Here is a 57,223-nt window from a genome sequence, read left to right as displayed (position 1 = left end):
GTACAAAAACCAATTACTTTGGCAATACGGAGATCCAGGAAAATGCCATGTCCATGAAAAGCGTTCCACAGGCTTTAAATATTCGAAGTCTTATGCTTCAGAATTTCGAATTAGCAGATAATTGTCAAGATCTGGAAGAGCGCAAGGCGCTCCTCAATTTTTGCATAATTGGCGCCGGCCCTACCGGGGTTGAACTTGCAGGAGCATTCGCGGAATTGAAAAAACATGTATTTCCAAAAGATTACAGACATCTTAATATTGATGAAATGGAAATTCATCTATTCGAAGGAGCAGATGTTGTTCTACCACCCATGAGTGCCAAAGCTTCAGCAAAAGCAAGGAAATTTTTAGAAGCTTTTGGGGTTCAGCTGCATTTGAATACCATTGTAAAAGGATACAATGGCGATCTCGTGAAAATGGATAACGGTGAAGAGATAAGAACCAGGAACTTTATCTGGACTGCCGGTGTTACGGGGGCAGCTGTTGAGGGCGTAAATTCTGATGCTTTGATAAAAAGAGTTAATCGGTATAAAGTAGACCGATATAATCAAATTGTAGGACTCCCGAATATTTTTGCCATTGGAGATATCGCTTATATGGAAACTGAAGCTTATCCAAAAGGACACCCTCAAATGGCACAACCAGCAATTCAACAGGGGGAACTTTTGGCCATGAATTTGGATAGCTTATTGAAAGGCCTGTCTATGAAACCTTTTGTCTATAGAAATAAAGGTAATATGGCAACAATAGGCCGTAACAAGGCGGTAGTTGATCTTCCGGGAATTGAATTTGGAGGCTTTTTTGCCTGGTTTATTTGGATGTTTGTACACTTAATGTCGCTCGTTGGATTCAGGAATCGCGTAATAGTATTTTTTAATTGGGTTTATAATTACATCAATTATGATAAAGCAGCGCGCTTAATAGTCAGACCTTTCAAAACAAGGATATAAAACGACACAATTATAACCACAGATTTGAAATCCTTTTGTATCTTTGACATGTTGTGTTGTGCATCATTAATAATGGTGTATGTGTATAGATGCCGATATTGATTCGGTACTTGCCAATGAAAGGCTTTCCAATTTGGGAGGCTTTTTTTGATTAAAACAGAACTTCATTAAAGGGAAGTAATAATTGCCTGATATTTATGAGGCTTTATTTTACAAAACCTTCATTTTGTCGTAATTTTAGTGTTGACATTTAAAGAGATCTGCTTATGCCATTATATCATAAACTTGGAATTTTACCACACAAAAGACATACTATTTTTAAGAAAAAAAATGGCAGCTTGCACTATGAGCAGTTATTTGGAACTATAGGTTTTGACGGGATGTCTTCCCTTATGTATCATTTATACCGGCCTACTATGGTTAAAGAAATTGGTGACACAAAGGACATTTCCCCCAAGGCGGCAGTTGAGTATAACATTAAATCCAGATTGCTTAAAGGTTTTCAGGTATCCCCGGAGGATGATTATCTCGAAAGCAGAAAGGTTGTACTATTCAATAGTGATGTTCATGTTGGTCTTGCGGCTCCTAAAAAATCTATGACAGATTACTTTTATAAAAATGCTGATGCCGATGAACTGCTCTTTATTCACAGGGGAAAAGGAACTCTGAAAACTATGTTGGGTGAAATTCCTTTTGGATATGGGGATTATATTTTAATACCTCGTGGAATGATCTATCAAATAGTTTTTGAAGATGAGGATAACAGACTATTTATTACAGAATCTTACCATCCTATTTACACCCCAAAGAGATATAGGAATTGGTTTGGACAGCATTTAGAGCATTCACCATTTTGTGAGCGCGATTTTAGACTGCCGGAAAATTTGCAAACGCATGATGAGCTCGGAGATTTTCTTATAAAAGTTAAAAAACAAGGCCAATTACATCATTTAGTATATGCTTCACATCCTTTTGACATAGTTGGCTGGGATGGTTATAACTACCCTTATGCTTTTTCCATATTTGATTTTGAACCTATTACAGGGAGGGTGCATCAACCGCCACCGGTTCACCAGACTTTTGAGACAAGTGCCTTTGTAGTTTGTTCCTTCTGTCCCCGACTTTATGACTATCACCCACAGGCCATACCAGCACCCTACAATCATTCAAACATCGATTCGGATGAGGTGCTCTATTATGTTGAGGGCGATTTTATGAGCCGTAAAAATATTGATCAAGGATATATTTCTCTTCATCCTGCAGGCATCCCTCATGGTCCGCACCCCGGAACCTACGAGGCCAGTATTGGTAAGAGTGGCACTGAGGAATATGCGGTAATGGTTGATACATTTAAACCACTGCAATTAACAGAAGCTGCCCTTGAAATTGACGATGGCACTTACTATCAGTCCTGGTTAGAGTAGGTCAACTTTATGTATAATAAAATGAAGCAGACTTGCAGCCAGTTTAGCCGTTTGATCATCGCGGTCATAGGTGGGATTGAGTTCAGCCACATCTGCACTTATTAATTTATTTGTTGCGATGAGTGTATCTAACGCTACCAATGCAATATCTACCGAAAACCCCATAGGGGAGGCAGCGCTAACACCGGGGGCAAAGGCAGAAGAAAAACCGTCTAAATCTATTGTCAGGTATATAAAATCTACTTCCTTACAGAACTCATTAATTTTATTAATAACATAAGAAGTATTCTGCTTATGAAAGAGTTCGGCCTCAATATATTTTACGTTCCATTCCCGGGCCCGCTCAAACAAAATACTATCATTGGCATCATTTCTTATCCCCAGACATAAATAAGGGAAGTCGAATTTTTGGTTGTTATTTTCGGTCGCAATTTGGTAAAACGGCGTTCCTGAATTATTGCCATCTTCATTGGATCGGAGATCAAAATGAGCATCCAGGTTAACTATTCCAATTTTTTGGTCATTGCCAACAAATTTTTTGATTCCATTATAATGTCCGTACGCTATATCGTGACCTCCTCCTAACAATAATGGTAAGCCTTTGTAGTTCAAAATCTGAGCTACTTTTTCAGCCAATACACTTTGAGCATTCTCCATATCATCTCCTACACATAGTATATTACCAGCGTCAAAAATAGCAGAGCTTTCATTTAAATGATGTGGTAGTTTTGCCAACTGCCGGCGGGCAGTCTGCGGACCTTCTTTTGATCCTGTTCTGCCCTTATTTCTCTTTACCCCTTCATCGCATTCATAACCCAGGATCACGAAAGTTTTATCTGCCGTAACTGGGATATTTTGCAACTCCAGGTCAATTTGTTCTACCTTCTGGTAAACATAAAGATTCTGCCCCGCTTTGCGCCCGGTCCAAATATGTTCATCTGTTGGTTTGTAAAGATTCATTGGTTTTATTCAAATAATCCATCTAACAATTTATCAGCCACTATGTTGGGTAATGTAACTTTTAAATTAGGGCTGCGTTTCATCTCCCTTTTAATGGCGAATAGTGCTTCTTTATTTCTGGCCCAACTTCTGCGCGATATCCCATTATTTACATCGTAGAACAGCATATTCTTCAATCGTTTTGAGGCCGCTTCTGAACCATCAAGGACCATTCCGAAACCCCCGTTAATAACTTCGCCCCATCCAACGCCACCACCGTTGTGTATAGAAACCCAGCTTGCTCCTCTAAAACTATCTCCTATAACATTGTGGATAGCCATATCTGCCGTAAACTGGCTTCCATCATAGATATTACTTGTTTCCCTGAATGGAGAATCTGTGCCGCTTACATCATGGTGATCCCTTCCCAAGACAATAGGTGCAGAAATTTTCCCGGAACTTACGGCCTTATTAAAAGCCTCGGCGATCTTAATCCTTCCTTCGGCATCTGCATACAAGATACGGGCCTGTGAACCTACTACCAGATTATTGGACTCAGCCTCATTAATCCATTTGATATTATCCTGCATTTGCTGTTGAATCTCTTCCGGCGCAGTATCTCTGATTTTCTCCATAACACTTAAAGCTATTTCATCCGTCTTTTGCAGATCTTCAGGATTACCCGAGGTACAGACCCATCTAAAAGGGCCAAAACCAAAGTCAAAACACATGGGTCCCAAAATATCCTGAACATAGGACGGGTATCTGAAATCAATATTATTTTCAGACATAACATCCGCACCAGCCCTGGAGGCCTCTAACAAAAAGGCATTCCCGTAATCAAAGAAATAAGTTCCTTTTTCCGAATGTTTATTGATTGCATTTACCTGCCGCCTCAATGATTCCTGAACCTTCTCCTTAAATAGTTCCGGGTTTTCGGCCATCATGATATTTGCTTCCTCAAAGGATAATCCGGCCGGATAATACCCTCCTGCCCATGGATTGTGCAAAGAGGTTTGATCGGACCCCAGGTGAATAAACAATCCCTCCTCATAAAATCGTTCCCATACTTCCACTACATTGCCTACATAGGCAAGGGATAATATTTCATTCTTATTTATGGCTTTTTTGGTTCGGGCAATCAGGGTATCAATAGTGGTATGAAGTTCATCAACCCAACCTTGTGTATATCTTTTAGTTGCAGCAGCCTCATTTACTTCGGCACAGACCGTAATGCAGCCAGCAATATTCCCTGCTTTTGGCTGAGCTCCGCTCATGCCACCCAAGCCGGCAGTGAGGAATATTTTGCCATTCGGGGATTCAGATTTTGGTAATACCTTTCTAAAAGCATTCATTACCGTAATGGCAGTTCCATGCACTATTCCTTGCGGTCCAATATACATATAAGACCCGGCAGTCATTTGCCCGTACTGGGTAACCCCAAGGGCATTGAATTTTTCCCAATCGTCCTGACTGGAATAGTTGGGGATCATCATTCCATTGGTAATTACAACTCTGGGTGCTTCTCTGGAAGAAGGGAATAAACCCATAGGATGTCCGGAATACATATGAAGGGTTTGCTCTGTGGTCATGGTAGCCAGATACTGCATGCTAAGAAGATATTGCGCCCAATTCTGAAAGACCGCTCCATTACCCCCGTATGTAATTAATTCTTCAGGATGTTGTGCAACTACAGGATCCAGATTATTCTGTATCATTAGCATTATCGCTGCCCCCTCTACGGTTTTGGCAGGATATTCTGAAATTGGCCGTGCATGCATTTTATATCCGGGTTTAAAACGATACATATAAATTCGACCATATTTTTCCAATTCCATAGCAAATTCTGCAGAAAGTTCAGAATGCCAGGCTGAAGGAAAATAGCGAAGCGCATTTCTTATCGCCAGCTTTTTTTCTTCCCTGCTTAAAATTTCTTTTCTTTTTGGGGCATGATTTAATTCCTGGATTCTTGGCCTTTGGGGGGGTAATACCTTAGGAATTCCCAATAGGATTTCATCTCTAAAACTCAATTCTGTTTTGGAACTTTGCATCTTCCTTATGGGTTATGTTTATTATAAATCAATTTTCCCTCTTTATAAACCATACATGGTTTAAAAGCCCCTTGGTTGTATAGAATTTCATTAAAATTGTCAGTATGAAACAGGTTAAAATCGGCGAGATAACCGGCTTTCAATTTGCCTCTATCCGGCAATTTAAGTGCCGCCGCCGCCCTGAATGTTATTCCTGCTAATACTTCGGCATTTGTTAATTTTTGCATGGTTCCCAATATGGCGCACTGGGTAAGAAGATCGCCCATAGGGGCAGAGCCCGGATTATGATCACTGGCAATAGCCAGAGCACCACCTGCATCCAGAATTTTCCTGGCAGGTGTAAAACTACATCCTAATCCCAATGATGCCCCGGGAAGTGCTGTGGCAATCACATCACTTTTTGCCAATAATTCTATTTCATGGGATGTGCTTGCCTCTAAATGATCTGCACTAACAGCATTAAATTTAACAGCAACCTTACTTCCACCAACAGAGAACTGATCTGCATGGATGGTAATATCAAAACCCATTTCAATGGCTTTGGAAAGGTAAGGCGCGATTTCTGAGTTGTTAAATGCCCCTTTTTCAATAAAAGCATCAACTCTGTTTGATAATTTTTCCTTCTTTAAAATAGGGAACAGTTGCTCGCTTATTTCTGATAGATACTCTGACGAACTACCCCTAAAATCCCTGGGGAGCATATGAGCGGCTAAACAAGTGGAGACAAAATCTAACGGAAACTGTTCATCAGCCTCCTTAATTGCCTGTAACATTTTAAGTTCTTCCTTTATTGAAAGGCCGTAACCACTTTTAACCTCAATGGTGGTTACGCCATTTTTAAGATGCTGTTTGGCTCTTTTAATTATTCCCTTGATCAGCTCTTCTTTAGTGGCCTTTCTTGTTTGTTGTACAGTATCCCAAATACCACCACCTTCCTCCGCAATTTCCAAATACGTCTTGCCTGCATTCCTCATGGCATAATCCCTTGCTCTGGATCCTCCATAACAAATATGTGTATGAGAATCTACAAATCCCGGAAGGCAAATATGATTTCCTTCTAACCGAATTAATTTTACATTCAGATCTTTTACTTCGGTTGCGAGTTTTTTATATCTGCCAATAGTTTTTATACGGCCATCAGCAAAAAGAATTCCTGCATTTTCAATTATCCGTAGTTGACTATCGGGAACAGCACCTTTTATGGTTATTCCTGTCATGGGAATTACCTGGCTTAAGGGACCAATAAGTGTTAATTGCTCCATAGTAATCAGTAGTTTTCAAACTCTTCTGAAAAAGTTGTCTGTAAGGAGAGATTCTTTCTTTTACAAACCTTTTTAATACGCTTTATTATGGTTTGGTTTTTTACCAATTCTATTCCTTGTTCTATGTCATCAGCAAAAACCCTGTCTTTTTTTGCGAAGGCCACTTTTTTACGAACTTCCTTATGTACTTCTTCAAGCAATATTCCCGATTTTAATGGTTTTCTATATTCAAAAGCCTGGGTAGCAGTAAGTAATTCGATAGCTAATATTTTCTCTAAATTCCCAAGTACTCTTAAAGCTTTTCTCCCGGCAATAGACCCCATACTTACATGGTCTTCCTGCCCCATGGAAGTGGGAATGCTGTCGGCGCTGGAAGGAAAACAAAGTCCTTTGTTTTCACTGGCCAAAGCCGCGGTGGTGTATTGAAGGATCATGTATCCTGAATTTATACCCGTATCTTCCATGAGCAATTTAGGAACACCCGGGCTATTGCCCTCCAGTGCCAGATAAATCCGCCTGTCTGATATATTACCAAGTTCCGAAGATGCGAGGCATGCATAATCCAGTGCCATGGCAAGCGGTTGTCCATGAAAATTACCCCCACTAATTGTCAAGTCTTCATTAATAATAATTGGATTATCTGTTACAGCATTTAATTCTATATGTACCAATTCCTTAAGGTGTAACCAGGAATTTCTGGATGCTCCGTGAACCTGAGGGATACAACGCAGTGAATAAGGATCCTGTACCTTCTCACAATCAATATGATTCTCCATGATCTCAGAACCTTTTAAAAGTAATTTAACCCTTTCTGCTACATGAATGTTTCCCTTAAATGGCCGCAGGCTATGTAATTCATTGTAAAAGGGCTTAACGGAGCCCTGCAATCCTTCTATCATCATAGCACCTATAATATCGGCATGCGAGAGGCAATTGTGTAGTTTTTCCAATACTTTTATAGCATGTGCAGCGATAAACTGAGTACCGTTGATAAGCGCCAATCCCTCTTTGGGGCCAAGTTCCAGAGGTTTCAAGCCTGTTTTTTTAAATAGTTCTTCGGTGAGTATAATTTTGTTTTCAAATAGCACCTTGCCAAGACCTATTAGAGGTAAAAACAGATGGGCAAGAGGAGCCAGATCACCAGAGGCTCCTACTGATCCTTGAGAAGGAACCAGTGGGATTGCATCGTTTTCTATATGCCATAGAATTCTGTCTAAGGTTTCTTCTGCAATACCTGAATACCCCCTGGCAAGCGAGTGTATCTTTAAAATGAGCATTAGTTTTGCCAGTTCCGTCTTAATGGGCTTGCCGACGCCAACACTATGGCTTTTAAGGATGTTTGTCTGTAAAACTCTGGTTTCTTCTTTAGAAATATTTGTAGTACACAAAGGCCCGAACCCAGTATTTATCCCATAAACAGCCTGCCCTTTTTCAACTATGTTTTCAACCACAAGTTTGCTGTCCCGGACCCGTTTTCGCGCAACATTTGATAATTGGCCTTGAACTGTGCCTCTTGCAATTCTCAATGCAAGGCTGCAACTAAGTGCTTCTTCTCCATACAGAAAGTTATCAGTTGTTGAAACCATTAAATAGAATTTTTAGTACTATAAATGTATTCATTAAGTTTCAGAAAAATGGAATTCTAGCCCCACTTTAATTTGAGCATTATATCAAGGATAGAAATTCTAACTTTGCAAACCTAAAATGTCTAGAATGGTATTTGAATTGATTAAAAAGAGGCGATCTGTATTTCCCGCTCAATATACGAACCAACCTATAAATAGATCGGAGATTGAAAAAATCCTGGAAGCAGCTAACTGGGCACCAACACATAAAAAAACAGAACCCTGGAGGTTTAAGGTCTTTTTAGAAGATTCTAAAGAGCAGCTCGGACAATTCCTTGCAAAGAAGTACGAAGAAACAGAGGCGAACCCAAAGGCTTTTAAAGTGAAAAAACTCCTTGAAAACCCTGGCAGGTCCGCGGTTGTTATTGCAATATGTATGCAAAGAGACCCAAATGAAAGTCTTCCGGAATGGGAAGAAATTGCAGCCACAGCAATGGCTGTTCAGAATATTTGGCTTTGCTGCACAGAAATGGGGATAGGATGTTATTGGAGTTCACCGGGTCTGATAAAATATATGGGTGAATTTATTGAACTGGGTGATGGAGAACAATGTCTCGGGTTTTTATATATGGGACGTTACGAAGAAGAAATCTCTGTTGGGGAAAGAAAACCTGTTGAGGACAAGGTGGTTTGGTTTAATTAGGAGCTAGTAAAAAAATGAAAATAATTCTTCCTTATATTCCCAGCTTTTGGCTATAAAGAGTCCAAAATAAATTATAGTTACCACAAATTTTAAGAAGGTCCCGGTAAGAAAACCAATAAAGGAACCAAAAGCGGCTTTAAGCGCCGTTTTGCTCTCTGCCTTATTTATTAACTCTCCAATCAATGCACCAATAAACGGCCATATAACTATACCAAAAATACCCAGTATTGGAAATATTATTGCTACAAGAAGCCCAATTACGGTCCCAAACATTCCAGCCTTACTGCCCCCAAACTTTTTAGTGCCCATTGCCGGGATAATGTAATCTAATGTCAATACAATTAACGCAACTAAAAGAGTAACCCCCAAAAACCACCAGTCATTAGGTACTGCTTTCGTAAGAACCAATAATAAAAGACCTAACCAGCTTATTGTAGGGCCGGGTAAAACAGGTAAAAAACTTCCTAAAATTCCTATAAGCATAAAGATAAATCCCAATAAGAATAAGGCAATGTCCATAAAAACTATTTGTTATTGGACGAAGATAGGATCTATTTGTTACATGTCTTTTCAGGGATGCACGAAATCCTGAATTTCTGAAGCTTAATTGCCCGAAAAAGTTGTAATTTTCCGCAAGGAATACCGCTTATATGAGGAAGTTACTAATTTTGTCTTGTCTTTACTTGCTGTCTTCCTGTAATTTGTTTACTTCTACAGATGTGAAAACCCAAAGACTGGTGGAAAAAGAATTACAGGCAATCAATTGGAACGATGTAGACCAATATCCACTCTTTGATGATTGCGACGAAACAGTATCTAAATCTGCCCAAAAAGAGTGCTTTGAAAATACATTGCTTTTGCATTTTTCTATGATCCTACAGGAATTCGAATTTATATTGGACAAAGATGTTGAGGAAGTAGTATATGTAGATTTTCTGGTGGATAAAGAAGGAAAAATAAGCGTTTTAAATATTGATAAAAACAGTATTATTCAGGAACAGATTCCCGAATTTGATGGGATTATCAGTAGAAGTCTTAAAAGTCTGCCCCCGGTGGAGCCGGCTTTAAAAAGAGGAATACCTGTGAATGCCAAGTGCAGGATCCCTATAATTTTAAATTCAGAGGAAACAAAATAAATTGCAAAACGAAAAAATCATATTGGGGATTGACCCGGGAACTACTATCATGGGATTCGGCATCATTAAGGTGAAAGGGAAGAAGATGACATTTGTTCAAATGAACGAATTATTACTCAAAAAATACAAGGACCCATTTACCAAACTCAAGCTTATTTTTGAACGAACCATTGAACTGATTGACACCTACCATCCGGATGAAATTGCCATTGAAGCCCCTTTTTATGGGAAAAATATCCAATCTATGCTAAAACTTGGCCGGGCACAGGGAGTGGCCATGGCAGCCGGACTCTCCAGGCAAATTCCAATAACAGAATATATGCCAAAAAAAATAAAAATGGCGATTACGGGTAATGGCAATGCCAGTAAAGAACAGGTAGCAAAAATGCTTCAAAGTACCCTTGGATTAAAATCACTCCCAAAAAATCTTGACAGTACAGATGGCCTTGCGGCTGCGGTATGTCATTTCTATAATGAAGGAAGGGTGGAAGCAGGAAAGGGTTATACCGGATGGTCTGCATTCGTAAAACAAAATGAAGATCGGTTAAAATAAATAGTATTGACTTCAGACTCCAAATATTGCAAGAATTGTGGTGCAATAACAAAAGATTCCTTTTGCGCACATTGTGGGCAGCGGACATCGGTTTATAAGGTTAGTTTTAAGGAAACTATCCACGACTTTATGGATGCTGCTTTCTCAGTAAATGCACCGCTTTTTATCACTTTAAAACTCCTCTTGGTAAATCCCGGTATTGTATTAAGGGAGTATCTTGAGGGCAAGCGGAAGAAATATTACAAGCCGGTTGCCTTTTTTATACTTACCACAGTAGCATATCTCCTTATTCGTTCTGCGATTGGTTTTGACCCTTTTAGCGATACCGTAGTTGTAGTTGAAGACACCCAGGATGGTCAACTTTTAACCAAGGCACGTGATTTTATGTTATTTAACATAGATAAATTACTCTTTTTTTTTCCGTTTACATTAGCCTTATTTTCCAAACTATTCTTTTATAAGAAATATACCCTTGCAGAATTTTTAGCGGTATCATTTTATTTAACCGGCATGTATACCTTATTCACTACCCTAAACATGTTTTTGGTAGTTTGGGGGAAAAAAGAATTGCAGCCCTTAGGCATGCTGGTAATGTTAGTATATTTTATATATTCAATGGTGTCCTTTATACAAACAAAAAGAATAGCTACAATTCTAAAATCTATTTTGGTATTTATACTTTCCTACATTTCATACGTGGCAATAAGTTATGGGTTGTCTTATCTTATAGTTTTATTTCAAAATAGTTAATGGCTGGCATCTACATACACATTCCATTTTGCAAACAGGCCTGTTATTATTGTGACTTTCACTTTTCCACTAACCTGGCTAAAAAAAACCAGTTGATTTTGGCTCTGGAGCAGGAGTTGATATTGAGAAAGGAGGCGTTTAAGAAAGAGGAGATAGGAACCATATATCTTGGTGGCGGAACTCCATCTGTATTGCAAATAGCCGAAATTCAGTACTTGGTGGATGCAGTTTACAGGAACTATAAGGTGATTGAAGCGCCTGAAATTACATTGGAAGCTAATCCTGATGATTTGTCGGTAATCAAAATTAAAGAACTCAGGGATTCGTCTATCAACAGATTAAGTATTGGCATACAATCCTTTTTTGATCAGGATTTAAAATTAATGAACAGGGCGCATAACGCGAATGAAGCAGAGCTCTGTCTTAGGGAAGCCAAAAAACATTTTGATAATATTTCTATTGACCTTATCTACGGAATACCCGGGATGACGAATGATCGCTGGGAGGAGAATATCGCCAAAGCACTATCCTATAGTTTGCCTCATATTTCAAGCTACGCATTGACCGTGGAACCCAAAACAGCATTAAAGGTTTTTATAGAAAAGGGGGTAATTCCGGATGTTGATGATGAAATAACGCAACAGCAGTTTTATATACTGCTCGATCTTTTAGAGGGTGAAGGATACGTTAATTATGAAATTTCCAATTTTGGAAAAAAAGGCTATTTTTCAAAGAACAACACCGCATATTGGCAAGGGGAAAAGTATATAGGGATAGGTCCTTCTGCACATTCATATAATGGGATTAAAAGAGGATGGAATATCAATAATAATTCAAAATATATAAAGTCGATTAATCAGAAGCTCCTCCCATTAGAGGAAGAAACACTAACCAAAACCGACAGATATAACGAATATGTGATGACTGGCTTGCGTACAATTTGGGGGATTTCACTTTACAAAATTCAAACAGAATTCGGCAATTCGTATTATGAATACCTATTGCAGCAATCAGATAAACATTTAAAAGAAGAATTGCTCTTTACTGATGGGGACAAGTTATGTGTTACTAAAAAAGGAAAGTTTTTATGTGATGGGATTGCAAGTGATTTATTTATGATTAAATTGAAATAAGAATTTTGATTAGAAACCATGCTCGCACGAATAAAACATAGTAGCAAAGAATACAAGATAGATTTGTCTAAGCCTCTGGATATTTCGATTCCATTGAGGGGCAATGAATCGAATGTGAGGGCCTGGAATCTGGATTCACCTATAATAGAACCTCATACAGAAGAAGGTTTTATTGGGAAAGTTTCTGAAGGATCATCTACTAATTTTAACGATATCAGTTTTAATCCTCATGCACATGGGACTCATACAGAATGTATTGGGCATATCACAGAAGAGAGCTATTCCATAAATAAGCAATTGTCAGACTATTTTTTCCTAGCTGAGGTGGTCACCATCGCCCCGGAAAAATATCAGAATGATTTGGTAGTCTCCAGGAAGCAAATTCAATATGTGATTGGAAATAAAAAATGTGAATCGCTCATCATCAGAACCTTACCTAATCTTCAAGAAAAATTATCAAGGAAATATTCCAATACAAACCCACCCTATTTATTAGAAGAAGCAGCTCAATATTTAGTAGATAGGGGAATAAATCACTTGCTCATAGACCTCCCTTCTATAGACAAGGAAAAGGACAATGGAGCGCTTCTGGCCCATAGGGCTTTCTGGCAAGTTGAAGGCAATTTGAGAACCAAGGCAACTATTACAGAATTTATTTATGTAAATAATTCTATTAAGGACGGTACTTATATTTTGAATTTGCAACTGGCCCCATTTGAAAATGATGCTACGCCAAGCAGGCCCGTCTTATTTAAACCTATAGAGTCATGAAAACTCTTATCAAGTTAGAGGAATGGGCAATGTTAGGATTTGGATTCTATCTTTTTACCTTCCTGCCTTTTTCCTGGTTGTGATTTTTTGTTTTTTTTATTGGCTCCCGATATTGGAATGTTGGGATATATTTCAGGAAATAAAATTGGAGCTGTTGCATATAATATCTTTCATCTTGAAGGTTTGGTGATAGTTATTATATTTTAAGAGCATATTTTTCACTTTCTTTGTTAGAAGGAATCCGGATAATATCATTTTCTCATTCCTCTATGGATAGAGCCTTCGAATATGATTTAAAATATGAGAAAGGATTTAAGTATACGTATTTAGTATAAGTGGGGAAGAACTATGGATAGTATTTTTGAACTTTTTTTTGGATTAATACTAGGAGCAATCTTAATGTATTGGATGTACTCCTTATTTCGAATAAAGAGGAGCAAAGAACTCACAGAGCATCAATCCACAATAATATTGGAAAAGATAAAAAGCGTTTGTAAATTGATATCTGTGGAAGGTGATTTTGCAGAGATATACAAATATGAAAATACCCGGGAACACTTTATGAGCTTGCTTAGCAGCAAGAAAAAGGCCCTGATAGTAATTAATGCAAAAGCTCAAATAGGTTACGATCTTAAAAAAGTATTAATGCACGCTGATACGGATAAAAAGAAAATAATTCTTACTAACTTTCCTCAGCCGGAAGTGCTTTCAATTCAACCGGAGCTTGAATTTTACGATATAAAAAATGGGCTTTTCAATTCATTTACTCCAAAAGATCTGACGGCCCTAAACCAGGAAGCTAAAAAACATGTCATGGAGAAAATTCCTGAAAGCGGGCTCATGGATACAGCCCGGCGGGAAGCTTTGGAAGCTGTTTTATTGATCGAGAAAATTGTTGAAACCATCGGGTGGAAATTAGATTACTCGACTTTGGAATTAAGCGACCATAAAAAACCTTTTATTGAAAAATAAAATAATAACTTTAAATCATACTCAAATGAAAAAAACGATATGTATTATAACACTTTTGGTAATCTCCGGAACAACATTCGGCCAGGCGGCAGATAAACATATGAAAAATTTAGACCCAGGATTTGTACACGTCGTTAACTTCTGGCTCAACAATCCCGACAATAAGGATGACCAAAAGCAATTTGAAAAAGCGTTGAAAAAGCTTATGAAGAAATCAAAACATGCAAACACTCAATATTTTGGTAAACCTCCGACCGCTACCAGGGATGTGGTAGATGATTCTTTTACATATACCTTAATCGTAAGTTTTAAAAATGCCAAGGAACAGGAGAAATACCAAAAAGAAAAAGCGCATGAGAATTTTATAGACGAAGCTCAAAGTCTTTGGAAAAAAGTGGTCGTTTATGATTCTGAAGGAATCAAACTATAAGTTTCACGGCCGACACCAGATCTGTATAGTATTATTTTTTAGCTGAACTTTGGATAAATGAACATTGAAGAATTCAGAGAGCTTTGTTTGCGAAAAAAAGGGGTTACAGAAGAATTTCCTTTTGATGCAGAAACTCTGGTATTCAAGGTAATGGGTAAAATCTTTTCAATAGCCCCGCTTGAAAGGATTCCATCTCAGGTAAATTTAAAATGTGACCCGGAAAGGGCCATTGAGCTGCGGGAAACCTATGATGGAATTATAACCCCCGGCTATCATATGAGCAAAGTGCATTGGAACACATTGTTTCTGGAACAGTTGCCCACTAAACTGATATCAGAACTTGTGAATCATTCTTACGAATTGGTAGTTTCTAAGCTAACCAAAAAACAAAAATCTGCGCTCGAGGGTATGATTTAATCTTTATATCCCTTTGAGAATACCATATCTTTACCACCTCAATTCAAAGAGCTAGTTTATATGCTTAATCCCATCACGTTCTACAAAGAAAGAAAAGACAAATTGAGTAAGCAGCATGTTCAGGTGAAACGGCAATTATGGGTCTCCAGTATGGTTAGGTTGACGGTTTTTGTCCTTGCAATTTTAGGGATATACCTGTTTTATGACAACTCAAATTACATTCTTTTAATTGTTCTTTTTGCGGCAATACTTTTTCTTTATTTGGTTTCAAGACATAGCGACCTGTCGTACCAAAAAAATAAATTGCTGGCCTTGATCTCCATTAATGAAACGGAGCTGCAGGTATTGGGTCGGAAATTTTATCAGCTCCCGGATGGAAATGAATTCTTAGACCAAGCACATTTTTATAGTCAGGATATAGATCTTTTCGGCAAGGGATCTTTTTACCAATATTGCAACCGAACATCCCTGTCGGAAGGCGGCCAAACCCTGGCAGACTTGTTAACTGAAAACAGCATTGAAAAGGTCATAGAAAAACAAGATGCTATTAAAGAATTGGGCTTTTTAGCAGAATGGAGGCAGGATTTTTCGGCAGTTGCCAAATTGATAAAAACGGAAGTCTCGTCGGCTAGTTTAATAAGAGGGCTGAAAACGTATCAGTCATTCGTTCCTAATCTGATGAAATGGTTACCCACGGTGTTTTCTATTTTCTCACTGGCAGTTATTGGGCTCTATTACTTCAATTATGTTTCGGGATGGGGGTTGCTGTTGTGGTTTTTTATAGGACTCGGTATTGGGGGGAGATATTTACGCAGGATAAATGTGTTATCCCAGAAGATATCTAAAGCACAGAGCAGTTTTCAACAATATCAAAAACTGATTTTACTTTTGGAGAATATAGAATTCCAATCCGGATATTTGAATCATGAAAAGGACAATATTCTTGAGGAAGGAGTTAAGGTTTCGCAAGTTTTAAAACAATTCTCCCAGATGCTAAATGCCTTCGACCATAGGAATAATATGATTTTTGGTATTGTGGCAAATGGGTTTTTGTTATGGGATTTAAGGTATTGTTATGCTATAGAAAAATGGATTAGTCGTCATGGCGACCAGGTTGGACAATGGCTCAATGCCATCGCTTTTTTTGATGCTTATAGCAGCCTGGGTAATTTTGCTTTTAATCACCCCGATTATACTTTTCCAGAAATATCAAAAAATGATCTTATCATAGAGGCCGTAGATGTCTCACATCCAATGCTGGACCCATCGGAAGGGGTAACAAATAATTTTAAAATTTCCAGGGAAGAATTCTTTGTAATTACCGGCGCAAATATGGCGGGTAAGAGTACATTTCTGCGAACTATCTCCCTTCAGATTGTTATGGCCAATATGGGCTTACCGGTATGTGCTGCCTCGTTGTTCTACCAACCCATAAAACTGATTACCAGTATGCGCACTGTAGATTCTTTGACAGAGCATGAATCCTACTTTTTTTCTGAACTTAAACGCTTAAAGTTTATTATTGATAACATTAAGGAAGATGAATACTTTATTGTGTTGGATGAAATTCTAAAGGGAACTAACAGCACTGATAAAGCCATAGGTTCTAGAAAGTTTATTGAAAAGTTAGTCAGTTCCAATTCAACCGGTCTGATTGCGACTCATGATTTAAGTCTTTGTAAGGTAGCCAAAAGTTTGGAAAAGGTTGATAACTACTATTTTGATGCTGCAATTGTAAATGATGAATTGCATTTTGATTATAAGTTTAAAAAAGGCATTTGTCAAAACATGAATGCTTCATTTTTGTTGAAGAAAATGAATATAGTTGAATAGTATATGGATTCACTAACACAAATAGTTTTAGGTGCCTCCGTTGGCGAGGTGGTACTTGGTAAAAAGGTGGGGAATAAGGCTATGCTCTATGGTGCTATTGCCGGTACTATTCCTGATCTTGATGTCTTAAGTCGCTATTTTGTAGACACGGTTACCTATACAGAATGGCACAGGGGGTTTAGTCATTCTATTCTGTTCAGCCTTCTTTTTGCACCTATTTTCGGTTGGCTGATTTCTAAAATTGAGAAAAAATCCGGCATAAGCTGGCAGCAATGGTCCAAACTTATGTTTTGGGGTTTGTTTACACATCCTATTTTGGATTCCTTTACCACCTGGGGCACACAGCTTTTTTGGCCTTTTGACCTGCGCTTGGCTTTTCAGAATATTTTTGTAATAGATCCATTATATACGTTTCCTTTTCTGTTTTTCCTGATTCTGACTATGAGACAACACAGGCTGTCACCGGCCAGAAGAAAGTATAATCGAATGGGTCTTATTGTTAGTAGCGGCTATCTAGTGGTAACCTTACTATTGAAGGGAATTACATATAAGAAATTTACTGATAATTTGGAGGATCAAGAAATTGCTTATGAGCAGATTCAAACCAGGCCAACCCCATTTAATTCAATACTATGGAATGCAAATGTAGATACAGGAAAAGAATATTTAATAGGAGAATACTCATTGTTTGATACCAAGCCAATTGTATTCAGGGCCTACCCTAAAAACCACGCTCTATTGGGAGAACTCGCTAGCGAAGACAAAATCCATCGCCTCATCAAAATAGCAGAAGGCTGGTATACTATTTCTCACAAGGAACAAATCTTACTTTTTAATGATCTTCGTTTTGGTTTGATAAGCTTAAATCCCATTGATCCCAAATTTGCTTTTAGTTATAAGCTGTTTAAATTAAATAATGAGGTCATAGTTGAGGAAACCCCAAAATTCAAAGAAGACGCGCAAAACGTTCTTATAGAATTATGGGCGAGAATCTGGGGCAACTAATCCCCGATTTCCTAAATCTTATTATTGGTTATGATTTCTTATAAGCTTTTTATCTGCAGATCATGAAAGGTATCTGCCTGTAACCGTAATAACTCTTCGGCTTTCTGCTTTTTATACGCGTAAACGGCTTCTTCTTCAGCTATTTCACCATATATTTTTTCATTCAGCGAAGTGTCTGTGGCCAGGATTTTTTGCCGTTGCAACACTTTTTGCATCACCCAGGTCTCTACGGCGCTTTCCTCATCTTCCAACTTAAGGTCATATGGCCCTTTAGGTGCCAGAAGTTTTACTATTATAGGTGATGTTTCTATTGCAAGGAATAAAAGGAAAATAAAGAAGGATGGAAACCATGGAAGTTCACCAAGCGCACTTATACGGGCCATTAGACCATCAAATCCGTCGATAATGGGTTGAGAATCATCAACTGCCTGAGAATATTCTGTATTAAGCCCGACGATCTGGGTTTCTATACCAGCTATTTTATTTGCATTTGCTTCCTTTAACTGTATTAATTCCAATATGTACCTGCTCTGCCTTCCGCCTCTGAAATATAGGTGTCGTACAGGGCGTTTGTTTCAGCCTCTTTTATATTTATCTCATTCTTAAGTGATCCAATATCCTCATTTAGGCTTGCAACCACCGGAGTGTATTGCTGAGCAATCTGTGCTTTATTTGCCAGAGTGAGTTCGTTTTTTTGTTCCAATAAAACCTGGTTGATTTCCTTTTCGAAAATTTTCATTTCCAAAGGCTTGGAGATTACCACGGCAATAATGACTGCCAGAATTATCCTGGGGGTAGCCTGTAAAAATTCACTTTTAATGCTGTCTCTTTTTTTAATAGTGGAAACAATAAACCGGTCCAGGTTAAAAATTAAAAGGCCCCAGATAAGGCCAAAAAAGATGGCGGTATAAACGTTGTCAAATACAGTGTATAGTGCGTAACTACCTGCAATAAATGCCATTACAGCGGTAAAAAAAACAGTAGCACCTATGCCGGCGTATTTGTTTTGTTCTCCTGAAGAACAGGATTCGAGAATGCCCGTGTCCGCTCCGGAACAGAGGATAAAAAAGCGTCGTATCATTATAGTGTTCGTTTTTGATTCTAATGGTTAGAACGCAATTTGCATAGATTTGTTACACTATATCGAAATAAAAATGCCTCATTAAGAAGGTTTTATGAATTCCAGGAATTTTCCCTCAACATTTTTGAACAATTTGGGCTGTTTCTCAAATCCGAATTTACTTAGAAAGAAGTTCCGTATAGTATTTATAGAAATATGGTATAGTTTCAATTCCTTTTAAAAAATTCCATACTCCAAAATGCTCATTCGGAGAATGAATGGCATTACTGTCCAGTCCAAAACCCATTAAGATGGACTTAGTTCCTAACTCCTTTTCAAATAAGGGGACAATGGGGATGCTACCCCCGTTTCTCTTGGGTACCGGAACTTTTCCAAATGTTGACTCATAAGCCTTACTGGCTGCCTGGTAACCTATACTGTCTATGGGCGTTACATAACTTTCGCCGCCGTGGTGAGGAATAACTTTCACCTTTACTCCGGCAGGTGCAATATTTTCAAAATGGGTTTTAAAAAGTTGAGTGATCTCATGCCAGTCCTGATGGGGTACGAGCCGCATGGAGATTTTTGCATGTGCCTTGCTCGCAATAACAGTTTTTGCGCCTTCTCCTGTATAACCACCCCAGATGCCATTCACATCAAGTGTAGGTCTTATAGAGTTTCTTTCATTTGTTGTATACGAAGATTCACCATAGACATCATCAATGTCCAGCGCCGCTTTATATGCCGCCAGGTTAAAGGGTGCTTTTTCCATGGCGTTGCGCTCCTCTCCGGTGAGTTCATCTACCTTATCATAAAATCCGGGAATGGTAATATGATTATTTTCATCATGCAAAGAGGCAATCATTTTTGTTAGGATGTTGATTGGATTGGCAACTGCTCCTCCATACAATCCCGAATGTAAATCCCTGTTTGGTCCCGTTACTTCCACTTCCACATAACTCAATCCTCTAAGACCTGTCGTTATTGAAGGAACATCATTAGCGATCATTCCGGTATCTGAAATTAATATAATATCATTTTCCAGTTTTGCATGATTCTCTTTAACAAAGTCCGACAAGCTTTCGCTTCCTACTTCTTCTTCCCCCTCAATCATAAATTTAACGTTGCACGGAAGCTCATTGTTTGCAACCATAAATTCAAGCGCTTTTACATGCATATATACCTGTCCCTTATCATCAGAGGCTCCACGGGCATAAATAGCACCATCAGGGTGGAGTTCCGTTTTTTTAATAACCGGGTCAAAAGGTGGGGAATCCCATAGATCTAATGGATCCGGGGGTTGTACGTCATAATGGCCATATACCAGAACCGTTGGTAGATTCTTATCAATTGTTTTTTCTCCATAAACGATCGGATATCCCTGAGTTTCACAAATCTCAACAAGATCACAACCGGCATTTTTTAAAGAAGTGGCAAATGCCTCAGCAGTATCAAGAACATCCTGAGAATAAGCAGAATCTGCACTAACAGATGGCATTTTCAAAAGCTGTATGAGCTCATTTATAAAACGTTCTTTGTGTTGTTCCAGGTAAGCCTTTATGTTTTGCATTATCAAAAATTTGAAGAATGATTAAATTTACGAAAAGAAGGTTGATAATTTTAAACTTCGATTATTTTTAAATTGAAATTTTGCTTTATATTTGCAACCCCATAATACTGATAGTTCCTTTTCCATAGAATTGGGAAAGAGAAGCTATCAGGACGGGTAATGCAGGCGTGGTGGAATTGGTAGACACGCTAGATTTAGGATCTAGTGCCGAAAGGTGTGAGAGTTCGAGTCTCTCCGCCTGTACGAAGTAAAGGCCCATCCATTTTTGGATGGGTTTTTTTATGAAAGACGGAGAGGGGAGAAGTTTATCCGGCTAAAAGCGGGAAGTCTCTCTGCCTATACAACTAAAGAAAGCCGACTTTTGCGTCAAATGACCTTGAAACCTCTTTAAAATCACAAAAATAATGGTTTGATAGCGTCCCACAAATGGTTGGTTTTACGAGACTATTGAGAAAATTATGTTTTGTCCATGAATTGAAATGTGAACTATAATAACATTCTAAATTGAAGGCTTCCCTATTTTTGGGTATTTTAATTATCTTTTAAAAAAGAATAGAATTATTAATGGTTTCTACAACCCCTAAAGCTGCTCTTTCTCCAGAAATCATTGCAGCATTTAATGAAGCATTGAGCTGCGCGTCACCTGCTAAAAAGATACCGGATGTTAAATGTGTCTCCGATGGAGGAACCTCATATTGAATGTTCTTCAATTCAGGTAAAGCCATTGGAATAGAATAATGCTTTAAAAATTTATATGAATTGATACCACAATGGTCTCTGAGTTCTCTTTGAACACGAGATATTAAAGCTTCATTCGATAAATCGTGATTTTTGACAACAGTTACCGAAAGTAACTCAGTTTGTGGTTTGGTAGCCATCTCTAAACTAGTATGGAAGAAAATATTGTTAATCAGTGCCCCTGAATCTGTTATAAGACCTATTAGGGGTTTATCGATAACGCGGGTTTTGGTTTCGAAATATAAGGTATCACAGGATTTCCATTTGGTAGACTGTCTATTTAGGTTTTGAATCAGGTTACTGGCATCCGTGGCTACAATTGTGAAATCACTTTTTAGGCTTTCACCATTGGTCAAAAGTATCTCACCATCTTTAATAGAACTTACCATTGTATTATATTTAAATTCAGTTCTTGTCAAACTTTTTGCTAATTGCCTTGGAATAGCCTCCATGCCCAACTTAGGTAGTGCGGCAGAACCCTCACCAAACATTTTATATACAAATTCGAACATCCTACTTGAAGTATGTAGGCTTGGCTCAAGAAAAATACCTGAAAAGAAAGGTTTGAAGAATTGATTTATCATTTGGAAGGAAAATCCAAAATCCATTAAATAAGACATCGTGGTTTTTTCTTCTTCTTCAAATATTTCAGATAAGGTTTTTCGTTGTAGAAGTTTGTTCAACTTAAGCACCTTAAGCTTATCCGTCATTGTTCCAATGCGAGAGACTAATGTTGAAAACAACAAAGATACATCTCTTGAAGGATCTCCGATTATAGATTGCCTGCCTCCATTGAATATGGCGGCGCCAGGGGTGAATTTCTGTAAATCCAAAGCATCTAGATCAAGGTATTTCTGGGCTGCTGGGTATGCCGTCAATAATACTTGAAACCCCCTGTCTAAATGACACCCTTCTATAACATCTGTCTTTACACGACCACCCGCTCTTTCGGTCGCTTCTATTATAATCGGGCAAAAGCCATTGGCTTCTAGAACCTTTGCCGCTATTAGACCACTTACTCCCGCACCAATGATATGTAGATTAAAATCTTTTTTTTTCATTTTCTTTTTAGTCTTCGCTTATGCTGTGTCATTTTCAAAATTAGTGTATTTAATTTATGTTTAACATTATATATTTATTTTTAAACAAAATATAAAATACTTTTTATTTCATAAATGTTACAAATGAATAAAACTTCAATAGTGCGTTGCCAACATTTTAATGCGGCCCATAGATTACATATTAAAAGATGGAGTGACACAAAGAACGAAGAAATCTTTGGAAAATGTAACAACCCGAATTATCATGGACATAATTATGAATTAGAAGTAAAAGTCATTGGAGAATGTGACCCAGAAACGGGCTATGTCATTGACACAAAAATTCTTTCTGATCTCATAAAGGAAAATCCAAAATCCATTAAATAAGACATCGTGGTTTTTTCTTCTTCTTCAAATATTTCAGATAAGGTTTTTCGTTTTAGAAGTTTGTTCAAGTGTTTTAATAATCATAATATTCCAGCTGTAAAAAATCGTTTTTAAGCTGAACCATTCTATCTATAAATTTTTTGTTTTCAATGTAGTTTTTGTTTTTTAAAAACTGGATGAAGTTTCCATTGGCGTGAATGCTAAAAGACTGTGCATTATAGATGACCAAACGATAATAAGGAATAATCCACGAAAAACGTTCTAATTTACAAGTATAATGTACAATGACGCCTTTTGGGCGTAATTCAATATTGCCATAATCGAGCTCTGAAAATTTCAGTTTCCCAAGATTTAATTTAGGACTCGTTTTATAAATTATAAGTCTACTCGAACCAATACCGCCTTGTTTGATTCGTTGCAGTAAAGAGAATTTTTTACCTACTAAACCCGTGCTTTCTATCTTGTAATCTTCGTTGTTGTAAGTTGTGTTAAATACCATCCTTATGTTTTAAAAATTTAAATCCTTAAGATATTCCTCACCATTTTTAAGATGTATGTCCTTTTTCTCCTCCGTCATTTTATCGAACATATGTACAAGCATTCCCAATCTTGGGTTTTGTAGAAAAAAGGAACGGTGTGTATCCATGAAACGCCAAAAGAGTCCGTCCCAAATCTGTTGCCACCCGCCTTTTTTGTAGTTGCTCATCTTCATTAGATAATTACTGCCACTTATATATGGTTTGGTAGCCATTAGCCCGCCATCTGCAAATTGGCTCATTCCATACACATTGGGTACCATTACCCAATCATACGAATCGATAAACAGCTCCATAAACCAGCGATATACTTCATCTGGGTCGAATTCACAAAGCACCATAAAATTACCCAAAACCATTAAGCGTTCGATGTGATTACAATAGCCTGTTTTCAATACTTTTTTAATGGTTTGATCTACAGGATAAATTCCAGTACTACCGTCATAAAAGGACGGTGGAATCTTTTTGGTAAAGCCCCAAAAGTTTTGTGTGCGTTCATCACTACCACGACTTTCGTAGATGCCCCTAATGAACTCGCGCCAACCTATTATCTGGCGTATAAAACCTTCGGTAGAATTAATCGGGACATTATTTTTTTCAGAATACGCTAAACTCATTTCTACAATCTCCTTGGGCGTAATTAATCCGACATTTAAGATAGGCGTTAGCACGCTATGGTTGAGGATTGATTGCTCCGCTACAATGGCATCTTCATAGACACCAAATTCCATAAAACGGTATTCTAAAAACTGTTGAAACCAAGCGTCTGCTGTTTCAAAATTAGTTGGATACAGGCAATGCTCCGTAAGACTTCCCAAATGGTTTGAAAAGTTCGTTTCTGTATACGCTAAAGCTTCGGTATAAAAATTGTCTACATCAGGAAATTTAATGGATGGAGGCGTTTTGTTTGCCGGAAACTTCTTTCGGTTTTCAGTATCAAAAGTCCATTTTCCACCAGTGGGTTTTCCATCAGGTTCGATAAGGATATTTCGCTTTTTTCGTTGTTCTGTATAAAAGGAAGTTTGGTGGTATTTTTTCTTATCGCTTCGGAAAAAAGTGGAAAGTTCTTCTTTGGTATTTAAAAACAAAGGCGAATCGAAAACCGTAGTGGTTATATTATGTTTTGCACAAGAACTACATATGCGTCTATCCAACCAAGTGTCTACAGGGTCGATGTAATTGATATGCGCAATGCCTTGGCGTTTCAATTCCGGAATGAGCTTTCGTATATCTGCAATAGCACTGGTAGCTTCTATATAAAGAACTTCTATTTTTTTAGATTTCAAAAATGCCTCATAGGCTTTCATCGTAGCTCTGTGAAATGCTATTTTCTGTTTGTGAAACGGATACTGTTTAAAAAACAAGAATTCTTCAATTATGTATATAGGCGATGCTACCTCAAAAAGTGGTGAGACTTTGAAAAGCTGATGCGGAAAAACAAGATGTACACTTTTCATTTATGCTTTATTTCTTCTGCAACGTTCGCTACAATATTTAACGGCCTCCCAGTTCGTTTCCCATTTCTTTCGCCAAGCGAAGGGCCGTTGGCATACCACACATATTTTTTCTGGGAGATGCTGCTTTTTCATTTCTTAAAATTCTGGCACTTCATTCACTCTTACATATGGATATTTTGCTATTTTCTTTACTTCATAGTAGCTATTCAATCCTGAAATACCTACACTTTTGGTTTGCTCTAAATCTATATCACCATCGTTCATTCCCGTTTCAGGGAGTATTAAATGGTGTATTTCACCTATAATGAGCATCGTTCCATTTAAAGGAATAGCAATAGCCTCTTTAAAACGCATTCCCATTTTTAGGTAACTCTCTTTAACAAAAGGTGCTACAAAGCCATTTTCATATGCCTCTGTAAGCCCACATCGTGCAAATTCTGAAATGTTCTTATCAAATTTCGCTGAGGTATAATGTGCCTGTTCGATAAACTCAGGATGAATGTGATTGATGGTATACAGGCCGTTTTCCTTTATATTTTCAAGTGTATGCCCCACCTCTTCTGTTTGTGGTCTACAAATAAAGCCTAATAGTGCGGGGTTACTTCCCAGATGAACCAGGGAGCTAAATACGGCAAGATTGGTGTTGCCATCCTTGTCTAAGGTTCCTATTAAATTTGCGGGCTTGATGCCGGTGACCGAATTAATGATTTTGAGCCTTGTGATACTATCCAAATCCGCTATGTCCTGTTTGCTATAGTGCATCTTAGTTATTTTTATTTACGTGCTTTTGCAATAAACGTTTTTTCTCTTTTTGGACTGCAGGATGTTTTTTGTGTCCCCATATTTTTTCTCTGGCCACTCGTGCGCTTTCTTTTAAATCTAAAATCGGTAATGGATAGTCAACACCAATACTTACATTACAAAAGGTTTGTTCCATGGCGGTCATTTTCCAAGGTTCGTGAATATGGGTTTCAGAAACATTCATAAGTTCTGGCACCCATTTTTTTATAAAAATACCTTTAGGATCGTGTTCTTGTGAGTTTTTTACGGGATTGTAAAGGCGTACGGTATTGATACCCGTTGTACCCGCCTGCATTTGAAATTGCGGATAATGTATACCTGGCTCATAATCTAAGAACTGCCGAGCGAGATGATACGCTCCATCACGCCAATCTTGGTCTAGATTGAGCGTTAAAAATGAAACTACCATAGCGCGCATTCTAAAATTGATCCATCCTGTCTGTTCCACAGCTCTCATACACGCATCAATGAGCGGATAACCAGTCATGCCCATTCTCCACGCTTTAATAAACACCTCATTTTTGTTGTGTGGCAATAATTCAAAGCCTTTATTGATGCATTGGGTTTCATAGCTACATTCCATCTCGAACTTCTGTATAAAATGACAATGCCAATGTAATCGGTTAAGCATTGCAGAAAATGCCCTGCTGTTTTTTGTGCCGTTGGGATGTGTACCGATGTATTGAAAAGCTTGCTTAATACTCAAATTTCCCCAAGCGAAATAAGGAGACAATCTGCTGCAAGCAGTTCTGCTTTCGGTAGGTTTAGAAATATGCTTTTGATAGTTGAACCCTCTTTGAGTGGTAAAAGAATGCAAATAACGCCATGCGTTTTGTTCGCCCGCAGGTTGGTATTGTTTTGGGTATGCCTGTAGTTGCGCTGCTAATTTTGAAGGTAAGGTAAATGAATGCTCTAGAACACCTATTTTAGAGACTGAATAGGTATTCAGTACTATGGGCCGATGCATGGTTAAATGCCATTGCTTATTCCAATTATCCCTGTTTTTAATACCGCGTATAATCCCGTCGCGTTGCGATTCTTGCCACAAGATGTTGTTTTGCTTGCAAAATTCAGCAATTTGTTTGTCACGCTGCCAAGTGATTTGCGTGCCGCTTTCGCAAAAACTATACAAGTTTCTTATATCGAACTTCTCATTTAGAAAATTGAAAACATCCGTCGCCTCTCCGCAGAAAATGGCTACTTGCCTTTTAAACCGCTCTAGACTTTTGTTCATAGCCATTAAAGAGTGATATACAAACTGTAAATGCCTTAAACTTATATCTGGATGCTTGATAAGGGATGGCTCGAACATGTAGATAATTAGATACGGAATACTTGCTTGCTCGGCCATAAAAAGAGGTTCATGGTCTTGCAAACGAAGATCACGTTTTAACCAAACGATATTGACGGCATCCCTTTTCAATAGGTCAGTTGTTTTTTACACTTCTTCCAAAAGGCAAAGAATGATGGGTAATACCCTTTGATATCGAACATCCAATCTCTAGGCTCTTCCGTGCCCTTATAATGCCCATTTAGTGGATGTTCTTTGTAATGGATGTTAAACAACGGGTATGCGGCTACCAATTCATCGAACTCGCCAACGTATATTTGAATGTTCTCGATATTTTCTGAAAGCGCCAACACAAAATCCATCGAGTTCTGTGAAACTGGATAGTGCTTGAAATGCGATGGTTCTAACAATAGGATTCTGTTTGCTTCGATGTCATTTTTCCAACAAGGGTCTAAATTATAAAAATTATAGAGCAGTGTTGGTAGTGTATCACTTACTGAAATACCCTTTGATAGGGGCAATGTTGTTGTTAGTTCAAGAGCAGTGGTAGCCAATAATACCTCTGGAATTTCAAGGGTGTGGAATGTTTCGTACGGCACATCTAAAAAAGTGCCTTTTTGATCGGTATAAGCGTATTTGTTGATGTTATCTTGATTAGCATAATATTTCTTGTTACTGTTGGATCCTGCCACCCATTGCCAACTTAGGGCGTTGCTTGCCCAATCCGCGTCAAGCAAATGAAAATACATCCATTGGGCTGGAAGCTTCCAGTGTGATTGACCTATATTGGAAGCTATGGATGCTATGTACATTCTTAGATGATTGTGCAAATACCCGGTACTGTAAAAGTTTGTAATGGCGGTATCTATGGCTTCAATTCCTGTAGATGCATTTGCAATAGCCTCTGGAATATCCGTATTTGAAATAGGGTTTTGTTTATTTTTTAAATCCGAATTGATGTCATCGCCTTTAGCAATCCAAACTTGTTGCCAGTAGTCGCGCCATGCGAGTTCTTGAATGAATTTTTCAATAGCCTCAGGTTGATGCCCTCGTTTTAATATTTCGGAAAGAATCTGTTTTGTAGAAATAACACCACGAGAAATATAGGGTGATAGATGTGTTACCGCACCATCTATGAAATTTCTAGTTTTACCATACTTTAGAGGATTGATATCGCGAATACGTTGTTCTATTTCATTGTAAGTAGTAGGAAACAATGGTATTTGATTTTCAAACAAATCATTCATTAGCGTTTACTGATTTTATTTCCTGAAATAGCTTTTTGTCGCGAACATTTAAATCGCGTAATATCTGGATTGCGCTTTTTTAAATGTTTTTGACTTACGCCGCTGTTTACGCGTTTACGCCAGCGTTTAAAACTGGATTCCTTCAGATTGGCTCGCATAAGTTTAATTACTTCTTTTTCGGGTAATCCAAACTGAAAGTGTATGGCTTCAAAAGGAGTACGGTCTTCCCAAGCCATCTCTATGATACGGTCTAACTCTCTTTCTGTGAATTCCCTAGCTTGAATCAAAGTTGTACCGTTTTTTCCCAAATCTGGTCTGAATTTAAATAGAAACTGCCTAGCGCATTGAAGCTGCATTGGTCAGGCTCAATGATGGAAAGAAACGATTCTCCATTTCCCCTTTTATATAAATGATAGGTTTCTCCAATTATTGGCTCAAACGAGAATTTTGCACTGAAAATAAGGTTGTTGTATTCAAACTCTTCCATCATTTTTTCGTATTCGGCTTTCAGTTCCAGATATTTTGTTTGAACTTTATGATTTACTTTATTGATACTTCTATTTTTCCATGCAAGGGTATCGGTTGCTGTAATTACAGGGGCACCAACATTAGTCGCATAGGGTTTTAATGCGGCTTCATAGGTTTGATTTGCTACATTGAAAACCACATTATCTGGTTTTTTCTTTTCTGCAATGCTCAAAATGAGGATTATTTTAATTTTTCTAGATGCTTCATCACTTCTTCTGCTTCAAATACTTTTTGGTCGCTTAACTTTCTATTTGTGGTAGAAAGACCATGTGCTTCTTTTAAGAGTTTTGCATATTGCTCTTGTAGTTTTTCTTTTTCCGATTTCTTTTTAAATAGTCCGATCATATTTTAAATTTATATAAAGTGTATTCTTTAGAAAGCATCGGGCTGTCTGCCTTTCAGGCGTTTATCAATTTTTTTCTTCTTTGCGGTAAGTCGCTTCATAACATCCATCAGGCTTGTATCCTTCGTTTCCTTGTAAATTTCATTGATGGCCAAAATGATGCGTTTAGCCTCTCTGGAAGTTTCAACTCGATTACTTGTGGTCATACCGCTCATCTTGGCGTTTTCTAAAGCAAATGCTTCTTTTAAAATGTCCATAATTAATATTGTTTAAAGTTATACAAATATAGTCAAACAAAAAATTAAAATAAAATCGAATGCCCAATAAATATCCTTTTAACTTACATTTAACGGCTATTTCTATGGATTGGGTTAATTCGAGGTAATGAAGTGCTGCTGTAGCCCTTTTAAAAGATATTTGGCCTCATTGTTTCATAAAAGTACAAAGCAACAATATGCTCGTTTAATTTGGTTAGATTATTCTCTGTCTTTGAAGGCTTCAGAAACACGAACATAACTTTTAATAAATTTATATAGCCAAGTTAATTTAGATTCACTACTTTATTCAAAAAATTAGTTGCTTATGAAAAATTTTACATTGCCTATACGATTTGGGATTGCTGCGAGTGGTTCACTGATTGGATATTTTTTATTGTTGTCACTGTTTGATTTTCATACTAATATTTTTTTCAGTCTCTTTAACGGGGTGATAACAGGTTTTGCAATTTATGAGGCCATTAGGTATAGAAGAATTGAGGAAGGTTCGAACTTCAATTATACTAAGGGTTTTTCAACTGGTATTGTTACTGGTTTTACCGCTACCATTATTTTTACAGTTTTCTTTACACTTTACGCTACTGAAATTAACCCAGAGTTTTTAGCCAACCTTTCAAAAGCTTGGTTCAAGAATTTTGATTTTGAGGCCATTGTGTTTTTTACTATCGCTATTATGGGTTTTGCTACCACTTTAGTATTAACACTCTCATTTATGCAGCTTTTCAAGTCTTCTAGCAACGCTATTAAAAAATGATTTAAATCAAAACTATACAGTTTCCCAATGCACTAAGGCCACCTGGAGATAATCCCACGGATGGCCTTTTTTTATGAAAGACGGAGAGAGGAGAAGTTTATCCCGCTAAAAGCGGGAGGTCTCTCCACCTGCACAGACTAAAGGCTTCTCTTAAACGAGAAGTTTTTTTTGTTTTAAAAAGTTGAAAATTATCTTGGTGGAAAGTGATTGTTTGCAAAATCAATGTTCAGTGATGATAAACTAGAAATTATACATATTGTAAAAGCCAAAGGCGACCATGCAGTCTTAAAGCTATATTAGCAAAAAAGGAAAAAGCCTTATTCTTCTGGCGTATAAGATTATTTCGCAACTCAGGAAATTTTGTTGTGAACTAAACCCTATGGAATATCTTTCCATGTGAAATTCCGATTTGATACTTGTATCTTTATTCTAATTAAATTACCTCCAGTGGTTTTAGTTAAAAGATCCTGTCTTTTATTCGGATTATTATTTATCTACTATTCTACGGTCTGGAGCCAGACTATTGAACGTCCCACACTTCAGGCGGGCAGGTTGACAGGTGAAATTACAATAGATGGAATCCTAAATGAAGAGGATTGGCAAAATGCTCAGGTTTTGGATTCCTTCCTTACCACAGAACCGGCAGAAAAGGGTACGCCTTCTGCACCTACCTTAGTACGGGTTATAGCAACCAAAAAGACTATTATTATTGGTGTAGAATGTAAAGATCCTAATCCGGAAAAGATTATCAGGTTTTCTAAACTTAGAGATACAGATATTTCCAATGAGGACCATATCAAAGTAGTGATTGATCCGTTTAAGGACGGACAATCGGGGTACATTTTAGCTGTAAACGCTAATGCTGCCCGCTATGACGCTTTGGTTTCCAATAGGGGGGAATCTGAAAACAAAGACTGGGACACCATTTGGGAAGCCCGGGTATCTATCAATGAAAATGGCTGGATTGCAGAGATACGATTGCCCATTCAAAGCATCTATTTCAAAAAAAGTTTAACAGAATGGGGATTTAATGTAGAACGGCGCATACAAAGAAATCAGGAAACGATTCGCTGGGCAAATGTACAACGAGATCAGTTTTTTGGACAGACGAGCAGAGCAGGTCTTTTGACCAATTTACCTGTTTTCAATTATGGATGGGGTTTAAGTATGAGGCCATCATTAGTAAGTTCATTAAATAAAGAAGGAGCTGATGCGGCGACAATTTTTGATCTGGAACCTAGTCTGGACGCTAGTCAGCGTATAGGTCCAAACGTATTGGCGACCATTACCGTGAATACCGATTTTGCCGAAACGGAAGTAGATACAAGACAAACAAATTTGACACGCTTCCCGTTGTTTTTTCCTGAGAAACGAACATTTTTTCTGGAAGGCTCAGATATATTTGAGTTTGGTTTCGGAACAGGAAGCAGCACCGTCCTGCCGTTCTTCAGCAGGACAATAGGGCTTGTTGGCAACGAACAAGTGCCTATTATTGCAGGAGCAAAGATTAATGGCAGGATTGGTGGTACAGCTTTCGGTGGGCTAGGCGTGCGGACCGACACTTTTGATTCGGAGGGCATACCATATGATGCCACGACTATGGGAGTAATGCGCATACGCCAGAATGTTTTTAAAGAAAGTTCGGTGGGATTTATTGGATCCGTGGGAGATCCTTTAGGGCGTGATGGCAGCTTTATGTCAGGGCTTGATTTTACCTATCAGACTACCCGATTTAACGGAAATAAGAATTTTATTGCCGGTGCATGGGCATTGTATGCAGATAGGGAGGATTTAATGAATGACAGATCTGCCTTTGGGTTTAAATTAGATTACCCTAATGATAAATGGGATTTATCTTTATCGTATTCTCGTATAGGGGAAGAGTTTGATCCCTCCCTTGGATTTGTTCCCCGCCTGGGAATTCATTATTCAAGATTAGGAGCTGTTTATGCCCCAAGACCCGATTGGCCTTTAGTGAGGCAAATGTTTAATGAGCTTTTTGCTACTTACATAAAAAATATTAATGGAGAATGGCAATCCTATAGTGTGTTTATGGCACCTGTTAACTGGCGATTGGAAAGTGGTGACAGAATAGAAATGAATGTAAGACCGGTAGGTGAAAATATCACGGAACCCTTTGATATAGCTGATAATGTTACTATCCCTGTAGGTAAATACAACTTTATGAGATACCGACTGGAAGCTCAATTTGCTGCTAAAAGACGCCTAAATGGTCAGGCAAGTTGGTGGTTTGGTTCTTTTTATGACGGGAGGTTAGATGAACTGGAATTGGAATTGAACTGGAATCCCAGTTCATTGCTGGGATTTGAATTTAATGGGGTTCGGAATATTGGCCGATTGCCCTGGGGAGATTTTAACCAGACCCTTGTGGGTATGCGTGTGCGGTTTAACGTTACTTCCGATCTGCAGTTAAATGCTTATACACAATATGATACAGATAGCAGGATTTTAGGTGTGAATGGACGTATTCACTGGATATTTTCTCCCTTAGGAGAAGTTTTTCTTGTGTTTAATTACAATACATTCAATGATATGACAGACCGATGGACCCTTCAGGAAGAACAGATTTTGTTAAAAGTGCGGTATACCTTCAGACTGTGATCAACATAATATTCAATTTTAATTTTTAGCTGAGGTTTTAGAATTGGCTTTTTATTTTTAGAAACACAATAATTCCTTCCATTACAAATCAAACAAACCTGGTAACCAAAGGCTTAATTGAGGGAAATAGGTGATCAGGAACAGCGCAAGTATCATTACCACAAATAAAGGCAGGAGGGGTTTTATTACTTTTTCGATAGTGGTATTGGCGATTCCTACACCTACAAATAACACAGACCCTACAGGCGGCGTGCATACTCCTATACAGAGATTTAATATCATGATGATACCAAAATGGACCGGATCTAGTCCAAGCTTCATGACTATCGGTAAAAATATTGGGGTGAAAATAAGGACGGCAGGAGTCATATCCATAAATATTCCAACGAACAGAAGCAGAAGGTTTATGATAAGTAATATTATAATCTTATTATCACTAATACTCAACAAACCTGTACTGATATCCTGAGGAATATTTTCATAAGACAATGCCCATGACATACTCATTGATGCCCCTATTAGTAGCATCACAATGGCCGTTGTGGAACATGAATCCAATAAAATTTGGGGCAGCTTCTCAAAGGTAATTTCCTTGTAAATAAAACCAAGGATAAGGCTGTAGAGGACCGCTATAGCCGATGCTTCTGTAGCAGTAAATATCCCTGTAACAATACCTCCGATTACTACTACCAACATAAATAAACTCGGTACGGCAACGATAAAAGTTTTTGTAATATTCCTGAACGTACTTCGCTGGCCAACTTTATACCTCTTTTTCTTTGCCCAAATATAAGCTACCAGCATTAACAACAAACCAGTAAGTATTCCGGGAATATATCCGGCTAGAAATAAGGCTGCTATAGATGCACCACCACTAGCCAGGGAATATACTATCAGCACATTGCTGGGAGGAATAAGGAGTCCGGTGGTTGCCGAAGTAATGTTTACTGCAGCACCAAATTCTTTTGAGTATCCTTCTTTCTCCATTTCAGGGCCTAATATACTGCCCATGGCCGATGCTGATGCCAAGGCAGAACCGGCAATAGCGCCCATAAGCATTGCTGAAATTATATTAATAAGAGCAAGTCCACCGGGTAGGGCCCCAACTAATGTTTTTGCAAAAGCAATCAACCTGTGCGCAATACCTCCTTTGTTCATTAACTCGCCGGAGAGTATAAAAAATGGAATAGCGAGGAGTGCAAAACTGTCTAATCCTGTACCAATGCGTTGAGAGACTGTTGTAAATGCTGGTAATGCGGGAATACTGACTAACATGGTAAGCAATGCGGATATTGTTATACTCCAGGCCACAGGAGTACCAATTGCTAATAAGCATATAAAGCTGATCACCAAAACAAGTATAGGAATATATTCCATAAACATTATTGTTTTAAAATATCGGAAATCTTATAATATATGATGAGTATACCACTAATTGGAATAATGATGTAAACTGCAGACAAGGGCAGCTGTAATGCCGGTGAATATTGTTCTAAAATATAGGTGATATAGACCAATCTGGAACCGCCAATAACCAGGGCAAACAGACAAAATAGAATAATTAAAACACGGACGATAAGTCTTAACTTTTTTTGAGTTTTAGTACTTAATCGTGATGGGAGTACGTATATGGCAACATGCTTGTTACGGCCTGAAACATAGGCAGCTCCCAGTATCCCTACCCATATCATTAGGTATCTGGCGAGTTCATCGGTAAAGGAACTGGGCGCTCCTAACAAATATCTGCTAAATACCTGCCATAAAACATTAATAACCATAATACTCATTATAATTATTAATAAGTTGGCCAAAACCTTGTCGATCGTATTCCTTAATTGCATTTTATTGCGTTTCTTGAATATCTTGTATTATTTTATATAAGTCTTCCCGGTCTTTATATTGTGCGTAAATATCTGCGGATTTTTCAGAAAACAGCGTTTTGTCCGGTCTTATTATTTGAACCCCTGCCTGCTTAACTGCATTAAGCGCTTCTTCTTCAGACTCCATCCATAATTTTCGCTGGTAGCTAATAGAATTCTCTACCGCTTTTGTCAGCCATCCCTGTTCTTCCGTTGAAAGCTTTTTCCATAAATGAGTGCCCGCAAGAAGTACATCGGGCATAACGGTATGTTCATCCAACGAATAGTATTTACACACTTCATAATGGCGTGAAAGATAAAAACTAGGGGGATTGTTCTCTGCCCCGTCTACAACCCCTTGTTGTAACGCTGTGTATAATTCACCCCACGATATAGGGGTAGGTGAGCCTCCCAGACTCGTCACCATATCCATGGACGTAACACTCTCCATAACCCTTATTTTAAGGCCTTCAAGATCCTTTGGAGAATTTATAGGTTTGTTTATTGTATAAAAGCTCCTGCTACCGGCGTCGTAATAACCTAAACCTTTAAGCCAATATTTTTCCCCGTCTTTAAGAAGCATCTTGCCTATAGGTCCGTCTAAAACATTAAATGAATGTTGTCTGTCTCTGAATAGAAAAGGAAGTCCTAACACTTTCATTTTTGGGGCAAAATTTTCCAATACTCCAACTGAAACTTTAGTCATATCCAGACTTCCAATTTGTAAAAGTTCCAAACATTGACGTTCCGTTCCAAGCTGCTGACTCGGATAAATTTCGAGCTGGAGCTTTCCCCCTGAGAGTCTTTCTAAATCAACTCCCATTTCAACAAGAGCAAGATGAACAGAGTGTGTTACATCAAGGCCATGGGCCAATTTAATGGTCCTGGTTTTCTCCAAATTTTCACAACCAAATAGCCAGGATATTATTAATAGAAAATATACCAGCGTGCGAAAGCGCATTAAATCCCGTTTAAAGTTTCTATTTGCAATATACATAAGTAGATTGTTATAATCCGGAGTATTTAATTATGGTAATGAATTGATAAGAATATATGTGGAAATTTATATTCCTAAAGGCTTTCAGGAAACTAATATCACCAGACTTATTAGGAACACTAATTTTTTCAATCTAAAGTTAGTCAACGATTGATTGAATGTGAATTCATTCAAAATAAGATAGGTAGGATATATAAGTTATAAGCAAATATTATCGGGTAAGATTAGGGAATATTGGATTTGTGTCTTGCCTAAATGAAGCCTAAACCTGCCAAAATAAGGCCAATCACAACAGCTGCCAGAATTAAGACTAAAACCACTACCATTATGCTAAGGAACCCGTTAAGGAGCTTTGTGCCAAAAGATAATTCATCTTCCATAATTCATATAATTTCCTACAATGTACATATTTATGACAATAAAATTACATTTGGAATGCCATATTTCGACTAAAAGTCAATCAGAATGGACCTTTTTGAGATGTAATACCTGAATTTTCGGTAAAAGGTATTTTACTTTTTTCACGATTTTTTATCCGGACTTAATTTTTTTCCTAGTTCTTCAAGTGAAATTCCCTTGGTTTCAGGCATCATAAATAATACAAATAACAATTGTAGTACCATCATAAATGCAAAAAACAGAAAGATTGGCCATGGGTTGTCCTTAAAGATACCATCATTGGCATCGAGGAATATGGGAGTAAGGAGAGTGATTAATGCCGCAAAGACCCAATGTGTGCCGGTACCCCATGATTGGCCAAAAGCTCTGACTTTATTTGGAAAAATCTCGGAAATAAAAACCCATATGACAGCCCCTTGTCCAATGGCGTGTGAGGCGATAAAAACGAGAATGAAGACAAGAAGAATAGTAGAACTGGCTCCGCTATAAAAACACCAGCCAACCATTGCGAGACTTATGATATAGCCCACAGACCCTATTTTCATCAATTCTCTTCTTCCCACTTTATCAATTAATCTTATCCCTACAAGGGTAAAAATTAAATTGACAACTCCTATGGAAATAGAACTGAATAAAGATTCACTGGCGGCCAAACCTGCTCTTTCTAAAATCTCCGGCGCGTAGTAAAGAACAAAATTAATTCCGGATAACTGATTAAAGAATGCAAGTAAAAAAGCGAGAATAAGCGGCTTTTTGTACTTGCTTGTAAATAATTTTTCTTTTTTTTCTGAAGCAATAAAAGAATTCTTTATTTCTTCGAGTTTTACCTGGGCATGTTCTTTGTTTGAAAGATATTCCAATACTTTTAATGCGCCCGCATCATCCTGTTTTTTTATCACCAACCAGCGTGGGCTGTTAGGTATTTTTAGAACCATTAAACTGTATATTAAAGCAGGAACAGCCTCTACTCCAAGCATCCAACGCCAATCATTAGCTCCATCAAAACCTTTAAATAAATAATTAGAAATAAAAGCAATAAAAATTCCAAAGACAATATTGAATTGATATAAAGCAACCAGCTGTCCTCGGTTTTTAGATGATGAAATCTCTGAAATATAAATTGGAGCTGCGACAGAGGAAGCGCCTACCCCGAGACCACCAATAAATCTGAAGAACGAAAACATGTAGGGATCAACGGCCAAAGCAGATCCCATAGCAGAGACAAAATATAAAACACCAATCCAGAATAAGGTTTTCTTTCGACCAAAAAGGTCGCAGGGGATACCTCCAAAAAGAGAACCCACAACCGTGCCCCATAAAGCCATAGACATTATGAAAGTACCATGGAACCATGGTGAAGTGTTCCACAATTCTTTAATTGGCAAATTGGCACCACTTATTACTACGGTATCAAAGCCAAATAAAAAACCCGCCAGCGCGGCGGTTAATGAAATTCTGAAAATCCTTTTGTCCATGGTTTGCTGAGTTTCGTAAATCTAGCAAAAAAAAGGAAGAGAAAATAAATTTGGAATGGAAGTCAGGCAGTCTTAGGTTTCAAAGAATCTAAAATACTTGTTTTTTTCTTTTTGTCAATTGCTCGGTCTAGCTGTTCTTTGGTCGGCTTTTTAGAGCCAGGTTTTGATTTTAAATCCCTATCTTTCTTAATGTCGTTATAAGGTAGAGAATCTATAGTAGTATTTTGATTTCTGTTGGGGTCATTCACTTCTTTTGCACTCTCCTTGCAGGAAATAGCACAAAACAAAAGACATAACAATAAGGTATGAAAAGGGGCAAATTTCATCAGTCTTATTTTCTGTTTAATCACAAAAGATATGCCAGTTTTTTATTAACAGGATTTTCCTTTGAACCACTACTCCATTAGGCGGATGATCTTATTTTGGTTTTCCATCCGAAATGCAATGAATAGCTATATTAATGTACGGATATGATTCATTACTTGGATGCTTGCCCCTTTGTTTTTATTAATATAGGAAACATTTATATTACCAGCCGTAAGTCTGAATTGAGAATCCAGTAACAGTTTATCTGCCAATTTGGTAAACTCTGCTTTATTATGCACAGGAAAGATGCCATTAAGCTTAACTAATTCTTCAGCTTCCTTAAACCCTGCATAATTAGGTCCAATAATTACCGGAATTCCAAATACTGCAGGTTCCAGAGTGTTATGAAGTCCATCTTCTGAGAATGCTCCTCCCACATAGGCTATATGGGCATAACTATAAATTTTTGTCAATTGTCCAATGCTATCCACTATCAGAACTTGCGGGTCTCCGGAAAAATTTTCTGAAGTTTCTGATAATAAAACAGAACTCTTATTAATACTTTGCCGCAGACGTTCTATATCCTTAGGGATAATTCTGTGCGGTGCGATTACATACTTTATATCATGCGAAGAGGCATTGATATAATCAACCAAAATTTCTTCATCCTGAGGCCAGGTACTGCCCATTACAAAACAGCTGTAATTTTGCGTTAAACTATCCATAAATTCCATTGAATTATTTTGCTGCAAGATTTCAGAAACCCTATCAAACCTTGTGTCACCACTAATCGTGGTATTATCCAGGCCAATAGAATTCAATAATTTTACGGATTCCGAATCCTGAATAAAAAAATGGGAAAACTTTTGCAATGCATTTCTCATAAATCCTCCGTACCATTTGAAATAGATCTGATCACTTTTAAAAATTGCTGAAATAAGAAGTGTAGGAATACCTTTTTTATGAAGTTCATTGAGCATATTAGGCCATATTTCATATTTTATAAAAATTGCAATCTTTGGTTGCAGGAGTTTAATAAATCTCTTAACATTATTAGTTGTATCCAGAGGAAGATAGGTTACCAAATCGGCCTCAGTCCTGTGCTTTATTATTTCATAACCCGATGGAGAAAAAAATGAAACTACAATTTTGAAAGATGGATATTCTGCTTTTAATTTTTCTACAATTGGCAAGCCTTGTTCATACTCACCAAGGGAAGCAGCGTGTATCCAAATAGTGGAATCTTTATCTGTAATATGTTTTTTTAATTCCGTAAAAACATGCTTTCTTCCATTTATAAAAAGGCTGACTTTGGGGCTGAAAAAAGCAATTATAGGTAAAAAGAGTGAGGTAATATTTATTGCTAAATTATAGAGGATATACACGTACTGAGAATTTGTAGCTAAAATACGCTTCTTTGTTAAATTTCATTGGTAGCAGTTCCTTATTTTTGTATTATTGCTCACTTAACAAGCACTTATGAAAAAGCTACAAATGGTAGACCTGGTTGGCCAGTACCAGGCGATTAAAAAGCAAGTAGATGAGTCCATAGCACAGATATTGAATTCTGCAGCTTTCATAAATGGCCCCGAAGTGCATGCCTTTCAAAAAGAACTGGAAGACTATTTACAGGTGAAGCATGTAATTCCTTGTGCTAATGGTACAGATGCCCTGCAAATTGCAATGATGGGTCTTGGACTTCAACCAGGGGATGAGGTAATTACTGCAGACTTTACCTTTGCGGCTACTGTTGAAGTAATAGCCTTATTAAGGCTAACACCAGTATTAGTAGATGTTGAGCCTGATACCTTCAATATTGATCCGATTGCCATTGAAAAGGCCATAACTTCCAAAACCAAGGCCATTGTACCTGTTCATCTTTTTGGGCAGTGTGCAAATATGGATGTCATTATGGAGATTGCCCAAAAACACGGGCTCTTTGTTATAGAAGATAATGCCCAGGCAATAGGAGCCAATTATACCTTTAAGAACGGAAAAAAGAAAAAAGCCGGCTCAATTGGACATGTGGCCTCTACCTCATTTTTCCCATCCAAAAATTTGGGTTGCTATGGAGATGGGGGAGCAATATATACAGATAATGACGAATTGGCTCATACAATTAGAGGAATTGTAAATCATGGAATGTATACCCGTTACCATCATGATGTCGTTGGAGTGAATTCGAGGTTAGATACTATCCAGGCAGCCGTTTTAAGAGCAAAACTGCCACATCTTGACTCTTATTGTAACCAGCGAAGAGAAGCTGCCCGCAAATATGTGAACGCTTTCCAGGGGCAGGATTTTATTATTTTACCTAAAACAGGGATTGATTGTTCCGGTATCTGTGAAAACTGCGATTGTCATGTATTTCATCAGTTCACAATTCGAATTATGAATGGTAAAAGGGATGAGTTGGCAGCGCATTTGGCGGAAAAGAACATCCCCTTCGGAATTTATTATCCAATACCTTTACACAAACAGAAAGCGTATATAGATAAACGCTATAAAGAATCTGATTTTCCCGTGACCAATGAACTTGTTAAGGAGGTTATATCCTTGCCTATGCATACCGAATTAGAGGATGATCAAATCTCATTTATCACCGATACGGTAATTCAATTCTTAAAAAATTAAATTATACACTTCCGTAATAACAGCAAATTGACCATCCATTTGAACTAAAAATATTTATATGAAAATACTTGTAACTGGCGGACTCGGATTTATTGGTTCGCATACCGTGGTAGAGTTGCTAAATTCCGATTATGAAGTTGTAGTTATAGACGATTGTTCAAATTCATCTGAAAATGTTTTAAATGGCATCTTTGCAATTACAGCAAAAAAGCCAGTCTTTGAGAAAATTGACTTACGAGAAAAAGAAAAGGTCAGGGATTTTTTCAAAAGACATACCGATATTAAAGGAACAATACATTTTGCCGCTTCAAAAGCGGTTGGAGAAAGTGTAGAAAAACCTTTATTATATTATGAAAACAATTTAAGTACTCTAATATATTTACTTCGTGAAATAACCGCAAATAAGAGGCAGAGTTTTATTTTTAGTTCATCATGCACTGTTTACGGACAAGCAGACCAAATGCCCATTACGGAAGATGCTCCTGTAAAAAAAGCCGAATCCCCTTATGGTAACACAAAACAAATTGGAGAGGAAATTATTAGCGATACATGTAAAGTAACTTCTGAATTGCAAGCTATCTCCTTAAGATATTTTAACCCTATGGGAGCCCACCCCAGCGCGGAGATAGGAGAATTACCCATTGGTGTTCCACAAAATCTGGTTCCCTTTATTACGCAAACGGGGGTTGGTTTAAGGGATCAACTTTCTGTTTTTGGCGATGATTATCCAACACCGGATGGTACCTGCATTAGAGATTATATTCATGTGGTTGATTTGGCAAAGGCCCATGTTGTGGCCTTAGAGCGACTATTGGCCGGCAACAATCCCCAGAACTATGAAGTATTTAACGTGGGTACAGGTATGGGTAGTTCAGTTTTGGATGTCATTTCAAGTTTTGAAAGGGTTTCAGAAAAAAAATTGAATTATAAAATTGTGAACAGAAGGGAAGGAGATATTACTGCAGCCTATGCTGATACTAATAAGGCCAATGAAATTTTGGGCTGGAAAGCAGGTTCTACTTTAGATCAGGCTATGAAATCTGCCTGGGATTGGGAACAAAAAATCAGGAATTAAATAAAATCTTTTGGGGATGAAAAAATTTATAGTTTTAATTGCCCTCATGATTACAGCAGGTATATATGGTCAAAAAACGTATATACAATGTGGTAATTTGTTAGATGTTCAAACAGGCAAAATATTAGCAGAACAGACCATAATTGTCTCGGGAAATAGAATAATAGAGATTCGGGATGGTTTTGTATTAGGTGATTCCGGCGATGAGGTTATAGATTTAAAGAATAAAGTTGTATTGCCTGGTTTTATTGATATGCACGTACACATTGAAATCGAATCCAACCCTAAAACGTATATAGACAGATTTACCTTAAATGATGCTGATGTAGCCTATAGGGCCTCAGTTTATGCCAAAAAAACACTTATGGCTGGTTTTACAACAGTTAGGGATTTAGGTGGTACCGGAGTCAATATCGCATTAAGAAATGCAATTAACAGGGAATTGGTTATTGGACCACGAATATATACGGCAGGTAAATCAATTGCAACAACCGGGGGACATGCAGATCCGACCAACGGACGCAGAAAAGAATTAGCCGGAGACCCGGGTCCTAAAGAGGGGGTGATAAATTCTCCGGAAGGTGCAAAAAAAGCTGTACGCCAGCGTTATAAAGAAGGTTCAGACGTAATTAAAATTACAGCAACTGGTGGTGTACTGAGCGTAGCTAATAGTGGTAAAAACCCCCAATTTACAATTGAAGAAATCAAAGCGGTTACACAAATTGCAAATGATTATGGCATGCTTACGGCGGCACATGCCCATGGCGATGAAGGAATGCAAAGAGCCATAAAGGGAGGCATAAAAACAATAGAACACGGGAGTTACATGAGTGAAGAAACCATGGAACTAATGAAAGAATACAATGCCTATCTGGTTCCAACAATCACAGCAGGAAAACAAGTGGTTGAAAAGGCAAAAATACCGGGTTTTTATCCAGCTGTTGTTGCTGAGAAAGCACTGGAAATTGGGCCATTGATCCAAAATACATTTGCCAAAGCCTATAAAAAAGGAGTAAAAATTGCATTTGGTACCGATGCAGGAGTTTTTCCCCACGGTCTTAATGCTAAAGAATTTGGTTATATGGTTGAGGCTGGGATGCCTGCAGAAGAAGCCCTACGTTCTGCCACAATAACAAATGCAGAATTATTGGGTATGAGCAATGAACTTGGACAACTAAAAGCAGGATTTTTGGCAGATATCATAGCTGTAGAAGAAAATCCGGTTAAGAATGTTACAACATTGGAAAATGTTGTATTTGTAATGAAAAATGGGATAATCTATTCAAAGTAAGTATACAAGAGTAAGGAGCTAGTTTCTATATGATACCTGAGTTTAATGAAAGTGAAGAACTAATAAAGTATGCTGATTCTAATAATCTGTATTTAGATCTTGTTTTACAATTAAAAAAGGATTTTGCCCTCGCTAATTTAACTTTGGATTTACCTGCTGATTGTAATCCGGATGAACTAAAATATTTACTTCAAAAAAATATTCAGTTTCTTATAGAGGAAAAGTTTTCAGATTTTTTGACACTTCTTTATATTGTGGATTTACCCGAAAATACGGCCAGACAAATTTTGGACACCGAAAAACAGAATATCAGTGATCACTATACCTTCCTTATATTAAAGCGGGTATGGCAAAAAGTGTGGTTTAGAAAACAGTACAAATAGAAGAAGTAGAGAATGCTATTTTAAAAATACATTCTTATAAAAGGGACCCAGGGATCGGCATAAATACTTCTGTCATCATGCAGCACATCATATTGTATACCAAAAGTAACATTCCTGGTACTGTATCCTACTCCCAAAAAAAGTGCTGTGGTCCAGTAATTTTCATCCAATAACAGGGAAGCCGAACTATAATTTGTGCTAACCCTTAACGGTTGAAGTACAGCTGATAATTGAATGGCACGGATTGGATTAAAAAAATTCAATATGCTTCCACCGTATGCCGTAAATTCAGAATCTCCAAATTTAGAATATTCAAAATTCAAAGATAATCCGGTAGCAAACTTCTCGCTTACCTGATAAATAGCACTTGGAGCAACAGCAATACTAAAACTATCACTTCCAAAACCAAAGCCCAATGCTCCTCCATATCGGACATTTCTCCAAAACTCATTTTGTGGCTTTAATTGCTGCGCAAAAGAAGTTAAACTCATAAAGGAAAATACTACTATTAAAGCAAAAGTTATATATCGGGATAAACGTTTCAATGCCATAAGCTATGATTTTCAATTAATACACTCCTAATATAATCTCATAAACTATTAATTATTGTATTTTTGATCTACTTTTTTACAATTAATTGAATTGGCGTACATGGATAGATATTCCTTTTTAAACACAGCACATACGTCTTTCTTTGCAGAATTATATGACAGGTATCTCACAAACCCTGACAGTGTAGAACCCAGTTGGCGTGCTTTTTTCCAGGGTTTTGATTTTGGAATGGAAAGTGCCCTGGATGAAGTGGGCATAGAGAGTCATAATGGACCATCTATGGTTGTTGACGGGAAATCAGTAGCGATTCCTGAAAACTTGTTCAAAGAATTTCAGGTGGTAAAATTAATTGATGCTTACCGTAGCAGAGGCCATTTGTTCACCAAGACCAATCCCGTTAGAGAAAGAAGAAAATATACACCTACACTTGATATAGAAAATTTTGGATTAACTCAAGGCGACTTAAACACCGTATTTAGTGCCGGTGAAGTGATTGGATTAGGTCCGAGAAAATTGAGTGATATCCTCAGCCATTTACAGCGCATATATTGTGATGCAATAGGTGTGGAGTATATGTATATAAGAAAGCCTGAAAGAGTTCAATGGATTCAGGAATGGCTGAATGTAAATGACAATCATCCCAATTTCGGCCAAGACCGAAAGAAACAAATACTTCGAAAACTTAATCAGGCTGTATCTTTTGAGGCATTCTTACACACGAAATATGTGGGTCAAAAAAGATTTTCACTTGAGGGAAATGAATCGCTTATCCCGGCAATTGATGCTGTTGTTGAAAGAGCAGCTGAAATGGGTGTAAAGCAATTTGTAATGGGCATGGCCCATAGAGGAAGACTTAACGTATTGACTAATATTTTCGGAAAATCTGCCAAAGATATTTTTAGTGAGTTTGATGGCAAGGATTATGAAGAGGAAATTTTTGACGGGGATGTAAAATATCATTTAGGATGGACCTCTGAACGTAAGGCTGATAATGGCAACAAAATTAATATGAACATTGCACCTAACCCTTCACATCTGGAAACTGTAGGTGCGGTGGTGGAAGGTATTAGCCGGGCAAAACAAGACACACATTATCCGGAGAACTTTTCTAAGGTTTTACCTATTGTGGTTCACGGCGATGCCGCAATTGCCGGACAGGGAATAGTCTATGAAGTAGTGCAGATGGCACAATTAGACGGTTATAAAACCAATGGGACCATTCACATTGTTGTAAACAACCAAATTGGTTTTACAACTAATTATCTAGATGGGAGATCTTCCACATATTGTACGGATGTTGGTAAAGTTACATTGAGCCCTGTATTACATGTAAATGCGGATGATGTAGAGGCAGTAGTCCACGCGTCCCTATTTGCTTTGGAGTACAGAATGCGTTTTAAAAGCGATGTTTTTCTTGACTTATTAGGATACAGAAAGTATGGACATAATGAAGGGGATGAGCCACGTTTTACACAACCTAAATTGTATAAGGCTATTGCCAAACATAAGAATCCGAGAGAGATATATTCCGAAAAATTAATTGACCAAGGTATTATTAATAAAGATTTTGTTAAAGAGTTAGAACAGGAGTATAAAGCAAGTTTAGAAGAAGAATTAGAAGATTCAAGAAAAGAGGATAAAACCATTATTACTCCTTTTATGGCGGATGAGTGGAGTGGTTTTCAAAATGTCCGTGAATGGGAAATGTTGGACGCTGTGGACACTTCTTTTGATAAGGCAAAATTAACTGAAATAGCAAAGACTATTACCCAGCTACCCAAGGATAAGAAGTTTTTACGTAAGGTTGAAAAACTCGTGGGGGATCGTAAAAAAATGTTTTTCGAAACGGATAAACTGGATTGGGCAATGGGAGAATTACTCGCTTATGGAACCCTATTGGATGAGGGTTTTGATGTTCGTATGTCCGGGCAGGATGTTGAAAGAGGAACTTTTTCACACCGTCACGCAGTGATGAAGGTGGAGGAAAGTGAAGAAGAGATAATGTTATTAAATAATCTGAATGATAATCAGGGAAGGTTTCAGATTTATAATTCTCTTTTATCTGAATATGGCGTAGTAGGTTTTGACTATGGATATGCCATGGCCAGCCCAAATACTTTAACTATTTGGGAAGCACAGTTTGGGGATTTTAGTAATGGCGCTCAGATTATGATAGATCAGTATATATCTGCAGCAGAAGATAAATGGAAATTACAGAACGGATTGGTAATGCTCTTACCTCACGGATATGAGGGTCAGGGTGCAGAGCACTCATCGGCAAGAATGGAAAGGTTTCTTCAATTATGTGCAAGAGACAATATGTATGTTGCAGATTGTACTACTCCTGCCAACATTTATCATTTACTAAGGAGGCAGATGAAGGCCAACTTCAGAAAACCTTTGATTGTATTTACACCTAAAAGTTTGTTGCGTCACCCAAAAGCAGTTTCTAGTGTTGAAGAATTTTCGAGCGGCGGTTTTCAGGAAGTAATAGATGACGCCGGTGCTGAAATTAATAAGGTTAGAAGCCTGGTTTTTTGTACAGGAAAATTCTATTATGACTTGCTGGCATTTAAAGATGAAAACAAACGTGATGATGTTGCTTTGGTGCGAGTTGAGCAATTATTTCCTGTTCCTGAGCAAAAAATGACCGCTATTATTAATAAATATAAAAAGGCAGATGATTGGGTTTGGGCGCAAGAAGAGCCCAGGAATATGGGAGCATGGAGCCATATGTTTACTCATTTTGGTGAAACACAAAAGTTTCGTGTAGCATCTAGACGTTTTTATGCATCGCCTGCAGCAGGCAGTGCTGTTCGTTCTAAAATAAGACAGCAGCAAATCATAGATTATGTCTTTGATAAAACCAAAGACAATATGACCAGGAGGGTTGTTAAAAGTGATTATAAGAAATGATGAGACCAGTACTAATCTTATTGATATTCTTTACACTTAAACTATTCTCTCAGGATGAGCAACCTAATTATGAAAGGTTTGTTTCAGTATTTACCGAACGGTTTAACAGTGGGGATTACGATGGCATTTACGATTTGTACGATGCGGGGATGAAAAATACATATACAAATATCGAAACCAGAAATTTCTTTGAAAATAATATAAACCGGTTGACGGGTGATATTAAATCCATGCAGTTTTATACGCTACGGGAAGGTGCTCATGTTTACAGAGTGGTTTTTGACAAATCGGTAGCAGATTTGACAGTTACACTATCGCCTCAGAGTAAGATAAACGGTTTGTTAATCTCCACACCAAAGCAGCTGGGGATCCCGATATTGAATAGGAATACAACATTCATGAGTTTACCATTTAATGGGGAATGGTTTGTATATTGGGGAGGTGTTACGGAAGCGCAGAATGATCATGTGAAAGAGGTGACACAGCAATATGCCTATGACATCATGAAGGTAATAGATGGTTCCTCTCACGATGGAGATCCTTTGCTTAACGAAAACTATTTTGCTTTCGGAGAAGATATCATTGCTCCATGTGATGCCAGGGTGGTTACAGTTATTGATGGGGTCCCTGATAATATTCCGGGAGAAACGAATCTGCAGCAACTTACAGGAAATACGATAGTTTTGCAGACTAATAAGGATGAGTTCATACTTCTGGCCCATTTAATGAAAGGTTCTATTTTTGTTGAGGAAGGGCAGGACATAAGGCAAGGAGAAATCCTTGCGAAATGTGGTAACTCCGGAAATTCAATGGAAGCTCACTTACATTTAAACTTGCAAAATGCTGCAGATATGGAAGATTCAATAGGGGCCAAATTATATTTTGACCGCATAAAGGTCAATGGAGAGATTAGATTGGATTATCTTCCGGTTAAAGAAGATTTTATTAGTAATAGTAATTAAAGAAACCATTATAAAAGTGTAAGGCATGATTTTAGAAATGAAAGTTCCATCTCCGGGTGAATCCATTACTGAAGTTGAAATAGCAGAATGGCTGGTTAGTGATGGAGATTATGTGGAGAAGGACCAGGCAATTGCTGAGGTAGATTCAGACAAAGCGACCCTGGAATTACCGGCTGAAGAAAGCGGTATAATTACCTTGAAAGCAGAAGAAGGTGACGCTGTAGCTGTTGGAGCAGTTGTCTGTCTTATAGATACAAGTGCTAAAAAGCCAAAAGATGGAGCTGTAAAAACCGAAGAACAAAAGGTTGATAAAACTAAAGTTACAGTTGAACATAAAGAACCTGCCAGGAAAGAAATTGAGAAAGAATCCTATGCTAAGGGAGTACCTTCACCTGCTGCCAGGAAAATACTTGACGAGAAAGGTATAGATCCTGCAAGTTTGAACGGAACCGGCAAAGAAGGTAGAATTACCAAAGAAGATGCAGTGAAATCTGTGCCTTCAATGGGTAGCCCTACAGGTGGAAGTCGTGGTGAGCACAGGACTAAACTTTCCATGCTAAGACGTAAAGTGGCGGAACGCCTGGTAGCTGCTAAAAACGAAACAGCCATGCTTACTACTTTTAATGAAGTAGACATGTCGGCAGTTTTTGCTTTGAGAAAACAATACAAAGAAATTTTTAAAGATAAATATGATGTAAGTCTTGGATTTATGTCGTTTTTTACCAAGGCAGTGATAAGGGCTTTGGAGATGTACCCTTCTGTAAATTCGATGATTGATGGTAAAGAGATGCTCTCTTTTGATTTTTGCGATATAAGCATTGCCGTTTCCGGGCCTAAAGGTCTAATGGTACCTGTTATAAGAAATGCCGAAAACCTTACTTTTAGAGGTATAGAAGCAGAAGTGAAACGCCTTGCATTGAGAGCCCGTGATGGACAGATTACTGTTGACGAAATGACAGGAGGTACTTTTACCATTTCTAATGGCGGGGTTTTTGGTTCAATGTTATCAACGCCAATAATAAATCCGCCGCAAAGCGGAATTCTCGGAATGCATAATATACTAGAACGACCTGTGGTTAAGGAAGGAGCAATAGTTATCGCGCCAATGATGTACGTTGCACTATCCTATGATCATCGAATTATTGATGGTAAAGAATCTGTTGGATTTCTGGTTGCCTTAAAAGAGGCTTTGGAAAACCCAGTGGAATTATTGATGGAAGGATCTCCCGAAAAAGCGCTTGAGTTGTAGATGCTTTTCGAGTAGAATGTCGCAAAGGTTATTTTTTATTTTTCAAAAATAAATTCCCGGAAGCATAATCAATCACAGCCTTACATTTTATTAGAATATCTGCCCCTATAATCCCGTCAACGGGAAGACACTTATGTGCTTTGAGGGCTTCATTTACATGAACCAGGTCAAAAACAACTATCTTTTGCTTTTGCTTTTTCCAACTGCCAATTTCAATTTTATTTTTTGTTGAAACAAGGGTTTCCATATCGGTAGCACCAGCCCCCGCTGCTTTGATTTTAGAGTCTTTTGAAACAAGTTTAAAATAACTGGCTTTATCAACCCCCACACATGTATTCGATGCTCCCGTGTCTAAAATAAAACGTCCGGTAATACCATTAATACTGGCATTAATCTCTAAATGATTAGTGCCGCTTATTATCAGGGGAATTTTAGAATATCCTTTATTCTTTAAAACTTTTTTCAGATTGAGCATCTAATATTTTTTTTGACAAAGATAATTCTATTTTTGCTCTATGATCATTACAGACACACACACCCATTTATATAGTGAAGCCTTTGATGAGGATAGGGATAAGGTTATACGAAATGCCATTGAACACGGAATTGAACGCTTTTTCATTCCGTCTATTGATGCTTCCTATACCAAATCAATGTTGGATCTTGAAATGCAATACCCCAAAAACATATTTCTGATGATGGGATTACACCCAACTCATGTAAAGGAGAATTATAAAGAAGAGCTCTTACATGTTGAACTTATGTTATCAAAAAGGCATTTCTATGCTATAGGCGAGATAGGAATAGATCTCTATTGGGATAAGACTTATTTAAATGAACAGCAGGAGGCATTTAAATTCCAAATACACCTGGCTAAAAAGTATGGCTTACCTATAGTAATTCATTGCAGAGATTCTTTTGACGAAATTTTTGAGGTGCTCGAGGAGGAAAAAGCAGAAGATCTTTTTGGAATATTTCATTGTTTTACTGGTACAGAAGAACAAGCCAAAAGGGCTTTAAGTTATAATATGAAGCTGGGAATAGGAGGGGTAGTTACCTTTAAAAATGGAAAAATCGATACGTTTTTAAACAAGATTGACTTGAATCATATTGTATTGGAAACAGACAGCCCTTATTTAGCCCCTGTACCCTATAGAGGTAAACGCAATGAAAGTGTATATTTACTTCAGGTATTAAAAAAACTCTCACTGATCTATGATTTGGATGAAAAGGTGATTGCAAATATCACGACGCAGAATTCAAAAGAGGTGTTTGGGGTATAGTGCATTTTTTAGTTTTTAAAGCATTTATTCTAGAATAATACAAAATAAAAAATCACTTTGCTAAATGAGCAAAAAAGTTAGCATTTTACTTATCTATACCGGAGGCACAATAGGAATGGTTAAAGACTACCCTTCGGGAACTTTAAGGGCTTTCGATTTTAATAAGTTGGTCAGTAATATCCCTGAATTAAGTCAGTTAGAGTGTAAAATTGAGAGTATTTCATTTAAAAAACCATTAGACTCTTCCAATATGAACCCTTCACATTGGGTTTCTATAGCTACTATAATTGAGAAGCATTACGACAGATATGATGGCTTTGTTGTACTTCAGGGCAGTGATACCATGAGTTATTCTTCATCTGCTTTGAGTTATATGCTTGAAAACCTTTCTAAACCTGTAATTTTTACCGGTTCACAATTGCCAATTGGGGATCTTCGTACAGATGCAAAGGAAAATCTAATCACTTCTATTCAAATAGCTGCCTTGCAAGAAAATAACCAAGCGGTAATACAGGAGGTTTGTCTGTATTTTGAATATAAATTATACCGTGCTAACAGAACTACTAAAATTAATGCGGAGCACTTTGAGGCATTCACATCATTAAACTTCCCTGCTCTGGCAGAATCAGGTGTTCATTTAAAGATCAATCAAAATTATCTTTTAAAAAATCAAAAAAACAAAAAGTTTAGAGTCCATAAAATAATGGATAGCAATGTTGCAATTTTTAAACTTTTTCCAGGTTTTAGTCGGGAATTGCTACAGGGAATATTGAACATACCTAACTTAAAAGGGTTGGTTTTTGAGACCTATGGTGCAGGCAATGCGCCTACCGATGATTGGTTGTTGTCAGATTTAAAGGGTGCTATAAATAATGGACTGCATATTGTCAATGTAACACAGTGTTCAGGGGGTTCAGTAATTATGGGCAGATATAGTACGAGTGAAGAGCTTAAGAAATTACAACTTATTGATGGAGGTGATATCACCACCGAATCGGCAATTACCAAACTTATGTATCTATTAGGTAGTGGTGTTTCGCATAAATCATTTAGAACAATTTTTGAAACGTCATTACGCGGAGAATTGACTTAAAATTAAATGGGTAAAGTTTCTTAAACCAATTTTTTTTTTGTTAATTGCTCGCCCTGTTATTTACAGAATAGAGAGGTGGCCGAGTGGTCGAAGGCGCACGCCTGGAAAGTGTGTATACATCAAAAGTGTATCGAGGGTTCGAATCCCTTCCTCTCTGCAATAAACTAGAAATTAGTATTTTACTTCGGGATTTTAAAGAAGTTAAATTCAGCTTTTTTGTTCCTAACATGAAGGATTTGACAAATTCAATTGCATCAGCCTTTTAATAGTATGAAGTTTTAATTTTTTAATTGTATTTTTTTTTTTAATTTTTTAATTGTATTTTTTTTTTATCTTTAACCCTATTAACTAACTAAATTTAAGTTTGAAAGAAATGAAAAGATTATTCTCGATCCTGGCCATAGCCGGGTTATTTGTTCTAAGCACAAATACAGTAAGCGCGAAAGCGAACGCAATAGTTTCTAATTTATCTTCAACTGTAGCCACGGCTGCAATTATGCTTCAGGATGAAGCAGCAGAAGAATCGGCCAAAGGTTTTACCCAGGTTTTAAAAGAGCAGTTTATTCAAGGTGGAGCTGGTTTTATGGGGATTGTTTTATTATGTTTGATTTTAGGTTTGGCTGTTGCCATTGAAAGAATCATTTATTTGAATATGGCAAGTACGAATACTACAAAATTGAAACAACAAGTTGAAGATGCTTTGGCATCAGGAGGTATCGAAGCTGCAAAAGAGATATGCAGAAATACAAAAGGACCGGTTGCTTCTATTTATTACCAGGGCTTGGACAGAGCAAACGAGAGTATTGAATCAGCTGAAAAAGCAGTTGTTGCCTATGGTGGTGTTCAGATGGGACAATTAGAGAAAAATGTTTCCTGGTTATCTTTATTTATAGCTATTGCACCTATGTTAGGATTCATGGGAACGGTTATTGGTATGATCCAGGCCTTCCAAAAGATTAGTGCTGTTGGTAACCTTAGTGCATCATTAATTGCAGGGGATATTCAGGTAGCTTTATTAACTACGGTTTTTGGTCTTATAACTGCTATTATTCTTCAGATTTTCTATAATTATATTATTGCTAAAATAGATAGTATAGTAAATGATATGGAAGATTCGTCGATCAGTTTGATCGATATGTTGGTAGACAACAAAAAATAAATCGCACACTAAATAATAAATATTATGAATAAAATTATTAAAATAGTATTGGTTGTTTTAGGAGCGTTATCTGCGATACTTTGGTATCAACTGCCAGGAAGAGATGTTCCGGCTTCAGAAGCGGTAGGAAGTGGTGCGATGAACTTTATGTTCATTATCACCTACCTTCTATTGGGTTTTGCAGTAGTCGTAAGTCTTGTTTTCACACTTAAGAATTTATTTGCAAATCCGAAAAGCCTGAAAAAGACCCTAATGGTAATTGGTGGGTTTGTAGTGGTTGTTCTCATTTCTTATGTTCTTGCTAGTGGTACGGATGTAAGTATTGAAGAAATGGCCGGCAGGGGTATTGAAACTTCAGAATCTACGATAAGAAGAATTGGGACTGGTCTCAATATGTTTTTTCTACTTGTGCTAATAGCAATTGCAGCTATGGTAATGGGTGCATTTAAGAATATGACTAACAAATAAAACATTTAAACTATGCCCAGAAGAGGAGGACCACCAGAAGTTAATGCAGGATCTATGGCAGATATTGCTTTCTTATTGCTTATCTTTTTCTTAGTTACTACTACTATTGAAACAGATGCGGGATTAGACAGGATGCTTCCGCCAATGGAGCCGCCAGACACAGACGTTGTTATTAAGCAAAAGAATATTTTTACGGTTAATATCAATAAAAATGGTCAGTTGCTGGTTGAAGAAGAGTTGCTTGAACTTAAAAATCTAAGAGCGAAAGCTATCGCATTTCTCGATAATGGAGGTGATGGTAGCTGTAGTTATTGTAGGGGTAAAAAAGATGCCAGTTCTTCAGATAACCCGTTAAAAGCAATTATATCTCTAAAAAATGATCGTGAAACCAAGTATGGCACCTATATAACAGTACAAAATGAGTTGGTAGGTGCTTATAATGACCTTCGAAATAGAGAAGCACAACGTCTTTACGGAAGAAACTTTACGGAAATGGAATCAGAATTTCTTAATCCTGAAACACCAGCGAGAATTAGGGATGAATTAAAAGAAAAGGTTCAGAAAGTACAGGGAATCTTTCCTCAAAAATTATCCGAGGCAGAAACATCAACTAGTAATTAACCTTGAGTTAAGTTATAATTATGGCAAAATTTAATAAGAAAAAAGATGGGGATCTACCCGCGGTATCAACGGCTTCCTTGCCTGATATTGTTTTTATGCTATTGTTCTTTTTTATGACTGTAACCGTAATGAAAGATAGCTCGTTAATGGTTATGAATACCTTACCAAATGCTAGTGAGGTGAAGAAGTTGGAAAAAAAGGATAGAGTATTGTACATCTATGTGGGTAAACCCACTCGGGAATATCAGAAGGTTTTTGGTACTGAACCAAAAATACAACTGAACGATAAATTTGCAAACGTTTCAGAAGTTGGAGATTTTATTTTGCAGGAAAGAGCTAAAAAATCGCAGGAATTACAGAATGTTCTAACTACTGCCCTTAAAGTGGATAAAGGTGCCAACATGGGTCTTATAGCAGATATTAAACAGGAGTTAAGAAAAGTTAACGCTCTAAAGGTTAATTATACTACCTATGAGGGTGATGCTTTTAGAAATTTGGAGTAAAGAATTAACTTTCATATTTAAATAATAGTAAAAAGCGCTTCAAAATATATTTTGAAGCGCTTTTTTTATACTCTTAGTTTCGTTTATTATTTACCTTTAAAGTCCTATGAAACGCTTTACACTATTTTTAATTTTGGGTTTCACTATAAATCTTTGCGCGCAGGAGAATGCTGAAGTCGAAGATCTTAAATACCTGGAAGATCAATTTTATCTTGGTATAACGTATAACTTTATACTGAATAAACCTAATGGAGTCACTCAGGGTAATTTTTCTTATGGATTACAAGGCGGATTTATAAAGGATATTCCTTTAAACAGCCGCAGGAATTTTGGAATAGGTATAGGTTTAGGTTATGCATATAATAACTATTACACGAACTTGTTTGTTAATGAAACCGAGAGTGGTCTCGAATATACTGTTCTTGATTCCGATGTATCTTATAAGCGCAATAAATTAGATACTCATGTTATAGAAATGCCCATAGAATTCAGATGGCGCACATCCACACCTAGTGATTATAAATTTTGGAGAGTTTACGCCGGAATGAAATTGGGCTATGTTGTAGGTAGTAGATCCAAGTTTGTCTCCAATGAGACAAAGATTTCTTTTAATAACTCCGATATTCGTAATTTCAGATATGGTGTTATGCTAAACTTTGGCTATAGCACCTTTAATGTGCATGCTTATTATGCATTAAGTAATTTGTTTAACGATGGTGTAACTACTATTGAGGGAGATTCAATTGAATTCCGACCTTTAAGAATTGGAATTATCTTTTATATTTTATAAAGCTATAACCAGAATTTGATAGTTAATAATTGGGACCCAAATCCAATTAGAAAACCTATAAAAACTTCAGCTCTGCTATGCCTGTTTAGATAGAGCCTGGCCGTAGCCAGGATTCCCGTTAACAAGGTAAAAAGACTTATGGCAATAATTATATTAATTTCAAAATGAATACTCAGGGCTATTAAAAACATGAGATAGCTACCTATTCCCACCATATGCAGACTGGTTTTAAATTTAAAAAAAATCAATAAAAGACACGCCATAGTAGCGCTTAGTAATCCAACAAAGAAAAAATTCACTTCAAGAATATAATTATTGGGAATTACCTTTATTATTATCATTAGTAATAAGGCAATTTCGATAATCAATGGATATTTACGTTCATTTATGCCCGGTAAAAAAATTGAACTTACAACTCCCAGGTTTTTCAATATAAGAAAGCTAATAATGGGAATGATGACAGTAAGTATGAAAATAGGCAATACATTGCCACTTTGAAGTTCAAGTGGGCTGTATTTCGGGGTTATAACAAAATAAGTAATGGTGCCGGCAATAGGCACAAAAATAGGATGGAATAAATGAGAAATTATCTTGAAAAACAGTCTCATTAAATCTGTTTTCTAAGACGTGCAACCGGTATGCCTAATTGTTCTCTATACTTGGCTACCGTTCGCCTTGCAATGGGATATCCCTTATCTTTTAGCAAAGCAGCTAATTTATCATCTGTGAGTGGTTTCTTCTTTTCTTCATCGTTTATTACAGTTTCCAATATACTCTTGATTTCCCTGGTAGAGACATCTTCCCCTTCTTCATTCTTCATTGATTCGGAGAAATATTCCTTAATTAATTTGGTGCCATAGGGAGTGTCAACATATTTGCTGTTAGCAACTCGTGATACTGTAGATACATCCATATGAATAGTATCTGCAATATCTTTTAAGATCATTGGTCGCAATTTGCGTTCATCACCGCTAAGAAAGAACTCTTTTTGATATTGCATTATTGCATTCATAGTGATATAGAGAGTTTGTTGCCTTTGCTTTATGGCATCGATAAACCACTTTGCAGAATCCAACTTCTGTTTTATGAACATAACAGCATCTTTTTGTGACTTGGACTTATCCTTTGCACTTTTATAACCAGCTAACATATTACTATACTCATTCGAAATATGAAGTTCTGGAGCATTTCTTCCATTTAAGGTCAATTCCAGTTCTCCATCCATTATCTTAATAGAAAAATCGGGAACAATATGTTCAATAACCTTATTACTGCCGGCGTAAGATCCACCTGGTTTAGGATTTAATTTTTCAATTTCTAATATAGCTTCTTTAAGCTCAGATTCATTTATATCATATTTCTGAAGCAATTTGTTGTAGTGCTTTTTGGTAAATTGCTCAAAGGACTTATCCAGAATGTTAATAGCTAATTCAATATTTGATGTTCTCTCTTTACGTTTAAGCTGAAGAATGAGACACTCATCCAATGTTCTTGCAGCAACACCAGGAGGATCCAATTCCTGGACAATTTTTAATACTCTTTCAATATCCTCTACTTCGCAATAGATGTTTTGGGTAAATGCTAAATCGTCTGCAATATCAGCTATAGGTCTTCGTATATAACCACTCTCATCAACACTGCCAACTAAAAATTCGGCAATAGCCCATTCCAGGTCATTAAGATATACCGTATTTAATTGATTAATTAGGTATTGATTGAAAGAGATACCGGCCGCATAAGGAATGCTCTTTTCATCATCATCCGGGCTATAATTATTAGCCCTCGTTCGATAATCAGGCACTTCATCGTCGCTTAAATAGTCATCAATATTAATATCTTCTGCTGTTATGCTTTCACTATCTGATTCCACTTCATAGTCTTCACTAAAATCATCGTCCAATGAACTTTTTTCTTCCTTGCCACTTTCTAAAGCCGGGTTTTCCTCAAGTTCCTGATTTAGACGCTGTTCAAATGCCTGTGTGGGAAGCTGAATTAGCTTCATCAACTGAATTTGTTGAGGAGATAGCTTTTGCGATAATTTAAACTGTAAGTGTTGTTTTAGCATAAGCTTGTATTCTTTTCCTATCTATAAAGTTAAAGAATTAATATTATGTAAAGACTTAGGCCTTAAAACTCCGCATTTTGTGGTGTTCTTGGAAAAGGAATCACATCTCTTATATTACCCATTCCTGTAGCGAATTGTACCATTCGCTCAAAGCCAAGTCCAAATCCGCTGTGAATGGCAGTTCCAAATTTCCTTAGATCAAGATACCACCAAAGTTCTTTTTCATCGATCCCTAGAGCGGCTATTTTTTCTTTTAAAACGTCAAGTCGTTCTTCACGCTGAGACCCTCCTGCAATCTCACCTATTCCTGGGAATAGAATATCCATGGCTCTTACTGTTTTCCCGTCTTCATTCAAACGCATATAAAACGCCTTTATTTTGGCAGGATAATCAAATAAAATAACCGGGCATTTAAAGTGTTTTTCTACTAAATAGCGCTCGTGTTCACTTTGCAAATCTGCACCCCATTCGTCAATTTGATATTTAAATTTTTTCTTTTTGTTTGGCTTGCTATTCCTTAAAATTTCAATTGCTTCAGTATATGTAATTCTTATAAAATCATTATCCACTACAAATTTCAGCCTATCTATTAGCGCCATT

At 37.4% G+C, this 57,223-nt stretch carries 58 protein-coding genes, 2 tRNA genes and 3 pseudogenes (2 of these 63 cut by a window edge); 33 read left to right on the top strand and 30 right to left on the bottom strand.

What is annotated here, in order from left to right; all coding sequences use genetic code 11:
- Positions 1 to 950: the 3' portion of an NAD(P)/FAD-dependent oxidoreductase gene (locus Q0X66_RS02915; protein WP_297703134.1), read on the top strand. 328 nt of this gene lie to the left of the window's left edge; 950 of the gene's 1,278 nt are visible here — the last part of the coding sequence; its start codon lies off the left edge, out of view; the stop codon is at positions 948 to 950.
- Between the two features lie 266 nt (positions 951 to 1,216).
- Positions 1,217 to 2,374 carry a homogentisate 1,2-dioxygenase gene (locus tag Q0X66_RS02910; protein WP_297702992.1) on the top strand — a complete coding sequence of 386 codons (1,158 nt, stop codon included), beginning with the start codon at positions 1,217 to 1,219 and terminating at the stop codon, positions 2,372 to 2,374.
- Here Q0X66_RS02910 and hutG read toward each other — a convergent pair.
- Genes hutG through hutH form a run of 4 tightly spaced genes read right to left on the bottom strand, consistent with a single transcriptional unit; the run spans position 2,366 to position 8,212 of the window.
- Positions 2,366 to 3,334 carry a formimidoylglutamase gene (gene hutG, locus Q0X66_RS02905; RefSeq protein ID WP_297702989.1) on the bottom strand — a complete coding sequence of 323 codons (969 nt, stop codon included), beginning with the start codon at positions 3,332 to 3,334 and terminating at the stop codon, positions 2,366 to 2,368. The genes Q0X66_RS02910 and hutG overlap by 9 nt on opposite strands.
- Positions 3,335 to 3,339: 5 nt before the next feature.
- Positions 3,340 to 5,364, bottom strand: coding sequence for a urocanate hydratase (locus Q0X66_RS02900; RefSeq protein WP_297702987.1), 2,025 nt, complete (start codon positions 5,362 to 5,364; stop codon positions 3,340 to 3,342).
- Positions 5,365 to 5,369: 5 nt separating this feature from the next.
- Positions 5,370 to 6,626: an imidazolonepropionase gene (hutI, locus tag Q0X66_RS02895; protein ID WP_297702985.1), complete on the bottom strand. Its 1,257-nt coding sequence runs from the start codon at positions 6,624 to 6,626 to the stop codon at positions 5,370 to 5,372.
- 5 nt (positions 6,627 to 6,631) lie between these two features.
- On the bottom strand, positions 6,632 to 8,212 hold the full coding sequence (gene hutH / locus Q0X66_RS02890; protein WP_297702983.1) for a histidine ammonia-lyase: 1,581 nt from the start codon (positions 8,210 to 8,212) through the stop codon (positions 6,632 to 6,634).
- 127 nt (positions 8,213 to 8,339) lie between these two features.
- Between hutH and Q0X66_RS02885 the strand changes: the two genes are divergently transcribed.
- On the top strand, positions 8,340 to 8,894 hold the full coding sequence (locus Q0X66_RS02885; protein WP_297702981.1) for a nitroreductase: 555 nt from the start codon (positions 8,340 to 8,342) through the stop codon (positions 8,892 to 8,894).
- Between the two features lie 3 nt (positions 8,895 to 8,897).
- Here the strand turns inward: Q0X66_RS02885 and Q0X66_RS02880 are convergent, their stop codons facing one another.
- Positions 8,898 to 9,413: a DUF456 domain-containing protein gene (locus Q0X66_RS02880; protein ID WP_297702979.1), complete on the bottom strand. Its 516-nt coding sequence runs from the start codon at positions 9,411 to 9,413 to the stop codon at positions 8,898 to 8,900.
- 131 nt (positions 9,414 to 9,544) lie between these two features.
- On the opposite strand from Q0X66_RS02880, the gene Q0X66_RS02875 reads away from it, so the two are divergent.
- The 11 genes and pseudogenes from Q0X66_RS02875 to Q0X66_RS02825 all read left to right on the top strand — a co-directional run bounded on the left by Q0X66_RS02875 (position 9,545) and on the right by Q0X66_RS02825 (position 17,894).
- On the top strand, positions 9,545 to 10,030 hold the full coding sequence (locus Q0X66_RS02875) for a hypothetical protein (RefSeq protein ID WP_297702977.1): 486 nt from the start codon (positions 9,545 to 9,547) through the stop codon (positions 10,028 to 10,030).
- A 1-nt stretch (position 10,031) separates the two neighbouring features.
- Positions 10,032 to 10,583 carry a crossover junction endodeoxyribonuclease RuvC gene (ruvC, locus tag Q0X66_RS02870; RefSeq protein ID WP_297702975.1) on the top strand — a complete coding sequence of 184 codons (552 nt, stop codon included), beginning with the start codon at positions 10,032 to 10,034 and terminating at the stop codon, positions 10,581 to 10,583.
- A 6-nt stretch (positions 10,584 to 10,589) separates the two neighbouring features.
- On the top strand, positions 10,590 to 11,333 hold the full coding sequence (locus Q0X66_RS02865; RefSeq protein WP_297702973.1) for a DUF3667 domain-containing protein: 744 nt from the start codon (positions 10,590 to 10,592) through the stop codon (positions 11,331 to 11,333).
- Positions 11,333 to 12,466, top strand: coding sequence for a radical SAM family heme chaperone HemW (gene hemW / locus Q0X66_RS02860; RefSeq protein ID WP_297702971.1), 1,134 nt, complete (start codon positions 11,333 to 11,335; stop codon positions 12,464 to 12,466). The genes Q0X66_RS02865 and hemW overlap by 1 nt, the downstream gene beginning before the upstream one ends.
- An 18-nt stretch (positions 12,467 to 12,484) precedes the next feature.
- A complete protein-coding gene (locus tag Q0X66_RS02855) occupies positions 12,485 to 13,237 on the top strand; it encodes a cyclase family protein (protein ID WP_297702970.1) in 753 nt (250 codons plus the stop codon).
- 117 nt (positions 13,238 to 13,354) lie between these two features.
- A pseudogene (locus Q0X66_RS15905) lies at positions 13,355 to 13,572 on the top strand (DUF4260 family protein).
- 13 nt (positions 13,573 to 13,585) lie between these two features.
- The gene (locus tag Q0X66_RS02845; protein WP_297702969.1) at positions 13,586 to 14,209 is read left to right on the top strand and encodes a DUF4230 domain-containing protein; all 624 of its coding nucleotides are present in this window, start codon (positions 13,586 to 13,588) and stop codon (positions 14,207 to 14,209) included.
- 25 nt (positions 14,210 to 14,234) lie between these two features.
- Complete coding sequence (locus Q0X66_RS02840) at positions 14,235 to 14,639, top strand: Dabb family protein (protein ID WP_297702968.1); 405 nt, start codon at positions 14,235 to 14,237, stop codon at positions 14,637 to 14,639.
- Between the two features lie 57 nt (positions 14,640 to 14,696).
- A complete protein-coding gene (locus Q0X66_RS02835) occupies positions 14,697 to 15,056 on the top strand; it encodes an MmcQ/YjbR family DNA-binding protein (RefSeq protein ID WP_297702967.1) in 360 nt (119 codons plus the stop codon).
- A gap of 60 nt (positions 15,057 to 15,116) precedes the next feature.
- Complete coding sequence (locus Q0X66_RS02830) at positions 15,117 to 16,889, top strand: DNA mismatch repair protein MutS (RefSeq protein ID WP_297702966.1); 1,773 nt, start codon at positions 15,117 to 15,119, stop codon at positions 16,887 to 16,889.
- Positions 16,890 to 16,892: 3 nt separating this feature from the next.
- The gene (locus Q0X66_RS02825) at positions 16,893 to 17,894 is read left to right on the top strand and encodes a metal-dependent hydrolase (RefSeq protein WP_297702965.1); all 1,002 of its coding nucleotides are present in this window, start codon (positions 16,893 to 16,895) and stop codon (positions 17,892 to 17,894) included.
- A gap of 38 nt (positions 17,895 to 17,932) precedes the next feature.
- On the opposite strand, the pseudogene Q0X66_RS02820 reads toward Q0X66_RS02825, so the two are convergent.
- Positions 17,933 to 18,975: pseudogene (locus Q0X66_RS02820) on the bottom strand (DUF4407 domain-containing protein).
- A gap of 157 nt (positions 18,976 to 19,132) precedes the next feature.
- Complete coding sequence (locus Q0X66_RS02815) at positions 19,133 to 20,524, bottom strand: dipeptidase (protein WP_297702964.1); 1,392 nt, start codon at positions 20,522 to 20,524, stop codon at positions 19,133 to 19,135.
- A gap of 161 nt (positions 20,525 to 20,685) precedes the next feature.
- On the opposite strand from Q0X66_RS02815, the gene Q0X66_RS02810 reads away from it, so the two are divergent.
- Positions 20,686 to 20,767: transfer RNA gene (locus Q0X66_RS02810), tRNA-Leu, on the top strand.
- A gap of 299 nt (positions 20,768 to 21,066) precedes the next feature.
- Here Q0X66_RS02810 and Q0X66_RS02805 read toward each other — a convergent pair.
- On the bottom strand, positions 21,067 to 22,323 hold the full coding sequence (locus tag Q0X66_RS02805; protein WP_297702963.1) for an NAD(P)/FAD-dependent oxidoreductase: 1,257 nt from the start codon (positions 22,321 to 22,323) through the stop codon (positions 21,067 to 21,069).
- 123 nt (positions 22,324 to 22,446) lie between these two features.
- Here Q0X66_RS02805 and Q0X66_RS02800 point away from each other — a divergent pair.
- A pseudogene (locus Q0X66_RS02800) lies at positions 22,447 to 22,665 on the top strand (6-carboxytetrahydropterin synthase); the annotation flags it as partial.
- A gap of 97 nt (positions 22,666 to 22,762) precedes the next feature.
- Here the strand turns inward: Q0X66_RS02800 and Q0X66_RS02795 are convergent.
- Genes Q0X66_RS02795 through Q0X66_RS02750 form a run of 10 tightly spaced genes read right to left on the bottom strand, consistent with a single transcriptional unit; the run spans position 22,763 to position 29,149 of the window.
- The gene (locus Q0X66_RS02795; protein ID WP_297702962.1) at positions 22,763 to 23,188 is read right to left on the bottom strand and encodes a hypothetical protein; all 426 of its coding nucleotides are present in this window, start codon (positions 23,186 to 23,188) and stop codon (positions 22,763 to 22,765) included.
- A gap of 9 nt (positions 23,189 to 23,197) precedes the next feature.
- Positions 23,198 to 24,682 (bottom strand): cryptochrome/photolyase family protein, encoded by a 1,485-nt coding sequence (locus tag Q0X66_RS02790; RefSeq protein WP_297702961.1) that lies wholly within the window; start codon positions 24,680 to 24,682, stop codon positions 23,198 to 23,200.
- Positions 24,683 to 24,814, bottom strand: a complete 132-nt coding sequence (locus tag Q0X66_RS02785; protein ID WP_297702960.1) for a DUF2256 domain-containing protein — start codon at positions 24,812 to 24,814, stop codon at positions 24,683 to 24,685.
- Between the two features lie 3 nt (positions 24,815 to 24,817).
- On the bottom strand, positions 24,818 to 25,444 hold the full coding sequence (locus tag Q0X66_RS02780) for a flavin reductase (protein WP_297702959.1): 627 nt from the start codon (positions 25,442 to 25,444) through the stop codon (positions 24,818 to 24,820).
- A 1-nt stretch (position 25,445) separates the two neighbouring features.
- Positions 25,446 to 26,906, bottom strand: coding sequence for a cryptochrome/deoxyribodipyrimidine photo-lyase family protein (locus Q0X66_RS02775; RefSeq protein WP_297702958.1), 1,461 nt, complete (start codon positions 26,904 to 26,906; stop codon positions 25,446 to 25,448).
- Positions 26,903 to 28,021 carry an FAD-binding domain-containing protein gene (locus Q0X66_RS02770; protein WP_297702957.1) on the bottom strand — a complete coding sequence of 373 codons (1,119 nt, stop codon included), beginning with the start codon at positions 28,019 to 28,021 and terminating at the stop codon, positions 26,903 to 26,905. Before Q0X66_RS02770 ends, Q0X66_RS02775 begins: the two co-directional genes overlap by 4 nt.
- Entirely contained in the window at positions 28,021 to 28,305 is a 285-nt protein-coding gene (locus Q0X66_RS02765) for a TIGR03643 family protein (protein WP_297703130.1), read from the bottom strand. Before Q0X66_RS02765 ends, Q0X66_RS02770 begins: the two co-directional genes overlap by 1 nt.
- Positions 28,305 to 28,715 carry a DUF2452 domain-containing protein gene (locus Q0X66_RS02760; protein ID WP_297703128.1) on the bottom strand — a complete coding sequence of 137 codons (411 nt, stop codon included), beginning with the start codon at positions 28,713 to 28,715 and terminating at the stop codon, positions 28,305 to 28,307. Before Q0X66_RS02760 ends, Q0X66_RS02765 begins: the two co-directional genes overlap by 1 nt.
- 14 nt (positions 28,716 to 28,729) lie before the next feature.
- Positions 28,730 to 28,894, bottom strand: coding sequence for a Lacal_2735 family protein (locus Q0X66_RS02755; RefSeq protein ID WP_297702956.1), 165 nt, complete (start codon positions 28,892 to 28,894; stop codon positions 28,730 to 28,732).
- 27 nt (positions 28,895 to 28,921) lie between these two features.
- On the bottom strand, positions 28,922 to 29,149 hold the full coding sequence (locus Q0X66_RS02750; protein WP_297702955.1) for a hypothetical protein: 228 nt from the start codon (positions 29,147 to 29,149) through the stop codon (positions 28,922 to 28,924).
- Positions 29,150 to 29,474: 325 nt separating this feature from the next.
- Between Q0X66_RS02750 and Q0X66_RS02745 the strand changes: the two genes are divergently transcribed.
- Together Q0X66_RS02745 and Q0X66_RS02740 are read left to right on the top strand one after the other, a co-directional pair.
- The gene (locus tag Q0X66_RS02745) at positions 29,475 to 29,921 is read left to right on the top strand and encodes a DUF4199 domain-containing protein (protein WP_297702954.1); all 447 of its coding nucleotides are present in this window, start codon (positions 29,475 to 29,477) and stop codon (positions 29,919 to 29,921) included.
- A 447-nt stretch (positions 29,922 to 30,368) separates the two neighbouring features.
- The gene (locus tag Q0X66_RS02740) at positions 30,369 to 32,543 is read left to right on the top strand and encodes a carbohydrate binding family 9 domain-containing protein (protein WP_297702953.1); all 2,175 of its coding nucleotides are present in this window, start codon (positions 30,369 to 30,371) and stop codon (positions 32,541 to 32,543) included.
- Between the two features lie 81 nt (positions 32,544 to 32,624).
- Here Q0X66_RS02740 and Q0X66_RS02735 read toward each other — a convergent pair whose 3' ends face one another.
- The 7 genes from Q0X66_RS02735 to Q0X66_RS02705 form a co-directional block, all read right to left on the bottom strand.
- A complete protein-coding gene (locus Q0X66_RS02735; protein WP_297702952.1) occupies positions 32,625 to 33,920 on the bottom strand; it encodes a TRAP transporter large permease in 1,296 nt (431 codons plus the stop codon).
- 5 nt (positions 33,921 to 33,925) lie between these two features.
- On the bottom strand, positions 33,926 to 34,384 hold the full coding sequence (locus Q0X66_RS02730) for a TRAP transporter small permease (RefSeq protein ID WP_297702951.1): 459 nt from the start codon (positions 34,382 to 34,384) through the stop codon (positions 33,926 to 33,928).
- A 1-nt stretch (position 34,385) separates the two neighbouring features.
- Positions 34,386 to 35,363: a TRAP transporter substrate-binding protein gene (locus tag Q0X66_RS02725; protein WP_297702950.1), complete on the bottom strand. Its 978-nt coding sequence runs from the start codon at positions 35,361 to 35,363 to the stop codon at positions 34,386 to 34,388.
- 287 nt (positions 35,364 to 35,650) lie between these two features.
- Positions 35,651 to 35,779 (bottom strand): hypothetical protein, encoded by a 129-nt coding sequence (locus tag Q0X66_RS02720; protein ID WP_297702949.1) that lies wholly within the window; start codon positions 35,777 to 35,779, stop codon positions 35,651 to 35,653.
- A 141-nt stretch (positions 35,780 to 35,920) separates the two neighbouring features.
- Positions 35,921 to 37,273 (bottom strand): sugar porter family MFS transporter, encoded by a 1,353-nt coding sequence (locus Q0X66_RS02715; RefSeq protein ID WP_297702948.1) that lies wholly within the window; start codon positions 37,271 to 37,273, stop codon positions 35,921 to 35,923.
- 62 nt (positions 37,274 to 37,335) lie between these two features.
- Positions 37,336 to 37,599, bottom strand: coding sequence for a hypothetical protein (locus Q0X66_RS02710; protein WP_297702947.1), 264 nt, complete (start codon positions 37,597 to 37,599; stop codon positions 37,336 to 37,338).
- Positions 37,600 to 37,725: 126 nt separating this feature from the next.
- A complete protein-coding gene (locus Q0X66_RS02705) occupies positions 37,726 to 38,964 on the bottom strand; it encodes a glycosyltransferase N-terminal domain-containing protein (RefSeq protein WP_297702946.1) in 1,239 nt (412 codons plus the stop codon).
- 94 nt (positions 38,965 to 39,058) lie between these two features.
- Between Q0X66_RS02705 and Q0X66_RS02700 the strand changes: the two genes are divergently transcribed.
- From Q0X66_RS02700 to Q0X66_RS02685, 4 genes are read left to right on the top strand one after another with little or no spacing between them, the layout of a single operon-like run.
- Positions 39,059 to 40,213: a DegT/DnrJ/EryC1/StrS aminotransferase family protein gene (locus Q0X66_RS02700; protein ID WP_297702945.1), complete on the top strand. Its 1,155-nt coding sequence runs from the start codon at positions 39,059 to 39,061 to the stop codon at positions 40,211 to 40,213.
- Between the two features lie 58 nt (positions 40,214 to 40,271).
- Entirely contained in the window at positions 40,272 to 41,288 is a 1,017-nt protein-coding gene (gene galE, locus Q0X66_RS02695) for a UDP-glucose 4-epimerase GalE (RefSeq protein WP_297702944.1), read from the top strand.
- A gap of 16 nt (positions 41,289 to 41,304) precedes the next feature.
- Positions 41,305 to 42,579 carry an amidohydrolase family protein gene (locus Q0X66_RS02690; RefSeq protein ID WP_297702943.1) on the top strand — a complete coding sequence of 425 codons (1,275 nt, stop codon included), beginning with the start codon at positions 41,305 to 41,307 and terminating at the stop codon, positions 42,577 to 42,579.
- 29 nt (positions 42,580 to 42,608) lie between these two features.
- Positions 42,609 to 42,962, top strand: a complete 354-nt coding sequence (locus Q0X66_RS02685; RefSeq protein ID WP_297702942.1) for a hypothetical protein — start codon at positions 42,609 to 42,611, stop codon at positions 42,960 to 42,962.
- Between the two features lie 20 nt (positions 42,963 to 42,982).
- On the opposite strand, the gene Q0X66_RS02680 is transcribed toward Q0X66_RS02685, so the two are convergent.
- The gene (locus Q0X66_RS02680; protein WP_297702941.1) at positions 42,983 to 43,513 is read right to left on the bottom strand and encodes an alpha-ketoglutarate decarboxylase; all 531 of its coding nucleotides are present in this window, start codon (positions 43,511 to 43,513) and stop codon (positions 42,983 to 42,985) included.
- A 100-nt stretch (positions 43,514 to 43,613) separates the two neighbouring features.
- Here Q0X66_RS02680 and Q0X66_RS02675 point away from each other — a divergent pair, with 100 nt between their 5' ends.
- Genes Q0X66_RS02675 through odhB form a run of 3 tightly spaced genes read left to right on the top strand, consistent with a single transcriptional unit; the run spans position 43,614 to position 48,641 of the window.
- Complete coding sequence (locus Q0X66_RS02675; protein ID WP_297702940.1) at positions 43,614 to 46,430, top strand: 2-oxoglutarate dehydrogenase E1 component; 2,817 nt, start codon at positions 43,614 to 43,616, stop codon at positions 46,428 to 46,430.
- Complete coding sequence (locus tag Q0X66_RS02670) at positions 46,427 to 47,392, top strand: peptidoglycan DD-metalloendopeptidase family protein (protein ID WP_297702939.1); 966 nt, start codon at positions 46,427 to 46,429, stop codon at positions 47,390 to 47,392. The genes Q0X66_RS02675 and Q0X66_RS02670 overlap by 4 nt, the downstream gene beginning before the upstream one ends.
- A gap of 25 nt (positions 47,393 to 47,417) precedes the next feature.
- Positions 47,418 to 48,641: a 2-oxoglutarate dehydrogenase complex dihydrolipoyllysine-residue succinyltransferase gene (gene odhB / locus Q0X66_RS02665; RefSeq protein WP_297702938.1), complete on the top strand. Its 1,224-nt coding sequence runs from the start codon at positions 47,418 to 47,420 to the stop codon at positions 48,639 to 48,641.
- 28 nt (positions 48,642 to 48,669) lie between these two features.
- On the opposite strand, the gene Q0X66_RS02660 is transcribed toward odhB, so the two are convergent.
- On the bottom strand, positions 48,670 to 49,116 hold the full coding sequence (locus tag Q0X66_RS02660; RefSeq protein ID WP_297702937.1) for a retropepsin-like aspartic protease: 447 nt from the start codon (positions 49,114 to 49,116) through the stop codon (positions 48,670 to 48,672).
- A 40-nt stretch (positions 49,117 to 49,156) separates the two neighbouring features.
- Between Q0X66_RS02660 and Q0X66_RS02655 the strand changes: the two genes are divergently transcribed.
- From Q0X66_RS02655 to Q0X66_RS02620, 8 genes are all read left to right on the top strand, one after another.
- Positions 49,157 to 49,924 carry a TatD family hydrolase gene (locus Q0X66_RS02655; RefSeq protein ID WP_297702936.1) on the top strand — a complete coding sequence of 256 codons (768 nt, stop codon included), beginning with the start codon at positions 49,157 to 49,159 and terminating at the stop codon, positions 49,922 to 49,924.
- A gap of 64 nt (positions 49,925 to 49,988) precedes the next feature.
- Positions 49,989 to 51,017 (top strand): asparaginase, encoded by a 1,029-nt coding sequence (locus tag Q0X66_RS02650; RefSeq protein WP_297702935.1) that lies wholly within the window; start codon positions 49,989 to 49,991, stop codon positions 51,015 to 51,017.
- A 69-nt stretch (positions 51,018 to 51,086) separates the two neighbouring features.
- Positions 51,087 to 51,174: transfer RNA gene (locus Q0X66_RS02645), tRNA-Ser, on the top strand.
- Between the two features lie 216 nt (positions 51,175 to 51,390).
- Entirely contained in the window at positions 51,391 to 52,176 is a 786-nt protein-coding gene (locus Q0X66_RS02640) for a MotA/TolQ/ExbB proton channel family protein (protein ID WP_297702934.1), read from the top strand.
- A gap of 24 nt (positions 52,177 to 52,200) precedes the next feature.
- Positions 52,201 to 52,644, top strand: coding sequence for a hypothetical protein (locus Q0X66_RS02635; RefSeq protein ID WP_297702933.1), 444 nt, complete (start codon positions 52,201 to 52,203; stop codon positions 52,642 to 52,644).
- 12 nt (positions 52,645 to 52,656) lie between these two features.
- On the top strand, positions 52,657 to 53,265 hold the full coding sequence (locus Q0X66_RS02630) for a biopolymer transporter ExbD (protein ID WP_297702932.1): 609 nt from the start codon (positions 52,657 to 52,659) through the stop codon (positions 53,263 to 53,265).
- Positions 53,266 to 53,285: 20 nt separating this feature from the next.
- Positions 53,286 to 53,768, top strand: coding sequence for a biopolymer transporter ExbD (locus Q0X66_RS02625; protein ID WP_297702931.1), 483 nt, complete (start codon positions 53,286 to 53,288; stop codon positions 53,766 to 53,768).
- A 106-nt stretch (positions 53,769 to 53,874) separates the two neighbouring features.
- Positions 53,875 to 54,558: a porin family protein gene (locus tag Q0X66_RS02620; RefSeq protein WP_297702930.1), complete on the top strand. Its 684-nt coding sequence runs from the start codon at positions 53,875 to 53,877 to the stop codon at positions 54,556 to 54,558.
- A 2-nt stretch (positions 54,559 to 54,560) separates the two neighbouring features.
- On the opposite strand, the gene Q0X66_RS02615 is transcribed toward Q0X66_RS02620, so the two are convergent.
- From Q0X66_RS02615 to asnS, 3 genes are all read right to left on the bottom strand, one after another.
- Positions 54,561 to 55,166 carry a hypothetical protein gene (locus Q0X66_RS02615; RefSeq protein WP_297702929.1) on the bottom strand — a complete coding sequence of 202 codons (606 nt, stop codon included), beginning with the start codon at positions 55,164 to 55,166 and terminating at the stop codon, positions 54,561 to 54,563.
- The gene (gene rpoN / locus Q0X66_RS02610) at positions 55,166 to 56,623 is read right to left on the bottom strand and encodes an RNA polymerase factor sigma-54 (protein WP_297702928.1); all 1,458 of its coding nucleotides are present in this window, start codon (positions 56,621 to 56,623) and stop codon (positions 55,166 to 55,168) included. Before rpoN ends, Q0X66_RS02615 begins: the two co-directional genes overlap by 1 nt.
- A 62-nt stretch (positions 56,624 to 56,685) precedes the next feature.
- Positions 56,686 to 57,223 carry the end of an asparagine--tRNA ligase gene (gene asnS, locus Q0X66_RS02605; protein WP_297702927.1) on the bottom strand. Its footprint extends 896 nt past the window's final position, so only the last 538 of its 1,434 coding nucleotides appear in the window; its start codon lies off the right edge, out of view; it ends in the stop codon at positions 56,686 to 56,688.

It is taken from the genome of uncultured Eudoraea sp., assembly GCF_947260015.1.
Classification (GTDB): Bacteria; Bacteroidota; Bacteroidia; order Flavobacteriales; family Flavobacteriaceae; genus Eudoraea.
This window is presented reverse-complemented; position numbering and strand designations above follow the sequence as displayed.

What these genes read in the sequence shown, in the direction of transcription:
- Q0X66_RS02720 (WP_297702949.1), bottom strand. Translation starts at nt 35,779, where the DNA reads ATGGAAGATGAATTATCTTTTGGCACAAAGCTCCTTAACGGGTTCCTT.
- Q0X66_RS02730 (WP_297702951.1), bottom strand. Translation starts at nt 34,384, where the DNA reads ATGCAATTAAGGAATACGATCGACAAGGTTTTGGCCAACTTATTAATA.
- Q0X66_RS02900 (WP_297702987.1), bottom strand. Translation starts at nt 5,364, where the DNA reads ATGCAAAGTTCCAAAACAGAATTGAGTTTTAGAGATGAAATCCTATTG.
- Q0X66_RS02625 (WP_297702931.1), top strand. Translation starts at nt 53,286, where the DNA reads ATGGCAAAATTTAATAAGAAAAAAGATGGGGATCTACCCGCGGTATCA.
- Q0X66_RS02910 (WP_297702992.1), top strand. Translation starts at nt 1,217, where the DNA reads ATGCCATTATATCATAAACTTGGAATTTTACCACACAAAAGACATACT.
- Q0X66_RS02685 (WP_297702942.1), top strand. Translation starts at nt 42,609, where the DNA reads ATGATACCTGAGTTTAATGAAAGTGAAGAACTAATAAAGTATGCTGAT.
- Q0X66_RS02875 (WP_297702977.1), top strand. Translation starts at nt 9,545, where the DNA reads ATGAGGAAGTTACTAATTTTGTCTTGTCTTTACTTGCTGTCTTCCTGT.
- Q0X66_RS02680 (WP_297702941.1), bottom strand. Translation starts at nt 43,513, where the DNA reads ATGGCATTGAAACGTTTATCCCGATATATAACTTTTGCTTTAATAGTA.
- Q0X66_RS02750 (WP_297702955.1), bottom strand. Translation starts at nt 29,149, where the DNA reads ATGGACATTTTAAAAGAAGCATTTGCTTTAGAAAACGCCAAGATGAGC.
- Q0X66_RS02640 (WP_297702934.1), top strand. Translation starts at nt 51,391, where the DNA reads ATGAAAAGATTATTCTCGATCCTGGCCATAGCCGGGTTATTTGTTCTA.
- Q0X66_RS02790 (WP_297702961.1), bottom strand. Translation starts at nt 24,682, where the DNA reads ATGAAAAGTGTACATCTTGTTTTTCCGCATCAGCTTTTCAAAGTCTCA.
- Q0X66_RS02700 (WP_297702945.1), top strand. Translation starts at nt 39,059, where the DNA reads ATGAAAAAGCTACAAATGGTAGACCTGGTTGGCCAGTACCAGGCGATT.
- Q0X66_RS02780 (WP_297702959.1), bottom strand. Translation starts at nt 25,444, where the DNA reads ATGCACTATAGCAAACAGGACATAGCGGATTTGGATAGTATCACAAGG.
- galE (WP_297702944.1), top strand. Translation starts at nt 40,272, where the DNA reads ATGAAAATACTTGTAACTGGCGGACTCGGATTTATTGGTTCGCATACC.
- hutH (WP_297702983.1), bottom strand. Translation starts at nt 8,212, where the DNA reads ATGGTTTCAACAACTGATAACTTTCTGTATGGAGAAGAAGCACTTAGT.
- Q0X66_RS02675 (WP_297702940.1), top strand. Translation starts at nt 43,614, where the DNA reads ATGGATAGATATTCCTTTTTAAACACAGCACATACGTCTTTCTTTGCA.
- Q0X66_RS02650 (WP_297702935.1), top strand. Translation starts at nt 49,989, where the DNA reads ATGAGCAAAAAAGTTAGCATTTTACTTATCTATACCGGAGGCACAATA.
- Q0X66_RS02725 (WP_297702950.1), bottom strand. Translation starts at nt 35,363, where the DNA reads ATGCGCTTTCGCACGCTGGTATATTTTCTATTAATAATATCCTGGCTA.
- Q0X66_RS02830 (WP_297702966.1), top strand. Translation starts at nt 15,117, where the DNA reads ATGCTTAATCCCATCACGTTCTACAAAGAAAGAAAAGACAAATTGAGT.
- Q0X66_RS02885 (WP_297702981.1), top strand. Translation starts at nt 8,340, where the DNA reads ATGGTATTTGAATTGATTAAAAAGAGGCGATCTGTATTTCCCGCTCAA.
- hutI (WP_297702985.1), bottom strand. Translation starts at nt 6,626, where the DNA reads ATGGAGCAATTAACACTTATTGGTCCCTTAAGCCAGGTAATTCCCATG.
- rpoN (WP_297702928.1), bottom strand. Translation starts at nt 56,623, where the DNA reads ATGCTAAAACAACACTTACAGTTTAAATTATCGCAAAAGCTATCTCCT.
- Q0X66_RS02620 (WP_297702930.1), top strand. Translation starts at nt 53,875, where the DNA reads ATGAAACGCTTTACACTATTTTTAATTTTGGGTTTCACTATAAATCTT.
- hutG (WP_297702989.1), bottom strand. Translation starts at nt 3,334, where the DNA reads ATGAATCTTTACAAACCAACAGATGAACATATTTGGACCGGGCGCAAA.
- Q0X66_RS02795 (WP_297702962.1), bottom strand. Translation starts at nt 23,188, where the DNA reads ATGGTATTTAACACAACTTACAACAACGAAGATTACAAGATAGAAAGC.
- odhB (WP_297702938.1), top strand. Translation starts at nt 47,418, where the DNA reads ATGATTTTAGAAATGAAAGTTCCATCTCCGGGTGAATCCATTACTGAA.
- Q0X66_RS02825 (WP_297702965.1), top strand. Translation starts at nt 16,893, where the DNA reads ATGGATTCACTAACACAAATAGTTTTAGGTGCCTCCGTTGGCGAGGTG.
- Q0X66_RS02745 (WP_297702954.1), top strand. Translation starts at nt 29,475, where the DNA reads ATGAAAAATTTTACATTGCCTATACGATTTGGGATTGCTGCGAGTGGT.
- Q0X66_RS02880 (WP_297702979.1), bottom strand. Translation starts at nt 9,413, where the DNA reads ATGGACATTGCCTTATTCTTATTGGGATTTATCTTTATGCTTATAGGA.
- Q0X66_RS02845 (WP_297702969.1), top strand. Translation starts at nt 13,586, where the DNA reads ATGGATAGTATTTTTGAACTTTTTTTTGGATTAATACTAGGAGCAATC.
- Q0X66_RS02815 (WP_297702964.1), bottom strand. Translation starts at nt 20,524, where the DNA reads ATGCAAAACATAAAGGCTTACCTGGAACAACACAAAGAACGTTTTATA.
- Q0X66_RS02785 (WP_297702960.1), bottom strand. Translation starts at nt 24,814, where the DNA reads ATGAAAAAGCAGCATCTCCCAGAAAAAATATGTGTGGTATGCCAACGG.
- Q0X66_RS02755 (WP_297702956.1), bottom strand. Translation starts at nt 28,894, where the DNA reads ATGATCGGACTATTTAAAAAGAAATCGGAAAAAGAAAAACTACAAGAG.
- Q0X66_RS02670 (WP_297702939.1), top strand. Translation starts at nt 46,427, where the DNA reads ATGATGAGACCAGTACTAATCTTATTGATATTCTTTACACTTAAACTA.
- Q0X66_RS02690 (WP_297702943.1), top strand. Translation starts at nt 41,305, where the DNA reads ATGAAAAAATTTATAGTTTTAATTGCCCTCATGATTACAGCAGGTATA.
- Q0X66_RS02660 (WP_297702937.1), bottom strand. Translation starts at nt 49,116, where the DNA reads ATGCTCAATCTGAAAAAAGTTTTAAAGAATAAAGGATATTCTAAAATT.
- Q0X66_RS02615 (WP_297702929.1), bottom strand. Translation starts at nt 55,166, where the DNA reads ATGAGACTGTTTTTCAAGATAATTTCTCATTTATTCCATCCTATTTTT.
- Q0X66_RS02805 (WP_297702963.1), bottom strand. Translation starts at nt 22,323, where the DNA reads ATGAAAAAAAAAGATTTTAATCTACATATCATTGGTGCGGGAGTAAGT.
- Q0X66_RS02770 (WP_297702957.1), bottom strand. Translation starts at nt 28,021, where the DNA reads ATGAATGATTTGTTTGAAAATCAAATACCATTGTTTCCTACTACTTAC.
- Q0X66_RS02840 (WP_297702968.1), top strand. Translation starts at nt 14,235, where the DNA reads ATGAAAAAAACGATATGTATTATAACACTTTTGGTAATCTCCGGAACA.
- Q0X66_RS02710 (WP_297702947.1), bottom strand. Translation starts at nt 37,599, where the DNA reads ATGAAATTTGCCCCTTTTCATACCTTATTGTTATGTCTTTTGTTTTGT.
- Q0X66_RS02715 (WP_297702948.1), bottom strand. Translation starts at nt 37,273, where the DNA reads ATGGACAAAAGGATTTTCAGAATTTCATTAACCGCCGCGCTGGCGGGT.
- Q0X66_RS02630 (WP_297702932.1), top strand. Translation starts at nt 52,657, where the DNA reads ATGCCCAGAAGAGGAGGACCACCAGAAGTTAATGCAGGATCTATGGCA.
- Q0X66_RS02635 (WP_297702933.1), top strand. Translation starts at nt 52,201, where the DNA reads ATGAATAAAATTATTAAAATAGTATTGGTTGTTTTAGGAGCGTTATCT.
- Q0X66_RS02855 (WP_297702970.1), top strand. Translation starts at nt 12,485, where the DNA reads ATGCTCGCACGAATAAAACATAGTAGCAAAGAATACAAGATAGATTTG.
- Q0X66_RS02735 (WP_297702952.1), bottom strand. Translation starts at nt 33,920, where the DNA reads ATGGAATATATTCCTATACTTGTTTTGGTGATCAGCTTTATATGCTTA.
- Q0X66_RS02655 (WP_297702936.1), top strand. Translation starts at nt 49,157, where the DNA reads ATGATCATTACAGACACACACACCCATTTATATAGTGAAGCCTTTGAT.
- hemW (WP_297702971.1), top strand. Translation starts at nt 11,333, where the DNA reads ATGGCTGGCATCTACATACACATTCCATTTTGCAAACAGGCCTGTTAT.
- Q0X66_RS02835 (WP_297702967.1), top strand. Translation starts at nt 14,697, where the DNA reads ATGAACATTGAAGAATTCAGAGAGCTTTGTTTGCGAAAAAAAGGGGTT.